The sequence below is a fragment of the bacterium genome (genome assembly GCA_030018315.1).
In the GTDB taxonomy this organism is placed as follows: Bacteria; Hydrothermota; UBA3073; order JACQXS01; family JAGMCI01; genus JASEGA01.
The window spans coordinates 1-57,671 of record JASEGA010000001.1; the positions used below are offsets into that span (position 1 = coordinate 1).

The following is a 57,671-nucleotide window of genomic DNA, read 5'->3' on the forward strand; positions in this document are numbered from 1 at the left end:
GTGTGTGTTCTCTGGAAAGCCAATCCCATAATTCCCTTTATTTTGTATCGTTTATAGAGTCGTCTTGTATGTCTGTATGAGAGTCCGAGTTCTAAAGAAGCCTGGTATAGGGTCATCTTTTTTTGCTTCACTTCTATGAATATCTCAAATCTTTTCACAGCTTTTTCTGTGAGCTTTGGCCAAAAGTCTTGCATATGTCCTCCTTTCGGCCAAAGAATATACCATATTTTCAGCGATAGAGGACATTTTACCTGAAAAATAAAAGAGGACATTTTTGCTGAAAAGTAACAATAAAAAAATTTTCTTGACATTTATAACTGCGAAGTGTATAATCTATACCTATAGGAAGGGGGGTGAAAATATGAAAAGGCTAAGTGTAGCCACTGTCGCCTTTTATATAGGTGTCATTTCATTGATTGTAGCTGTATTTGCTCGTGCTCTTCGCATTGATATACTTGGAATATGGCCTTCAAATATCATCCATTTTGCTAATGCTTGGTTTTTAATCTGTCTCATTTGCTACCTCCACGCAATCTATCTAAAATTTGGTGAGAAAAAAGAATAAGTAGAGAGATAATTCTCAAGATGGATTCGTCTCGTCGTAGTCGATAGAGACAGATTAAGGTTGTTGATTTAGCAACAGGATTTTAAAAGGAGTATTCCGAATCAGATAAGAGATGCATATTCCCTATATGCACTCTTTTTAATCCTACCTTTTTTGCAATTTTTAATGCAGCCTCAGCGTGGGCTCTGCTTGTTCTGGGCAGATCACTCATTAGAAAGCAAGGTGAAAAAGCAAGTAGAGAGTAAGGGATATCTGGGTTTAACGAAGCAATAAATTGAGCAATATTACTTACTTCTTGCGTATCAACATACCCTGGGACAAGGAGAGTAGATGCTATAAGGAATGGTGTGGTAGGTTTGTCATAGGTTAGTGATGCAAGGTTAGCAAAGTTAGTAAAAGTTTGTTTATTTGTAACTCCACACAAAGCAAAATTTAGTCTCTCATCAAAAGCCTTCAAGTCAAACTTTATACAGCCACCTGACTCAAACGATATTTTTGCTATTTTAGACAGTAATTTGGGGTTCAAACTGCCGTTCGTCTCCAAACATATCCGAATCCCCTTCTTTAATGCAAGTTCAGATGTTTTAACAACATGCTGAATTTGAGGTGTTGGGTCGCCTCCAAAGTAACAGATACAATAAGTTTCTGGGTCAATATTACTTGCAAGCTGTTCAGGTTTTATCTCTTTTCCCAACCCTTGACGGAAATGCCAATTCTGGCAAAATAAACAATCAAAGTTACATGCTCTGTAAAAGACAGCGAGATTCTTATATCCATAAGCTAAATTACCCGGACATACCCAGTCTGCAACACAGTTTGTTGGCAGTGAATCAAAATACCAGTCAAGGAATCCGTAGCCACGGCTTACAAGTTTACCATTTCTATTCTCTTTGATTTTGCAATACCCATGCCCTCCAGCATAAATCTCGCATTTATTTACACATTGAGTGCATTTTACCAATTTACGTCCAGTTTTAAGTGAAGTAGACACTACTCCTTTATCAAATCCAAATGACTTTCTTACATTTTGGTGTACTTCTTCAATCTTTGGTTTCACTCTTTTCCAATCTCTTTTTATACAATTAAGACACACCCCTAAGGTTTCAGAAATAGTAGATGAGCTCTTTTTACAGTTTACACAAGTACCCACGATGTTTTAATTATAATACAATTGTTCTTTTAAGTCAATGGGTTTGAGAAGAAAAAATTGACAAACAATATTTTAGAGATATAATTTTTATTAAGATGTGGCTTGTAAGTATTGAATCTAAATTTTCAGCTGCCCATCAATTAAAAGGATATCCGGGTGAATGCAGTGGTGTTCACGGCCATAATTTTAAAGTGAAAGTCACAGTTGAAGCAGCTGTGCTTAAAAGTGTAGGTTTTGGGATGGACTTTAGAAAGTTAAATAAGATTCTCAATGAGATAATTAAAAGATTAGACCATAAAAATTTAAATGAACTACCCGAATTTGGAGCTGTCAATCCTACAGCTGAAAATATTGCAAAACTTATATGGACTGAGTTGAAACCCAAAATCAAAAAGTCTATCAAACTAAAAGAAGTCCAAATTTGGGAATCTGATACTAATTCAGTAACTTATTATGAAAGTTAATGAGATATTTAAGTCAATCCAAGGGGAGTCTATATTTCAAGGGCTTCCCTGTATTTTTGTGCGACTTACTGGCTGCAACTTACGTTGCTCCTATTGTGATACTAAATATGCATATGAAGAGGGAGATGAAATTTCAGTAGATGAAATTATCTGTGAAATAGGGAAATACGATTGTAAGCTTATCGAAATTACTGGAGGCGAGCCTCTATTACAGCCAGAAGTTTATGATTTAAGTTATAAGCTATTAGCACTGGACTATAAGATACTGGTTGATACAAACGGTTCTATACCTGTGGAAAGATTAGCTCCTGAGATAATTAGGATACTAGACATAAAGTGCCCAGGTTCTGGGATGTCAGATAGGATGTACTGGGATAATCTTAAAAATTTGAGGCACACAGACGAAATAAAGTTTGTTTGCTCTGACAAACAAGATTATGAATGGGCAAAATCTATTGTTAAAAAGTATTCACTACCTGAGAAAGTAGATGTTGTTTCATTTTCACCAGCTTTTGGTAGAATTTCACCTGCATCACTCGCTGAATGGATAATGGTGGACAACTTAAATGTCCGTCTGCAATTACAGCTCCATAAATATATAGGACTCAAATGAAGGATTTAGCTATAGTTCTTGTCTCTGGCGGCATTGATAGCTGTGTAACAGCAGCTATAACAAATAAAGAATATGAACTCGCCTTTTTACATATAAATTATGGACAAAGGACACAGACTCGTGAACTTAAAGCATTTAACGATATTGCCAATTTTTACAAAGTTAAACATAGACTTATTTGTGAGTTAGAGCACTTTAAAAGAATAGGCGGTTCAAGTTTGATTGACTTACAAATGGAAGTTCCAATTGCTGATTCAAACTATGAAGGCAGGTCAGGAGACCTGCCTCTACTCATTCCTGCCAAAATTCCTTCAACTTATGTCCCATTTCGGAATGCAAATCTACTTGCTGTTGCAGTCTCTTGGGCAGAGGTGATTGGAGTTCACAAGATATTTATTGGGGTAGTTGAAGAAGATACCCCTGGGTATCCGGATTGTAGGAAAGAATTTTATGAAATATTTAATAAAGTTATTAAGATAGGAACTAAGCCAGATAGCCATATAGAGATAGTGACCCCAATAATTGGGCTGCATAAATATGAGGTTATAAAGAAGGGGATAGAACTTAATGCTCCAATTCACTTAACTTGGTCTTGTTATAGGGAACAGAAATTAGCTTGTGGTAACTGTGATTCTTGCATTCGTAGACTTAGAGCATTTAAACTTGCAGGAATTAGTGACCCAATATCATATGCGTGACCTACAAAATGAGAGAGATACAAGAAAATTCATGATAGATAAAGTAGGAATTAAAAACTTAAAATATCCGATAAGAGTCTTTGACAAGAGAGAGATAGAACAACATACTGTAGCTAATATTAATATGTATGTATCACTTCCTCGTGAGTTTCGTGGCACTCATATGAGCAGATTCATTGAAATTCTTAATAAATACAAGGATACAATTGCTATGAAAAATATGAAGTCTATTCTAAACGATATAAGGGAGAAATTTAATGCAGAGTCGTCGCATCTTGAGATAGAATTTCCTTATTTTATTGAGAAAGAAGCACCTGTTTCTCATGCAAGAAGTCTAATGGAATACGAGTGTAAATTTATATGCTCACTTTCTAAACAAGAGGGCTTTCATTTTACACTTGGGGTAGCGCTTCCGATAGCTACACTTTGTCCTTGTTCTAAGGAACTTGTGAAGAAAGGGGCACATAATCAGAGGGGTAAGATGAAGGTATTTATTAGGTCGCATGGCTTCTTCTGGATTGAAGACCTCGTGTCACTTGTTGAGGGCTGTGCCTCTACTTCACTTTATTCATTGTTAAAAAGAGAGGATGAGCGTTTTGTTACTAAGTATGCCTACGACCATCCTGTGTTTGTTGAGGATGTAGTTCGTAATGTAGCAAAGAAATTAAATAAAGAGAAAGAAATAATATGGTACTCAGTTGAGATAGAGAGTTACGAGAGTATCCATAATCACGATGCTTATGCATTTATTGAGAAGAAATAATGCCTGCTAATTTACCACCCCAATATTACGAAGCTGAAAGACGACTGAAGTCAGCCGAAGGTCCACTTGAAAAGATTGAAATCCTCCGTACTATGCTTGCTATAATGCCACACCATAAAGGGACTGATAAGCTACAAGCAGACATTAGGGCAAAAATTGCTAGACTAAACAAAGAGATGCAAAAAAAGCATGTTATAAGCAGATATACTTACTATATAGAAAAAGAAGGAGCAGCTCAGTGTTTGCTTATTGGATTACCTAATTCAGGTAAGTCTCAACTATTGTCAGTGCTTACTCGTGCTACTCCTGAAGTGGCACCGTATCCATTCACTACCACCAAGCCTATAGTAGGGATGATGCCATTTGAGAATATACAAATACAGCTTGTAGATACACCAGCTATAAACCATGAGTTTATGAAAAAGTGGCTTAAGAATTTAATGACTTCTGCTAACCTTATTTTACTTATAGTGGATTTAAGTGATAATAATATAATAGATGGACTTGATTTAATTATGAAGGGATTGGAAGAGAAGATGATTAAAATTTTAGCCCCAACACTATCTGATATTGGATATATTCACAAAAAAGTGCTCATTGTTGGGAACAAAAAAGACTTACAAAATACCGCTGCAAACTTTGACTACTTGAGGTTGCACCTCTTAAACAAGAATTTTGGAACAATACTTCCTATAGTAGCTGTTTCTGCTGAAACAAAAGAAGGATTACAGGAGTTAAAGAGTCAAATTTATAAGTCATTAGATATTATTAGGGTGTATAGTAAGGAGCCGGGTGAGAAGCCCGATTTAACTGACCCTATTGTCTTAAGTAAAGGGAGTACAGTTATTGATGCTGCTATAGCTATCCATAAAGATTTTGCTAACAAGTTAAAATACGCAAGACTTTGGGGGTCAAATAAATTTGATGGTCAAAGAGTAGAAAGAAACTACTTATTAAAAGATGGTGACATTATAGAGTTTCATATTTAAGGGCAAGGAGGTACACTCCCTCGCCCTTAAGAACCCTACTCCCCAAGAGGAGTGATGTAGGGCGAGGCTTTAGCCTCGCTAAAAGTGATGATGAATTTTGAACATTACTCACCTACCAAAATAATATTTGGAACAGGCAAACTTAAAAAGTTAGCAGAGTTTTTACCATCTCATCTAAAAAGAGTCCTTATAGTCACAGGTAAGCGCTCATCTAAAGAAAACGGCTCACTCTCTTCACTTCAAACTTCTCTTAGAAAGCTTAACCGACTGTACTTTTTATTTGATGGAGTAGAACAAAATCCGAGCACTCAAACTGTGGATAAAGGAACTTATGTTGCAAGAAAAGAAAAAGTTGATGCTGTAATTGGACTTGGAGGCGGTAGTCCAATGGATGTTGCTAAATGCATTGCTCTGCTCACAAACAATGCAGGCAAAATAGAAGATTATATAGGAGGAAAGGAGCCTCAAAACACACCTGTTCCCATTATAGAAATACCTACTACTGCTGGAACTGGCTCTGAAGTGACCCAATATGCAGTACTTACAAATCCCAAGTCTTACACTAAAGCTGGGTACTCAAATTCTTACCTTTTTCCATCAATTGCTATACTTGACCCGGAGCTCACAATTTCAATGCCATACAAAGTCACTGTGAATACAGGTATAGATGCACTTACTCATGCAATTGAGGGCTACCTGTCAACTCAAGCAACCCCAATCTCAGATACACTTGCACTTGAGTCTATCAAGATAATAAAGGAATATCTTCCAAAAGTGGCTGTAAATGGAAAAGATATAATGGCAAGAACCCATATGCTTTATGGCTCTATGGTTGCTGGTTTAGTGATAGCACAAACAAAGACTATAATATTACATGCACTCGGCTACCCACTTACTACATTTTATAATATACCACATGGGAGAGCAAATGGTGCTTTACTACCTTATGTTTTGGAATTCTTGAAAGATGTACAAGACAAAAAAATATCAAAAATTATTGAGATGTTTGGTGGAAAAGATTTAGATATAATTAAATCTTTTGTGAATGAGCTTGGCATATCTATTCACCTAAGCGATTATGGGATAACTCAAGATGGTATACCAGGATTTGTTAAAGATGTGAAGGGGAGGGTGAACCTAAAAGTAACACCAAAGAAAGTGCTCCAAGAAGACATATCAAATCTTTACAAACAAGCACTATAAAAGGAGGTATAAGAATGGGTGAGGAGATATTGATTAAAGATGGTGTGAGATATAGGTTTTGGGGTTATGATAAGGGTGAGGATAAATTAGAGAGAATAGTTATAAACCATTACAAAGAAATTTTTGGGGAAAACTCGCTATGTTTTGGTAAACGAGAGATAAAAACAAAAGCTGGTATAGGAACGATACCGGATGGTTTTGTGATAGATATTGACTCTAAGAAATGGTACATCGTAGAAGTTGAACTTGCAGAGCATGGTTATAATCATATTCATTCTCAATTAAGTAAGTTTCAAAGAGCTTATAAAAAGCCTGAAACACGAAGTAAACTTGCAGATGCTTTTTATAAAGATATTGAAAATGACGTAAAGAAAAAGTCCTTATTTACCTCAAAAGGAATCGGAGAAGTGTACAAATGCTTATCAGATATCGTGCAATCTGAGCCAATTATAGCTCTTATAGTAGATGAAGATACAGAAGAGGTGACAGAAGCAGGTGAGGATTATAAAGCAGAGATTATTAAATTCAAGACTTTTGTGAGGCAAGGTACTGAAAAAGCAGAAAAACCTGTTTATATACATTCGTTTAAGCCACTTTATATCAGTTTAGAGATTGAAAAACCACGTAAGAAAAAGATTAAAAAGGAGGCAGAAATTTATTCGGAAGCAGGACATTTGATGACAGCACTTCCAGAAATAAAAGCATTGTATGAAAAACTTAAATCTTCATTGTTAGAGATAGACCCTGATGTTAAGATTAGACCGGTAAAACACTATGTTGGATTTATAAGCAAAACAAACTTTATTGACATTCATATTCAGAAAAAAGCTTTGAAGATTTGGCTAAATATGAAAAAGGGAGAATTAAATGACCCCAAAGGTTTATTTAGAGATGTATCACGCATCGGTCATTGGGGGAATGGAGATTACGAATTAAGAATACAGGATGATAAAGATATTGAATATATAACGAGTTTAGCCCAACAATCTTATAGGAAGAACTCAAAATGAAAGACAACGTTTCTCAACAAAGGCATCAGCGGTCGATTAGGTTGAAGGGGTACGATTATTCTGAAGTTGGAGCGTATTTTATTGACGGTTTGTACTCAAAATCAAGAAATGTATTTCGACCAGTACCCTAAATTGAAAGTCCTTATATCAGAACAGTGGCAAAAATTGCCACAACGGTTTCCAAACATTGAGTTGGATGAATTTGTGGTAATGCCTAACCATATACATGGAATTATTTTTATCTACTGTAGGGGCGGGGTAACCCCGCCCCTACACCGGCCAACACTGGAACAAATTATTGCGTATTTCAAATATCAGTCCACTAAACTAATTAATCAATGGTGCAATACACCGGGTACACCTTTCTGGCAGCGAAATTATTATGAACATATTATTTGGAATGAAAATTCATTAAATCGTATCCGTGAATATATTCGTTATAATCCTCTAAAATGGGATCTTGATAGAGAAAACCCAGCTCGTACAGGTATAGATGAATTTGACAAATGGCTGTATGAAAAGAAATAAAATAAAAACAATAGGCGAACACATAGGGTTGCCGCTACCAGAGGTTACTTTTGTCTTCCTTGATGTAGAGACTACCGGGTTACATCCTCAGTATGGAGACCGTATATGCGAGATTGGGTTAGTAAAAACTGAAAACGGTAAAATTGCTGATTCTTACACTACACTGATAAATCCTCACAGACCTATTTCTCCCGGTGCCTTTATGGCGAATGGAATAACTGCTGATATGGTCAAAGATGCACCATCATTTAATGAGATAGTGGGTGAGGTATTAAAATTTATTGATAGTGCAGTAATTGTAGCTCATAATGCACCATTTGATTTAAACTTTATTGGCTCACATTTACATAACCTGCGAATCCCTTTTCCTGGCAACCCTGTAATTGACACTCTTACATTAGCGCGTGCATACTATCATTTTCCTGGGAACGGATTATTAAAAATTGCCAATTACTTAGGTATAAATACTCGTGATTCCCATAGGGCACTTGGAGATGCAAGGATAACGAGTAAAATCTTTCATATATTTGTTAATGATTTTAAGAGAATGAGAGTAGCTACACTCCACGATTTGTTAGAGTTGCAAGGTGGCTCATTTGTATTTCCTACATATGGTGAAATAATACTGCCACCTGAAATAGAGGAATCTCTTAAGTGTAACAAAAAGCTTAAAATTAGGTACATCTCAGCTTATGGAGAAGAGACTGTTCGTACTATAAAACCTGTTGATATAATACCCTATCAGGATTATACTTACCTTATAGCACACTGTCTTTTAAGGAATGAGCGTCGCACTTTTCGGTTAGATAGAATTTTAGAGATAAAATTGGAGGTAAAATGAAACTTGTAACACCTGATGAGATGAAAGAGATAGACAGAAAGGCAATTAGAGAACTTGGAATTCCGGGCGTCGTTCTTATGGAGAATGCAGGACTTGGCCTATTTGAGATAATTCAGGAAGAATTTGGTGAAATAAAAGATTTAAAAGTTGGCATAGTTTGTGGTGAAGGTAACAATGGAGGAGACGGATTTGTGCTTGCTCGTCATTTATTAAATAATGGCGCAACTGTATCTATTTTTCTTTTGGGCAAATCTCAAAGAATAAAAGGAGATGCAGGTATTAATCTTAATATCTTGCTAAATACGGGTTTCAAAATTAAAGAATTAACTACTAAAAAAGACGTTCAAATATTTGTAAGTGAGTGCAAACAGTTTACTCTCCTTGTAGATGCAATATTTGGGACAGGATTTAAAGGGAAAGTGAATGGAATAGACGCAGAAGTGATAAATGCTATGAATGAATCTGGCGTCCCTATTCTTGCAGTTGATGTTCCATCAGGTTTAAATGCTTATGATGGCAGTATAGAAGGAATTTGTGTAAATGCAGATTTTACAGGCACAATGTGTCTACCTAAGAGAGGATTATTTCTGTATCCTGGTAAAGATTATGCAGGTGATATTTATGTGATTGATATAGGGGTACCCCCTTCATTATATAAGCATATAAATTTAGAACTACTTGAGTCATCCGAATTACGCTCTTTACTTCCTTATAGGCCTTGTAATTCTAACAAAGGCACATTTGGGCGTGTATTTGTGCTTGCAGGCTCGCGTGGTATGACGGGAGCTGCATCACTTACAGCAATGTCTGCTCTAAAGATAGGGGCAGGACTTGTTCGGCTCGGCATTCCTAAATCTCTCAATCCAATACTTGAGGAAAAAGTAACAGAAGTAATCACAGTGCCACTTCCAGAGAGCCCTGATGCGACACTTACAATTAGTGGAGTTAAAGAGATAATGCAAGAGATAGACAAGGCGGATGTAATTGCGATAGGACCCGGCTTATTAACTCATCCCGATACTAATATGCTAATTAGAAATTTGGTTCCAAAAATTAGAATCCCGCTTGTAATTGATGCCGATGGTATAAATAATTTAACATTTGAAGATATAAGGAAAATTAAAGCCCCTACAGTTATTACACCGCATCCGGGTGAACTTTCAAGGCTTACAAGGCTTACAATACCAGACATCCAAAAAGCACGGATTGACAAAGCATTTCACTTTGCCAAGGTACTGGAGATAACTTTTGTCCTTAAGGGTGCACCTACTATAATAGCATCTGAAGGCATAGGTTATCTAAATCCAACTGGCAATTCTGGACTCGCATCAGCTGGTTCCGGTGATGTGTTAACAGGTATGATAGCAGGCTTATTGGCACAGGGACTAAAGCCAGTTAATGCTGCAAGACTTGGAGTCTACCTCCATGGGCTTGCCGGTGATATAGCAGCTAAAAAGCTGACTGAATACTCAATGATAGCAAGCGATGTGATGAATGCTATTCCAGAAGCAATTAAAGAGCTAATGGAAGGAGAATAATTTAAGTGTGTATCTCTATTGAGAGTCGGTTTTGTCTTTTTTACCCCTTACTGCCCTATAAAGGCAGTAAGCTAATCCTCCATAAAACACTACAGAGCCAAAAATTAACACCACAATAGCAGAGGCTGGCATTTTATTACTCCTTTATTTATTTTGATAGATTTATTGCTACTAATTTTATCTCTGTCATTATATCTATTGCAAACTTAAGCCCTTCACGATGTAACCCAGAATATTTATAGCCTCCAAATGGCATATAGTCAACTCTGAAATCAGTAGAATCATTTATCATAACACCGCCGAACCGTAATTCTTTAGCTGCATAGAATGCAGTATCTAAATTTTGTGTAAAAATTGCAGCATGTAGTCCATATTTAGAATCATTGGCTTCACTTACTCCTTCATCTAAAGTTTTAAATGGAAAAACGACAACTACTGGACCAAAAATCTCTTCACTGACTACTTTTGCTTTCTTGGGCACATTCTCAAGAATTGTAGGCCAGTAAAAGTTGCCTTTCCTTTTACCACCTACTGCTATCTTACTACCAAGCTCAACTGCCTCATTAACCCAACTCTCAACCTTATCTGCTTCTTCCTTTGTAATCATAGGTCCCATATCAGTGGTCTCATTTAGCTTATCTCCTACTTTATAGGCTTTGGTCTGTTTGATAAACTCTTGCATGAATTTGTCATAAATTGACTTATGAAGATAAAGTCTTTGTACTCCTATACAGTTTTGGCCGGCAGCCCAAAATGAGCCTGATACTATAGATGGGACAGCTAATCCTAAATCTGCATCTTGCATAACTATAACAGCAGAGGATGAGCCGAGCTCCATCATAACTTTTTTAAGTCCAGCTTTCCTAATTACCTCATCACCTGCCTCCACTCCACCAGTAAATGTTATAACTCTCGGACGCGGGTCTTTAATAAGGGCATCGCCTATCTTTGATGCTTTCCCAGTAATTATAGAAATAGCGTCTTCTGGTAACCCAGCTTCCAACAACAATTTACCTAACTTAATTGCAGAAATAGGTGTGAGATATGTCGGTTTCAGCACAACTGCATTACCAGCTGCAATTGCAGGTCCTACTTTATGGGCTACCATATTTAATGGGTCATTGTAAGGAGTGATAGCAAGCACTATACCAACAGGCTCTCTTATCCAATAACCAAACCTCTGTTCCCTTCTATAATCAGCATCTATATGGACTATTTCACCTTCTATCCTTTTCGCCTCCTCTGCAGCATATGTTAATGTATTTACTGCCCTTGTCGCTTCCTTTTTTGCTTCTCTTATAGTTTTGACACCTTCAAGTGCAATAGTTTTTGCAAATTCATCAACCTTTGATTCTAATAAGTCTGCAGTCTTTTTAAGAATTAGATATCTATCGTATGTTGATAGTTTTCTCATTGTAATAGCACCCTTCTCTGCCGCCTTGTATGCTTTATCAACATCTGAAGCATCAGCTGCCGGCACTGTATCTATAAGCTTATCATCTTGTGGGTCTCTGACTTCTATTTTTTCAGGTTTATTAGCCAATTTCCCACCTATTATCATTTCCATATTATCTCCCCTTAAGTAAGCGATGGATATTAAGTAAATCAGTTAAAATAGCAGTTCCTGTTTCCTTTTTGCCTGCTCCTTGTCCAACTATTGTTACGTCACCTAATGTATCAGTGACAAAAGTTATAGCATTTTTTACACCATTAACATTAAATAAGAAGTTTTCTTGTCCTACTTTCTCTGGTGCTACCTTTGCCTTAATTTTATTTCCTTCTCTCCATGTCTTACCAATAAGTTTCCAGCGATTGCCTTCGGATTTTGCTGATTTAATGTCTTCTTGAGTAATCTCTGTAATTCCGACTCTTGCTACATCTGTTACCTTTAAATTTCCTCCCATCACTACATTAGCAACTATTAAGATTTTTGCTAAAGCATCCCAGCCCTCAACATCGGCATCGGGCTTAGCTTCAGCGTAGCCAAGTCTTTGTGCCTCCTTTAAAGCTTCATCGTAAGTTTTACCCATCTCCATTTCGGTGAGTATGTAATTGGTAGTGCCATTTAATATCCCTCTAACTTCCTTTATCTCAATGCCAGCGAGTGATTCTAATCCTAAGCTTATTACTGGCGTTCCACTTAACACTGTGCCCTCAAATTTAATAAATACACCTTTCTTCTTTGATAGAGTCAATAGTTCATTATATGCCAGTGCTATAGGACCTTTGTTTGTTGTAATAACATGCTTACCAAGATTAATGGCAATCTTTATATAAGTAAGTCCTGGTTCACCTGTATTAATATTAGTAGGAGTGACTTCCACAATCACATTAGCATTACTCTCTTTTATAGTCTTTATACTATCCCATCCTTTTATCCCTTCGGTGTAGTTGTTAATACTTTTCTGCTCTTTTACTAATGATAGAATTTGGTTCAACTCTAACCCTTTTGGCTGATATACCGAGCCTTTTACTGGGTCAGAGATTGCCACCACTGAATAGTCAAGATTGTAATATTTCTTAAGTATGGTCTTCTTCTCTTGTAGAATTTCAGCAAACCCTTGTCCTACAACTCCAAACCCAATAAAAGCTAAATTGTAATTCATTTTAGTATTCTCTTTATATCAATAAAATTGAGATTTGTCAAGTTTTATTAATTCTACTCTTGAACGCTTATCAAATCAAAAACTTGACATCAGTATATTTCTATATATGATTATGTAGGGGCGTATTGCAATACGCCCCTACATTAAAGACGATATCTTTTCCATATGAAAGAGGAAATTTCTGTAATAATTGTGACCTGGAATTCAGGCGAATACATTGAAGGTTGTTTAAAAGCACTTGGTCTTGAGCCTGCCTCGCCGAGTCAAGGCGGGTATGAGATAATTCTTGTTGATAATCACTCACTTGATATAACAGTTGATTTAGTGAGAAAGAATTTTTTGGGCGTCCGTATAATTGAAAACTTCTCTAATGTTGGGCTGTCAAGGGCAATCAATCAAGGTGCTAAAATATCAAATGGTAGATATCTGCTCATCCTTAACCCTGATGTTGTAGTTATGGAGGACACAGTTAAAAAGCTTTACCAATTTATGCAAGAAAGAGAAGAAATTGGTGCTTGTGGACCCCGCTTTTTATGGCCTACAGGTAGAATTCAGCCATCTTGTCGTGAGTTTCCAAATTTTAGCAACTTATTTCTTGAATTTATAGGAATTGGAAGGATAATGAGATTTTCAAAGTGGAAGATGGGTTATTTCAATCACAATAGTGCGAGAGAAGTAGACCAGCCAGCAGGTTCATGTTTACTTGTTAGGAAAGAGATTTTTAATAAAGTAGGAGGAATGAATGAATCCTATCCTTTCTTTATGAATGATGTAGATTTATGTTACAAGATAAAAAGGATGGGCTATAAGCTACATTTTGTTCCAGAAGCAAATGTGATTCACTATTTAGGGGGGTCAACTCGTAAGGTACGACGAAAAATGATTCTTGAAGAACACTTAAGTATATATAGATATCTAAGAGACCATTTCAACAATTATTTTTTAATAGCCCTATACGGCTTCTTACTTCTTATTAGCTCTTTTTATCGTATCCTTTTTAGTCTTATTTGGCATCATCGGTAATAACAAAATAAAAATAATAAGAATAACTACTTATTTTATCTTGACAATTGCTTAAATTTTTGTTATATTTAAAAAAAAGGGCGGATAGCTCAGATGGTTAGAGCGTCGGTTTCACATACCGGAGGTCATGGGTTCGACTCCCTTTCCGCCCATTTTAAGTGAAAGAAGAGCTAAAGACTCTCTGGAGGTTACAGAAGCTTGATACAGAAATTTCTAAATTAGAAGCACGTAAAAAGAATATTCCTCAAGAAATTCAGCAGTTAAATAAGAAGCTAAAAGCAAAGGAAAAAGAGCTCCAGAAGCAGAAAGAAACATTTCAAGAGTTTATCACACGTAGGAGGAATTTAGAACAAGACGCAGAGGAGTCAAAGGATAGGGTAAGGCGCTATAAAGCTCAACTATTGCAAGTTAAGACAAACAAAGAGTATCAGTCCATTTTACACGAGATAAGCACAGAGGAAGTTAAACTATCAGCTTACGAAGAGGAAATTATTGATGCTCTTACTCAGAGTGATGAACTATCTAAACAGATAGAAAATTTGAGTAAAGAGTTAGAAAAAGATAAAGATAAATTTTCAAAGTATGAAGAAAAACTACAAAAAGAGCTTTCTGAAGTAGAAAATGCTCTTCTTACAAAAAAGGATGAATATGAAAAGCTCACAAATAAGATTAACTCTGTAATTCTTTCAAGATATCAGCAAATAAAAAGAAGTAGAGATGGAATTGGTGTAGTTGGAATATCGGAATCAACTTGTAAGGGCTGCAATGCTATCCTTCCTCCTCAATTTGTGGTTGAGGTAAGAAAAGGGAATAAGATATTAACTTGCGAACAATGTGGCAGGATTCTTATTTGGGAAGATGATGTGGATTAGTTTCCTTATTCTAATCCCTTCGCTTAAGACTGTAGGTGATTACTTCTTCACTCATGGCGAGTATAAGAAAGCTGTAGAAATATATAATAGAGCTTATAGAGAAAAACCTTCCCCTGAGCTTAAGTTAAAAATTGGACTAAGTTTATACAGACTCGGTATTACTGCATTAAAAAAGGATAATTTTAATGAGGCTCTCTCCCAGTTTAAATTAGGTGGAAATAAATATGGTATAGGGTTTGTGAATTACAAAGTAGGTAATAAAGAGAATGCGAAGAAAGTCTTCCACGACCTTAATGATTTTTATGCTTTGGGTGTAATCAGTTATCAAGAAAATGAGTTTAAAGAAGCCCTCCAGTATTTTAAGCTTGCCAATTCTCCTTATGGTATGGGAATATCTTTTTATAGACTCGGAGCTTATAAAGAGGCCTTAGATTATTTTAAAAAAGCAAACGATAATTTTTTAGCTGCCGAATGTTGTTATAAACTGAAAAAATTTAATGAAGCAGAAAGTTACTATCAAAAAGCGCTTCAAGAAACAAACTGGACAAGAGATGCATTGTATGGACTTGCATGGACCCATTATAAGTTAGGTAAGTTTAGCCTCTCAGCACAGGAGTTTAAAAAATTTATAACCCAATATCCTAAAGACCCTTTAATACCTATTTCTCTCTATTATACAGCAAGAACTTTATTGAAGATTGGAGATTTACAATCTGCGATTAAACATTTTAAAACACTTATCAATGAATATCCTGGCTCCGAGTTCATTGATGATTCTTATTATTGGATGGGTAAAGCATATTTTATCCAATCAGATTATACTGCCTGTATCAAACAACTCAACTTCCTTCTATCAAATTACCCGAACAGCAACCTTCGTTCCTACGCCTATTTGTTGATTGGTGATGTATATTACAAGCAGAATGATTATAACTCTGCGATTAACTGGTACAAAAAGGTAAAAGGACCGTCAGATATACTTGACGACGCAAGATTTAAACTTGAAAAGTGTTATTTTGGGCTTGGTGAATATAGCTCAAGTTTAGATATTTTACACAATTTTATTCACAAGTATCCGAAGTCGCCTCGGTCACCAAAATTTGGGCTTGAACTTGCCCAGTATTGGGTTAAACAGAACAATTTTCAAAAAGCTATTGAATCGTATAACAATGTAATTTACAACTTTAGCTGGTCTTCATTAGTTGATGAAGCAAAACTTGGACTCGCTGATTGCTATTTTAGAATTGGAAAATATGATGCTGCTATAGAGACATATCGAGAGTTATTTAACACCTCTTTAGGAATGAAGGCACAATTTAGTCTTGCAAACACATACTTTTTGCTTGCTGAGTATGACCGAGCAATTCATGAATATGAAATCCTTATTAATGAGTTTCAAAATTCTGACTTTGCAAAAGATGCACAATATCAGATTGGCTTATCATATGAGCGACTTGAGAAGCCGAGGGAGGCGAGGCTTGCCTTTCAAAAATTTATAGAGAAGTATCAGAAAGATCCAAATTATTGGGATGCGGAGCTTAAACTATCAAAGACCTATAGGGATGAAGGTTTGATTGACGAATATCTTGAAGCCCTTCTCCATGTTGAAGCCAAAGGAGAGGGTAAACCAAAGCAGGAAGCTACTTTTTTGCTTGGTTCTTTGTATTTTGATAAAGAAGATTACAAGACTGCAAAAGAGTTTTATCTTAAAGCAGCTTCACAGTATGAGGACATTGATTCTAAATCAAAGTCGTTCATTTATGCGGCACGGTGTGCTGTAGCTTTAGGGAAAAAGGATGAAGCAATAGAGCTTTACAAGGCTGTACTCTCATTATTACCAAATCCAGCTTTAGAAGAGGAAGCAAAAAAAGGGATTAAACAACTCGGAGAGTAACTATGAGGAAAGAAATTATTCAAGTAGAGATTGAAGATGAAATGCAGCGGTCTTACCTTGATTATGCGATGAGCGTAATTGTTGGGAGAGCTCTTCCAGATGTTAGAGACGGTTTGAAGCCTGTACATCGTCGCATCCTCTACGCAATGTGGGAACTTGGGCTTACACATAATAGACCATTTAAGAAGTCAGCTGCTGTAGTAGGGGAAGTTCTTGGAAAATATCATCCGCATGGAGACATAGCTGTTTATGATGCCATGGTAAGGATGGTTCAACCATTCTCATTGAGATGTCCACTTATTCAGGGGCAAGGAAATTTTGGCTCTGTAGATGGAGATGCTGCTGCAGCATATAGATACACAGAGGCAAGGTTATCTGAGATTGCCGAGTTTATGCTTATGGATATTGAAAAAGAAACCGTCCCATTGGTACCAAATTTTGATGGAAGACTAAAGGAGCCATTCGTGTTACCATCTAAGTTCCCAAATCTATTAGTGAATGGGAGCTCAGGAATTGCAGTTGGGATGGCAACCAATATTCCGCCACATAATTTAGGTGAAGTCGTAGACGCATTATGTGCATTAATAGATAAGCCGGATTTGGATGATTTTTCATCTTATATAAAAGGGCCTGATTTCCCTACAGGTGGAGAAATAATAGGAACACGAGAGATAAGGAAAGCATACTTAACAGGGAGGGGCAAGCTTATTTTAAAAGCTAAAGTGCATACGGAAGAGACAAAGGAAGGTAAACAAGTTATCTATGTAACAGAGATTCCATATCAAGTAAACAAATCTGCGCTAATAGAACGGATTGCTAATCTTGTGAGATTAAAGAAATTAGAAAGTATATCAGATATAAGAGACGAGTCTGATAGAGAGGGGATAAGGATTGTTATAGAGCTCAAACGTGATGCTCAAGAGAGGGTAATTTTAAATAGGCTATTTAAACATACGCCATTACAGATAACTTATGGAATAGGACTTCTTGCCCTTCAAGATGGGGTACCAAAATTTTTGACCCTAAAAGACATACTTAAGGCGTTTCTCAGTCATCGATACGAAATAGTTAAGAAACGTACTGAATTTGACTTACGCCAGGCAGAAAAGAGAGCTCATATTCTTGAAGGGTTTAAAATTGCACTTTCACATATAGATAAAGTAGTTAAAATTATTAAGACATCAAAAAATGCTGAAAAAGCAAAAGAAAGATTAATGAATAGTTTTAAGCTCAGTGATGTGCAATCACAAGCAATTTTGGATATGAAGCTATCTAGGCTTGTTGGACTTGAACGTGATAAAATTGAAGAAGAGTATCTTGAGACGATAAAACTTAGAGAGAGGTTGAAAAGAATTCTTGCTACACCAAAAGGTGTAATGAGAGTAATACGAGACGAGCTCATTGAAATCAAGAAAAAATTTAACACCCCAAGAAGAACTAAGATAATTGAAGCAGAACAAAAAGAGCTTGAAATGAGAGATTTAATTCCAAATGAGCCTGTCTTAATTACTTTAACTCAAAAAGGTTATATAAAATCTTCAAAAGCAGCCACTTACATGCGACAATATCGTGGCGGAATTGGAGCATCAGGGATAACACTTACTCCAGAAGATGAGGTAGCAAGAATTTTTGGTACTGAGACTCATTCTACTCTTGTATTTTTTACCAATACAGGAAGATGCTATTCTCTGAAGGCTTATGAGATTCCAGAGTGCGGAAGGGGGGCTCGTGGTAAGCCTCTTGTAAACTTGTTACAGCTAAGAGAAGGTGAGGGAGTAGTAGGCTGCTTACCTGTGAAAGAATTTAAAGGTATGATTGTTTTAGCCACTAAGAAGGGTATGGTGAAGAAGTTGAAAGTTTCTGCACTTGAGCACATCAGAAGGACGGGTATAATTATTGCTACTTTAAGGAATGGTGACTCTATAATCTCGGGGATTCATGTAAATCCAAAAGATTATATTTTATTGATTACAAGAAAAGGTAAGGTTATCAGATTTAAAGAAGAGTTATTAAGACCTCTATCACGAGTTTCACAGGGAGTGAGAGGTATAACACTTAGGGATAAGAATGAAGTTATAGGTGTAAAAGCTGTACCCGATAAGAAGCTGAGTTTATTTTTTATAACATCCGATGGTTATGGAAAAAGGGTGCTGATATCAAAATTTAGACTCACCAACCGGCGTGGTTTAGGAGTAATTGGTGGTAAAGGAGAAATAGTAGGCTGTGAAGTAGTAGATGACGATTCTGAAGTTATTATTATCACCCAAAAAGGTCAAACTTTAAGAACTAAAGTTCAAAATGTAAGAAAGATGGGAAGAGCTGCCAGGGGTGTAAGGCTGATAAGCTTAAGAGAAGGAGATAAGGTTACTGATCTTCATAAACTTTAATCCACAAACATTATAAATTTTGCATAATTCAAAAAGGAGAAAAAATTGAAGAAAAGGGAAGAGATAGTCCATAGGTAAATAGTTACGTTATTTTAAAGCATGCAGCGATTTATAGGAATTGACCTTGCATGGTCATATAGGAACACATCGGGTATTTTTGCGCTTGAATGTAAAGACAATAAAATTTTTCAACTTACCTATAATAACTCTATTAAAAAAGATGATGAAATTTTAGATTTTATTCAAGCGAATAAGGGCAAAGGAGGCTGTCTTGTAGCTATTGATGCGCCACTTGTAGTTCCAAATGTTAAAGGTACGAGACCAGTAGATATTGAGATTACAAAGAGGTTTCATTCTCAAGAAGCTGGCACTTTACCTGCAAATAGAAATATACTTAAGAATAATAAAGGCGAGGTGCGAGGTGAGGTACTTGTAGAGAAATTAGAAAAAATTGGATGTGAGCATAGCTTTGAAATTAAAAAACACGATAGAGGATTTAAGGTATTTGAAGTTTTTCCGCATCCAGCAATGGTGGTTATTTTTGATTTATCTACTATTCTTAAATATAAAGCAAAAAAAGGGAGGACACTTAATTTTCGACTTAAAGAGTTAGACCGCTATAAGACTTATCTCTCTAATCTTCAAAAATTTGTCCCCCCATTAGCTCAACCTCCACCTTTACAGGATTGTAGGGACACGGCATGCCGTGTTCCTACAAAATGTTACGAAGATTTGTTAGATGCCCTTTTCTGTGCTTGGCTTGCATCCTATTTCTGGTATTGGGGACCGCAAGGATTTGAAGTAGTTGGTGATATGCAAAATGGATATATTGTGTTGCCCAAAATGGCGGGATTCCCCGCCTGTCATTGCGACCCCTGAGATTCCTCGCCAGTCATTGCGAGGAGCAAAGCGACGAAGCAATCTCTCAACAGGCTCAGAACAAGCTTGAAAAATTTATGATTTTCTTATAAAAACTGTGATATATCCTAATACTAACAATCCTATTGATACGATTTTCTCTTCTTCTGTAAATTACGCTTTAGGACAAGATATACACCTGAATGTGTAACCTTATACCCCTGACTTTGAAAATGTTTTGCAATCCTATTGCACCCGTAATTAGAATGTTTTGCTTTGTAATTTAGTATTTCAAGTTCTAAGTTTTGGGGGTCCGTCTTGCAACATACTTCGGTGCACGACAAAGCTCAAGTTGACCGTACCAATTTGGATAATATTCGTTAATCTGCTTACTTTTGCTTCCACGGATGTATTTATAAGGAGCAATTTCCAGCTTTGATTTAATTTCCCTCCTGTACGGTCTTTTTGCCCTAAACCATAATGTCCTATTGAGATATTTTAACACCTTATTTAAAGGGTTTGAGTTTATAAATTTCCAGAATCTTTCTTCTTTTTCCTTCCAGTAATAGAATTGACGCCGAGTAATGTTAAACTTCCTGCAAGTATCAGCTGCGGTTGCATCTCCAAGTTCGTGCTTCAATAATATAGTTTTCCTTTTTTAGCCTCTTTCCTAAAATACAACGGAGTACGTTTCTTCATTAGGTAATAAACTACCATATCCAGCATAAAAGTCAAGATAAATTGAACATATGTTTGAAGATAAACTGAGCTCAAAGTTGCGTAGACTGTTGAATGGGGCTGTAGAGATTTTTCTTTAGAATTAGGCTTAAAACCAGTTTATTATAATATAAGAGAGCCAAATAGTGGGATAAAAGTTATTTAGAATAGAGATTTTATTGGGTCATCACTTAACCTATAATTTTAATTAGGAGGGGCAATGCAAAAGTATAAGTCTCAGGGTCAACTTTTGGATGATTGGGGTGAGTTGTTGAAGTTGAAAAGGGAGTCTTGGCGAATTAAGGATAAGGATAAAGATAAGGCAATGGAATTGGAGTATGAAATAACGAAAAGAATTAGAGCTTCGTTATTAAAAAATGTAAGTTTTCCAATTCTTGACATATTCCGAAAATATAAACTGAATGTGGATGAGCAATCTTTATTTATAACTATATTAACAAATACAATCACTGGAGACCACCTGTCAACTGTGCGCCAATTTCTCTTAATGCTATATCCTAAGCCCAGCGATGTTATAGATAAAATAAATTATCTGTTTCCTTCTGGCAAGTTAATAAAAAACAAGCTTCTCGTCCTCAATGAAGAACGCTTTCCTTTTAGTAGAGATAATAGTACAATCTTAGATGCGTGTGTTGGTATCCATCCCGATGTGTTACAACAAATTTTGCATTCCCCGAAGCCACGACACAAACAAAATAAAGTGCCCTCTATATTTGAAGTTCGCAAGCCCAAAATTGATATGTCACATGTAGTCTTAAAGGAGCACCAAAAAGCTGAGCTATTGGAGATAATTAAATATTTAAATAATTACAAGTTAATCTGTAAGACCACGAATCTGGCTCAAACTTTTGAGAAAGGTAGAGGTTTTATTCTCCTTTTTTCAGGCCCTCCAGGTACTGGTAAAACCTTATCTGCCGAAGCAATAGCAAACGAGTTAAATAGGAAGTTATATACAATAAATTTTGCCCAACTTGAAAGTAAATGGGTAGGTGATACTCTGAAAAGAATATTAAAGAAGTTTTTAAGACAGTAAAAACTACTTCTGCTGTTCTCCTTATAGACGAGGCTGACACAATACTTACGAGGCGTGTCTCTGCTGATAGACATACAGATGTGTCTTATAATAGAAATGTGTTAGTTCTCATGCAAGAAATAGAGAATTTTGAAGGCATCTTAATTCTAACTACAAATCGTGTTGATATACTTGATAATGCACTTGACAGGCGAATTGCATTTAAGATAGAATTTGATTTACCGGGTATTGCTGAGAGGGAAAAAATCTGGCAAGTCCTGGTACCTGATAAGGTGGTAATTGACACAGGGGTTGATTTCTCTGTTCTTGCTAAACGCTTTCCTTTTGCTGGTGGTAACATAAAGAATGCAGTATTTTGGGCAATTATGAAGGCAGGTGAACGCTCACCTACCTCACCAATACTTAAAATGGAAGACTTACTAAGTGCAGGTGAAAGAGAATATAGTAAGATGAATAAAAATTCAAAAAGCAGGATAGGATTTTGATGTTGACAAAATTGACCCAATTATTATGGGTAAGGAGGGAGTATGAACAAAGATGAATGGGTAGAAGAGGCAATTAAAATTGCCAAAAGGACTCACTTAAAAATATGGGAGATAGAAGACTGTGGCAAAGAGGAGGGCAAACTAATAAGATTTGCTTCTCCTGATGACCATGAAAAAGAAGTTGGTGTCTATCTATGGTACAAAAAAGTAGAGTGCTGGCCAGAGTTTGCGAGGGAGTTGACTCCTTTAGGTTGGGATTGGGCTCCAAAGTCTATTTCACAGCGTTTGAATGATATTAATGCAAGAATTGGCGAACTTATGAAGGCAATATAGAAAAAGCCACAGGATACAGGTTGGATGCAGGATATGATGGATTTGTAAAGGATATAGATACTCCTAAGGAGGCGATTAAAGAAGTAAAATTGAGAGTGAAGATGAAGACGAAGGGGAGGTATAACAGGGGGCAAGAGATTGAAAAGTTTTTATTAGAAACTTATGGTAGTGTATGTAATGAGATAAGATGTTATATGGAGGATACCTTTCGAGAACTTTCAGGAGGCCAGTGTGGTTTGGATGAACAGGAGCATGAAGGAGTTGAATTTAGAGTATATCATAAAATACCGACAGATTTGAAGAAGAAGATATAAGGAGGAGAGGAAAATAAAAGTAATAGATTTAGATAAAAGTAAAAGTTGACATGTAAGATTTAAGATATAGAATTAAACAACAGTTAGTCTTACACTAAATGGCTAAAGGAGGGGATGATGAAATTATTTATTGCGAATGTTGGAGTGAACACAAGTCATGTAAGTAAAGGTCTCCGGAGTCCGATATTCTCAGATAAGACCTTTGAGTTTATTCCTATTCCAGAGGAAGAAGAAAGGAAAAAAGTCTTATTTTCTCCTCGATACTGTGAAATTCGGTGTTTCAACAAGCCAAATCTAGCAATTAGCGAGTATTTATGTCCTGAAAGGCGTTCAGATATTGCTCATAATGATCCAGAGTTTAATGATCCAGAGTTTAATGATCCAGAGTTCAAGTCTTTTACTTATGGTGATATTTTTTCTCCACGAGCCGCTAATCTCAAGGAAATACAACCAGATGACCTTCTTTTCTTTCTTGCAAGGTTGTGGTTATATAAAGATGGATTTACTAATGAGAGCGATCTTTACTTCATCGGTTACTTCACGGTAGAAAAAAGATTTGCTCCAAAGACATAATACTACCAGAACCTCAGGATAATAGGATAAAACAGAATGCTCATTTTCGCTGTCTCCAAGAAAATATAGAGACAGATTTTTTCATTATAATAGGGAAATCAGATGCCTCTTACAGATTTAAAAAAGCGTTAAAAGTCAGTTCTAATATAGTGAAAATTCTGTATAACGCAAAAGAATATGACCAAGAGAATGATATTTTTATAGGAAAAGATGGTAAGATATTACGAAATAAGACAAATCCAAGGCCTCGCAGCCTCCAGCGTTTCCCCCAAGTGACAAGAACAGTTCAATCCTTCTTGGACTCTTCTAAAAATAGAGAAGGTGAAAATATAAAAAAATTAATGGGAATAGTAAAGGATTGTATTTAAAAGTGATAGAAGTTCTAAGGCAAAGAGGTAAGGTAACTAATGCCTGATTTTTGAGTATCATTGTGAGGAGTGTAAGCGTATTTTAGGTAAGCGGTTTGAGGGAGTTCATAAGTGGTTGGATGAATTGATGTTTGATAAAAGTATTCCATTATTGTACAGGACGCGGCACCGTAAATTTAGGCATCACAAGGAAGGGATTGAGCAAGTTAGAAAGATGTGGGGTGATGAGGCAGCGAAGGCGGCTGAAATACATATAAGAACAGACTTAAAAAGTGACGGCTGGCCAGAACATAATCCAATCTCTTTAAATAAGGAACACTTTGAGAGAAGTGGGTTGTGGTGAGGAGGTAATATGAAAGGAATAGCAGTTAAGGATTTCAAAAACAAAAAGGGGGTTTCAAAGATTCTTGAAGAAAACTCAAAGTTTTGGGAAACAGACATTGTGGAAGATGTATCTAAGAATAAACTTGTTCATATTTATAGAGTATATTTTGACAAGGAAGGTAAACCGATAGTAGTTAAAACCTATGATAAAAAAGGTAGAAGCTTGAGTCGTATTGGCATTGGGATAGAAGAGTCAAATACTCCCACAACTTCAAAAGGAAGAGTAGTATACATATATCGTAAGAAGAACAAAAGAGATAAATTAGAGGATGGGATATATTATAATTTTATAGTGCATAACAAGAATGGCAAAGAATTAGAACGTGCAGAGTATTACGGGGAAAAGCTATATAAGAAATGTAAAAGAGATAGGAAGGGAAAGAAGATTGAATTAAGTTACGGCTATGATATAAATGGAACACTTGAAAACACATGTAAAAACTATTACGACAAAAATGAGAATATAATAAAGCAAGAGTCTTCCTTTAAAGGATTATATGGTTGGGACATTGGAGAGCATAGAATATTCTATTATGACAAGAACTCAAGGCTTATAAGGACAGAAATATTTTCAAATGGTAAACTTAGGAGTGTAGAACATCGCAAATATTCTAAAAAAGGAAACTTAATAGAGATAAAATCTAAGTGGTTAAAAGAATCTCATGCTACGATTTATCTCTGGGATGAAGAGAGCAATCTTATTCAACAAGAACTTATATATTCTAATTCCATTCTGCTCTGGAAAATAAATTATGTATACGACCAGTCGAAAAGGTTAGTTAAAAAGGACTGGTTTAATTCTGAAGGCAGTCTTAAAATATGGGAAACATATGAGTATAATGAGAATAACAGAATCGCTAAGGAGGAAAAACTGAATTCCGACCACGAAGGTGATAGATGCACTACATACGAATATGATGAGAAAGGCAGGAAAGTTAGAGAAAATTGGCTTATGAAGTTTCCTGTTGATCCTACCTGCTCTGAACAGACTAATGTGTATAAATATGATGAAAGAGGGAGATTAGTTGAAGAATTATGGGAGAGTAGAAATAACTTTCCTTTAAAATAGAATGAAAGGAATTACAGTTATGAATATATATCAGATGAGGAAATAGATTTAATTGAAAAAGATGTAGGTATAGTTGAACAAATTTTTGACAAAACTTGGTTAGAGTGAATTGCCGGTGTAACTCAGTGGTAGAGTAGCTGTTTTGTAAACAGCAGGTCGTCAGTTCAATTCTGACTACCGGCTTAGACAATAAGGAGGTGAAAGATGGGATGCAAAGTGACTAAGAATTTGGGATTACCAAGTATTGGATGCGTCAGGTCTAAAGAAGAACAATGCAAAGATGGATATAGAAAAGATGCATGTTCATTCCCTTGATATTACAAATCCTTGCAACCAGAAGAAAATGATGATAATTGGATAAAAGATTGGAAAAAGGAGTTACTTGACAAACTCCAAAATTTTTACAAGAATGGTAAAATTAAGGGGCGGTGCAACCCACACGTACCTGAGATTGAAAAACAGATTGGGGAAATTTTAGAAAAAGCAGGTAAAAAGAAAGAAGGATTTCCTGAATTAGAAAAGGAAGGGAAAAAGAGTATCCCAATCTTTCTACACGAACAGGAGAAAATATAATGTTGGAGTAGATTGCTTGGCTCGGACAAAAGATAATAAATTCTTGGTTATGGTTGAATTTAAAGCGTATTTTACAGATACAAACTCCATCCGTAGTGCAGTACTCCATAGAATGTTTCTTAAGGAATTGGGTGAAAAGGAAAAGATGTGTCCTTATAAAAAGATTCTATATTTACTATGTAAGTATCGATTGGAGAGATTTTTTGAACGATTTATAGAAAGAGGAAGAGAAGAAAAAAGGCAAAAAGAAAGTGAGTCTTCCATTGATGAAATGGGCAGTTGATAAAAAGTATATAGATGGCTTCTATGGACTCAAACAAATACAAAAACTGCTAAACGACATTGGGAGAAAGTACAAAAATGAGAAATAAGAATGGAAAAGAAGTGATTGAAGAAACTAAAGGGCTTTGGGATGTTTTTCATATACCGAGAGAAGAAATAAATAAGCGTACTGATGAAGCGATGAAAAATCCACCATTCAAAAAAGAAATTGAGCAATTGCTAAAGGAAGTACCATTATCAAAAGTAAATAGGGCAAAAACTTTATGGGATAAATGGTACAAAGAGTATATAAAAAATGAAGAATTGGAGCAAATTTATCGTGCATTTTGCTCAAGTCTTAAGACAAGACACTCTTACTGGAGATTTAAGTCAGCTTCTCTCTTGTTCTTGTATATTTACGGGTATGTATCGGATGAAGAATTAGACTTAATTGAAAAGGATATAGATAACAGCGGGCAAATTTTTGATAAACATAGAGAAGACCTACAAGCAGTTAAAGAAATAAATGATACTTTTAAAGATGCAACCTTTTGGAGCCATATTCCTATGAATATATCTTGTTTAGCAATTGGTGCAAGTATTGCATTTACAAGGGCAGTGAAAGTGATTTTGGATGTGATAGAGAGATTACACAAAAATAAGGACTATAGAGAAGGTCATTATTATGGTGGAGTAATTGATCGGGATGAAGCTATATTACTCCAGGGCTACCCATATGATTGGCTCAAAAAAGGAGGGAAAGAGGCTTTGTGAAAACAGAAAGAAAAAGAAAGCAAATAAAGAGTTAAAATGAGGGACGAGGGGCGCTACGAATGTTTATCTGGCTGTTCCTCTCGTTCCCTCTGATAAAGTAAACGCAATCTATCAGTGTAGTTGATTATCACTCTAAATCCAATTATATCAGGTAACTCTCTGCCAGCCCAAAATGGCTTTTAACTTGACAAAGTCGGTGGTTTGACATATTTTATCTTACAAACACTATGGCATATTCTATACTAACAATCTTATTAATAGGGATTCTGGAAGAAAGTTGGCAGCCTGCATTATTTGATGCTTTAAGTTACATTAAAATGACTCCTCAAGATGTCTATATTACTTCACAACCTTCAGATACATTTTGCCTTCCATTGGTTCTTGACCTCCTAAAAAGACCTATCCAGTCTCCCAAAGTTGTTGATTCCATCGCTTTAACACTTAAAGATGCTGAACTCAGCGAGCTTGTAGATATAGCAGGTATATGTATAAATTCTACTTTATCTGATAGTAGTCGAGTTCACTTGGACTCGTTAGCGGCAAAACGAGCTCTACAACTACATAAGGAGCCACTACAATTTTTGCTTTCCCAAATTACTCTTGCAAATAATTTATTAAAGAGAACGACAGCACAACTTGATTCTTCTGAATTAAACTTCTTAAAAGAGAATTTACCTAAGATTATACTTGAAGACACTACATTTAAGGACAAAAATCCGTATGAAAAAAAGATTGCAGAGGAAGAAAGTAAAGAAATAGTTAAGAAATGCCTTAATCTTTTGAAAAAAGTGAATAGAGATGAAATTATGCTATCCGCTTATGTAATTGGAAATGCTATTACACAAACCCTTCCTGGTAGGGACACGCCGTGGCGTGTCCCTACAATTAAATATGAAGGAAAGGTTGTAACTCCTGTTGCTACAGGTGATGTTGTCTTTGCTAAGCGTATGGAATATGGATGGATTGTGATTGGTGGCCCCGGTGAGACTATATATACTGGAGACCCTGCTGTAGTTATTGACCTCGGTGGTGATGATAAATACTATGGTAAAGTAGGAAGTGGGTCCTCCGGAGTTTCAGTGTGTATTGATTTCTCTGGTAATGACTTATATCTCTCATCTATGGATTACAATTTAGGGTCAGGCTTCTTTGGAGTAGGATTCTTATTGGACTTTGAGGGCAATGATATATACTCCTCCGGTAACTTTTCTCATGGCTCCGGATTAGTAGGGGTAGGAATTCTATGGGATACTCAAGGTAATGACAAGTATTTTTCTGATACCCATTCTCAAGGAGCAGGCAGTTTTGGGGTAGGAGTTTTGAAAGATTTGAGCGGTAACGATTCTTATCATGGTGCACTTTATGTACAAGGATTTGGTGGCACTTTCGGGTTTGGTGCTCTCGTGGATTCAGCTGGTAATGATGTTTATTATGCAGGCGGAAAATATAAGGATTGGCTTAGATATGAGGACCACTTTTTGTCACTATCTCAAGGTTTTGGTTATGGGATAAGACCTTATGCATCAGGTGGTATTGGAATATTAGCAGATTTTCATGGAAATGATTCCTATGTATCAGACATTTTTGGTCAGGGTTGCTCTTATTGGTATGCTTTGGGAGGGCTTATAGATTACGAGGGTAATGATGTGTACAGCTCATACCAATATGCACAAGGGGCAGGTGTCCACATTGGAATTGGTGTTCTTATTGATAAATTTGGGGATGACAGTTATTTTGCAAAAGGTGTATCACAGGGGTGTGGTCATGATTATGCGACTGGAATCCTTATAGATGGTGGTGGAAATGACTCCTATTCAGCTTACGATTTATCTCAAGGTGCAGGTAATGCAAATGCTGTCTCAATACTTATAGATATAGATGGCAATGATAATTATCTTATAAGAGATAAAGAAACTACACATGGATTTAGTGATTTAAGGCGAGATTTTGGTGGTATTGGAGTGATACTCGACCTCGGAGGCAAGGATAAGTATTCAGGATATGGTGATAACAATTCAATATGGGTACACTCAACTTATGGGGTCGGTATAGATAAAGAAATAGAAAGTTTAAAATGAAAAAGTCAAAATTATTGTCCAAAATTAAAATATACCTTTGCTTCCTTCTGGTTACTATCTGTTTTCTTACTGCTTCTGCCTATCAACTCTCACCTATGGACAGCCTATTTGTCAGGGCTTCGACTGGTGAAATAAAATATTTACAATGGAATAAGCCTGCAAGGGATAGTTTTGTTAATTTAGGTGAAACTGCTATCCCTTATCTCCTTAAGAAATTAGATACTGATGATGCAAGGGAGCAACATACATTGATTGATATACTCAAAAAAATGAAAGTGTATGCAGTAGCTCCTCTTATTTCAAAAGCAAGTGAAGGTGACAGAGGTAGCAAGCTTGCTGTTTATGTACTTGGTGAGATTGGTGATACCCTTGCTGTGTCACCATTACTGAGTTTACTTGATAAAGGCGACTGGCAGTTAAAAGCTAATTGTTTAGTTGCATTAGGAAAAATTGGCGACATAAGGGCGACTTATAAGATTATTCCATACGTACAGGACACTATACTTTCTATAAGAAGGAGTGCAAGTATTGCTTTATCAAAGTTAGGCGACTCTACATCAACTAAATCATTGGTTAATGCTATCTTTGATTCCTGTTATTCTGTGAGATTTGCTGCTTCATCTGGTTTGATAAAGATTGGACAATCTGCCGTTAATCCACTTATTAAAAGTCTAACTACAGCTCTTCCTCCAATAAACTACCTGATTATCTACACTCTCGGTGAAATAAAAGATAAAAAAGCTATCACTGAGCTTAGGAAGTTACTCAAATCTTCTGATTCAAAAGTTCGTGGTTTTACAGTGGAAGCACTTGGTAAGTTAGGTGATTATAAAACAATTAAAAAGTTGCATCAAGACGAACAAAATGGGTTTGTAAAAGACAAGTTAAAAGAGGCGCTTGAACATTAGAGACTGGCAATTTTATTTATAATTTTAGTAGTTGAATATCCAGGTACTTTTGGTATTATGACAACTTTACCACCTTCTTTTTGCACGATCTCTCTACCAACTATTTCGTTTATTTTATAATCCCCTCCTTTTACAAGGATATCCGGCTTTATAGTCTCTATTAACTTTTGTGGTGTAGACTCGTCAAACAAGACTATATAGTCAACAAATGAAATAGCACAAAGAACTGCTGCTCTATCTTTTTCGTTAAAAATTGGTCGTCCTTTACTTTTAAATTTTTTTATAGAATTGTCAGTATTTAATCCAACTATTAGTATATCACCAAGCTCTTTTGCTCTATGTAGACACTCAATGTGGCCACGATGAATTATATCAAAACATCCATTAGTAAACACAACAACCTTACCTTCCACTTTTGCCTTTTTACGAATCTTCACTATTTCCTTTATTTTAACAACAGCACAGTCATCCTTCGCCAAGTTATGCTTAATTTCGTGTTTCCTCATCTTGTCTCCTTGCAAAAAATCGAACCTAATTTTTATTTATATTCTGTTATTTAGAATTTCTTTTATTTTAGATGCTTTCTTTTTACCAATTAATGGAACTTTGGCAAGTTCCTCTTGAGATGCAAGTAAAATTTCTGAAAGACTTTTATATCTTGTGAGTAGTTCGTGAGTTAACTTTGGGCCAATACCAGGAAAGGCTTCAAGTATTCTTTCAAGTTCTTTCTTTAGAGTTAGAGCTTTGGGTTTTGGATAAATTGAGATTTCTGGTCTTATAAGTTGTTCTTGTTTAGCAATTGTGAACAGGAATTTAGCTGTATCAGTAGTATTCATAGTGAAAAGGATTGGCATCCTGTGATTCACTGCTATCATTGAGAGCGCTCCCCTTATTCCTGCTGGATAAACTCCTTTTACTTTGTATAGATTGTAGCCTTCAATAAGTAGTAATGGACGCTCAAATGCATCTTTCAGGTCTACAATTTACCTAAATAGCCTCTTAGTCTTAATTGAGCTAACAAAGTCAAATGCGGTCTTTCGTTCCACACATACTCTATCAGAAAGCAGGTAGTCACCTATTTGCATAGATTGCTGAATAACATTTATTCCTTTAGCTATTAAGATATCTATAATCCCTGATGTCTTTTTCCCTAACATCAGCATAAATTGTAATAACTTTGGATTTCATGATATATCAAGAAAAAAGTAAATCTATTTAGAAAATCCCATACCGACTGCTTGGGATAATTCGTCGTAGGTAACGGGAACAGCACCAAATTTATTCACTTCAATTCCTGCAGTAAAATTTGCTATGTAGGCTGCTTCTAAGAATGACGCTCCCGCCGCCAGTGCCATTGTGGCGCCTGCAATTGCTGCATCACCTGCTGCAGTTTCATCGTAAACTTCGCGTGCTTTAGTTGAAATCATATGTTTACCTTTAGAGTCAAAAAGTGCCATCCCATCTTTACCTAAAGTGATAAGAACAGATTTACATTTTAGTCTTTCTTTCAGCTTTTGTCCTATTTCTTTGATATTTTTTGAACTGAGTTTTACTCCTAATGCAAATTCAATCTCTCTTCTATTTGGTTTAAATAAAGTGACACCCTCGTATTCAAAGAAATGCTCAAATTTTGGGTCAGCAGTTATAATTTTGTCAGGAACTGCACAAATTATCTTTTTAATAATTCTACTATCAAGTGTTCCTTTGTCATAATCCTCAAAAAGTACAGCATCAAATTCAGCTTTTACTGAGTTTACGAACCCAATAATATTATTCACTACCTTTTTTGATATAGGATGCTTCTTTTCTCTATCTATTCTTGCTATCTGTTGATGTAATGTTTCAACTACTAATCGTGTCTTAACTGTTGTTGGCCTTGTAGAATCAACGAATATACCAGAAATATCCATTTTCTTTTCCCTTAGTATTTCTTTTAACCTCTTCCCTGCGTTGTCATCTCCAACAACTCCCACAAGCAAAGGACTACCTTTTAAACAATAGATATTGCAAGCTACGTTAGCAGCTCCACCTGGGTTTTGTGATTCCTTTGTAACCTCTATGATAGGGACAGGTGCTTCCGGGGAGATACGGTCTACATTCCCCCAGATATACTCATCTAACATTATGTCACCAATTACTAAGATTTTTTTACCCTTAAATTTTTGAATTACGCCATTAAATTCCATTTTTTTTATGATAAAATAACCCACATTTCCAAAATTGTCAAGTTTTTGCTTGACAATGAGTGATTGGTAAATATAATTTAATTTATTGATTTCTGTTTACATCAATGAAAATGATTAATCAAGTACTACAAACTATAAAAAAATATAAACTACTCGCCCCCTATGACAGAGTTCTTATTGCTGTATCTGGTGGGCCTGACTCAATGTGTTTACTTTGGGTTCTCAAAGATATTAAAGATATTTATTCTTTGGAACTTAGTATTGCTCATCTTAATCACTGTCTAAGGAAAGAGGCAGCTCAAGAGGCAACTTTTGTTAAAAGGATAGCTCAAAAGATTGGGATTCCTTGCTATATTGAAGAAAGAGATGTTAGACATTATGCAAAAGCTTACAAACTCTCATTAGAAGAGATGGCAAGGTATGTGAGATATGCATTCTTAGAGGAAGTTGCCCTAAAATCTGGTATGAATAAGATTGCTGTCGGTCATACAGCAAACGATGAAATTGAAACTCTTATACTTAGAATTGTTAAGGGAACTGGTCTTAAAGGGCTATCGTTAATTCCACCCAAACGTGGCAAGATTATAAGACCGTTAATAGAGACGGATAGGAGTGACGTACTGAGATTTCTTGATAGCCAAAAAATACCGTATCAAGTAGATAAATCAAATTACGATATCTCATACCCACGTAACTTTGTGAGACATAAGATTATACCTTTACTTTCTGAATTTGCGTCTGACTTATCAAAAAAGGTTATCCGATTAAGAGATATTTTAGAAGCTGATGAAGAGCTTCTTGAGCGCATCGCAAAAGAGAAGCTACAAGCTATAACATTGGAAAGTAAAAAAATGGGACGGGTTCTTGACTTGGTAAAATTCTCAACAACTGAATTACCAATAAAAAGGAGAATTTTAAGAGAAGTCATAGAAGAGTTGAGTCCAATTCATAAGGGCCCTCCTTCTTTTGAACAAATAGAGAATACCCTTAATTACATAGATAAGGGTAACTCTATGAGTTCGTTTAATTTACGAGGAGTAAAGATTGAAAAGAGCTACGGGAAGCTTCTTATAACACGGATGGATGCAGATGCAAAATCACTCCCGATTAAGTCGGAACACTCCATAAAAGAAACTGAATTCCTGGTTCCCGGTGAAATTGAAATAAACGGGCTAAAAATTAAATCCCGTATTTGCACTATGCGGAAAAAGTTTAATTTTGACAACCCAAACAAAGTTTATTTTGACCTTGCTAATCTAAAGCTACCACTTTTTATCAGGGGTAGAAAAAATGGTGATATATTTTATGGTCTTAATTATGCGAAAAAGTTAAAAGATGTTTTTATTGATGACAAGATACCAAGAGAAGATAGGTCAAGGATTCCATTACTTTTAGACCGTGAAGGCATTTTATGGATTATTGGCAAAAGGAGAACACGTAGAGCACTGATAGGAGAGCATACTACTCAGGTGCTTGAAGTATGGGCAGAAGAGATTTAAGAATGCGTAATCAAAAAAACAAACCAATTAAACCCAGTCCCTCTCCGAAGGGGCCGGGTAAACCTACAAAAGTATCTTTTATTGTAGGCATAATTTTTTGGGTTCTACTTTTTTTCTTCTTTTTCTCTATTATTTCACTTCAAAAAGGTAAAATAGGTGAATCTATGGAAATTCCCTATTCTACATTTTATACTGAGGTAGATGCAGGAAATGTAAAGAGTATAGTGATTGCAGGTAAAGATATAAGAGGAGAATTTAAAGAGGCTATTAAGTTAAAAGATAGCAGTTACAAGAAATTTAAAACTGCCATACCATTTGAGGACCCAAATTTTGTAAATGAACTTGTAAAAAAGGGAGTCATAATAGAGTCAAAATCTTCCTTTAATATATGGAGTAAGTTTTGGCCTTATCTTCCATTTGTCTTCCTAATTATAATTTGGCTTCTTATTCTTCGTCAAGCTGGTCAGGCTCCTCGTCAAGCACTCTCGTTTGGCCAGAGTAGGGCAAAACGCTTTTCTGGTGAGAAGCACAAGACTACATTTGATGATGTTGCAGGTGTAGATGAAGCAAAGGCTGAACTTAAAGAGATAGTTGAGTTTCTCAAGTCGCCACAAAAATTTGAGCGTCTTGGTGCAAAAATTCCAAAAGGTGTAATACTACTCGGCGCTCCTGGAACAGGCAAGACTTTACTTGCACGTGCTACTGCGGGAGAGGCAGGTGTTCCATTTTTCTCAATGTCTGGGTCAGATTTTGTTGAACTCTTTGTTGGTGTCGGGGCTTCAAGAGTTAGAGATTTATTTGAAAGAGGTAAAAAGAACAAGCCTTGCATCATATTTATTGATGAACTTGATGCAGTGGGCAGACATAGGGGAGCTGGAATTGGAGGTGGGCATGATGAGAGGGAGCAAACTTTAAATGCATTACTTGTTGAGATGGATGGCTTTGAAGCAAATGAGGGTATCATAGTGATGGCAGCTACAAATAGACCGGATGTCCTTGACCCAGCCCTATTGAGACCCGGTAGATTTGACCGCCGTATTGTAGTTGATAGACCAGATTTACGTGGTAGAGAAGAAATCTTTAAAGTCCATACAAGAAATATTCCTCTTTCAAAAGATATAGACCTTAAGGTTATTGCACGTGCGACTCCTGGTTTTTCTGGTGCTGATATAGCAAATACAGTAAATGAAGCTGCACTTCTTGCTGCAAAGAAAGGCAGAGATAAGGTATTAATGGAAGATTTTGAGGAAGCGCGTGATAAAGTGCTTATGGGAGTGGAGCGTAGGAGTCTTATTATACCTGAGAATGAACGTAAAAATACAGCCTGCCATGAGGCGGGTCATGTTCTTGTTTCTAAATTTATACCAGAAGCTGACCCTATCCATAAAGTTACAATTATACCGAGAGGTATGGCGCTGGGACTTACTCAACATCTTCCTATTGATGAGCGTCGTAATTATTCAAGAGAGTATTGTCTTGCCCAGCTTGCTGTTGCATGTGGTGGAAGAGCGGCTGAACTTATTTTACTCAATACAACGACAACTGGTGCTCGTAACGATATTGAACAAGCAACAGAACTTGCAAGAAAGATGGTATGCGAGTGGGGTATGAGTGATGCTATTGGACCATTAGCTTTTGGTGATAGGCGTGAAGAAATATTTCTAGGAAGAGAGATTGCACAACGGCGTGATTATTCTGAAGAGACTGCTCGTCTTATAGATAAAGAGATTAATAAATTAGTGAGAGGAGCAGAGGAGAGGGCAAAGTGTATAATTAAGGACCACATTGAAGAGTTACATAAAATAATAAATAGCCTATTAGAAAAAGAGGTTTTAACTGGCTCTGAGATAGACGACATATTAAATATCAAAAATTAAATTGTAAAAATCAAAATGACAAATCAAAAATTAAATACCCAAACCCCAAGAGATAAGATACAAACAACGACCAATAACCAATCACCAAATTGTTTGGGTATTGAAATTTGGAATTTGTTTGGTTATTGTGTCTTGTATCTTGGTTATTATCTTTACCATTTTTGCATTTTAACATGTATTTTTGATATTTAATTTTTGATATTTGATTTTATTATGGTGAGACTGCTTGATATTAAGACTGCTAATGAAGCGTCTCGTGAAATCAAGGATATAGGTGCGGATTTAGAGAGTATACCAATTTTAAGCCCAAAATTTGAACATATAGTAATTAAAATTGAAAAAGTTAACGGGCCTGCCTGTAATATTTTGAAGCAAGAAGCTCTATCAATTGGGGCAGATTGTGCTATCCCGCGTGCTGCAATACTTGGAGTCCAAACTCCTATGGAAGCAATCGTAGTTGGTAATCTTAAACAAATCAATATGCTTGCTAATAAGCTAAAAAGTCAGCCTTTTGGGTTACAAGAAATAGGAAGTGAAATAGAAGCCATTATTAATAAGCGGAATCCGTTTATTCTTAGACTTCGGTTTCATAAACTTGACCTATCCCATCCCCTTATTTGTGGCATCTTAAATATAACACCGGATTCATTTTATGATGGCGGCAAGTGGCTTAACCCTTCCTGTGCAGTTGATAGAGCCCATAAACTATTAGAAGAAGGTGCAGACCTCATCGATATTGGAGGTGAATCAACAAGACCGGGTGCAGAGCCTCTGTCTGCTAAAGATGAGTTACATAGAGTTATTCCTGTACTTGAGCGTTTAAATCTACCAATTCCAATCTCAATTGATACTTACAAGTCTTGTGTAGCAAAAGAAGCTCTTGATGCGGGTTGTGAGCTTGTTAACGATGTCTCTGGTTTACGATACGATTCAGAGATGCCAAAAGTGATAGTAGACTACGATGCAGGCTGTGTAATTATGCATATGAAAGGTACCCCAAAGACTATGCAGATAAATCCTATTTATGATAATAATGATGTTATAGGTGAGATAATACAGTTCTTAAGTGAAAGTATAGAGATTGCTAAGAAATCGGGTATAAATGATGACTCACTCCTTATAGACCCTGGTATTGGATTTGGTAAGCGTAACCCAGAAGATAACTTACTTATTCTACGTAAACTCAGTGAATTCAAGACTCTTAGAAAGCCAATTCTTGTAGGTGTATCAAGGAAATCATTTATTGGAAAAGTCCTTGATGTACCACTTGATGATAGATTAGAGGGGTCTCTTGCAGCATCGGTTATAGCAGTGATGAACGGTGCAAATATCATACGGACACATGATGTACTTGCCACAAAGAGAGCTGTGAAAATGGCAGATGCCATCTTAGGTTGTGAATGCTAAATTCTAAATTATGAGTGCTAAATTGGAGAAAAACATAATTAAAGAGAAAGTATATAAATTTGCTTTGCATGTTATTAATATTAAATTTGTAAATTCCTTGCCCAAAAACATGGCAATCCCCATTCTTGGTGGACAACTTCTTCATGCAAGTACTTCTGTGGGAGCAAATGTAGAAGAGGCATTGGGTGCGGATAGCAAGAAGGACTTTTCTTATAAAATGAGCATTTAAAATGAGCATTGCTAAAAGAGAAGCGCGTGAGAGCAAGTATTGGCTTGAGTTGATAACTGACTCAAAATTAGCAAAAAGAGATAATGACTTAATTAGGGAAGCAAGCGAGTTAGTGAGTATCTTACCGAGTATTGTTAAGACTTCGCAAAGGAACACAGAACATCGAGCTAGGGGTAACTAATTTAGCATTTAGAATTAAGAATTTTTTTGAAAGCTATGGGGTTCATTAAATTCAGATTCATAGATGGGCTGGATATTGTAGTAGTAACTTTAATTATTTATTATTTTCTTTCCTTCATAAAAGGGACAAAGGCAATCCAGATGATAATAGGGCTCCTCAGTCTACTTCTTTTAGGTCTATTTGCTGACTTTTTTAAACTTGAAACCCTTTCTTTTATCACCAAAGGATTTAGTGCAGTCTGGATAATAGTCTTCGTTATCCTATTCCAGCCGGAGTTAAGGAATGCACTTGCAAGAATTGGTAGGACGAAGATTGGCAAATTCTTTACTAAAGAAAAAAATGTAATAATGGATGAACTTGTAAGTGCATTATTCACATTATCTAAAAATAAGCACGGTTGTATAATAGCTATTGAGCGAGATACTCCACTCAAAAGTTATATGGATACGGGGCGTATAATTGAGGCAAAGCTATCAAGTGAACTCATAACAACCATATTTAGTCCACATTCGTCACTCCATGATGGTGCAGTTGTTATTAAAGAAGATACAATAGTAGCAGCTGCTTGTATTCTTCCACTTTCAGAGAAGTCACTTAACACTACAATTGGGACACGCCATCGTGCAGCCCTCGGGCTATCAGAGGAGACAGATGCTTTATGTATAATTGTTTCAGAAGAGACTGGTAAAATAAGCTTTGCAACTGGTGGTAATCTTACAATGAATATTCCAGAAAATGAGCTTAAAAGTAGACTTTTAAAGGAGCTTGGCTAATTAGCGAGGCTAAAGCCTTGCGATACATTATGAGTAAAAGAGGGTATTTATATGGGTTTATTATTATATTTGTAATAGCTTTTTGTGTATACCTTTATACAGTGGAACCAAGTCTATCATTTTGGGATTGTGGTGAATTCATTGCATGTGGTTATTCACTTGGTGTTCCACACCCACCAGGTACTCCCCTATACACCCTTATCTGCCGTATATTTAGTCTGATTCCATTTGGACGTGAGATAGGATTTAGGGTAAATATGAGTTCAGTGATTACCAGTGCCTTTGTTGCCGTTTTTATCTGGCTATTGATAATTAAAATAATAGAAAGAGCTAAGAAAATTGATACAAATAAAGATAAAGTTATTGCCTGGTTAAGTGGAGCTGTAGGCGCATTTATAGCCGCCTTCTCATATACTTGCTGGTGGGATTCAGTTGAAACTGAGGTATATAGATTAGCAACACTTATACTTTTACTTTGCCTATTTTTGATATTGAAATGGGATGAAAACATTAAAAGCAAAGAGCATAAAAAATATCTATTAATCATTGCTTATTTACTAACACTTTCTTGTGGAATTCAATTAATCCCTTTACTTGCAGTTCCCGGGATACTACTATTTGCATTTTTAAAGAATCGTGAGGGGCTTAATGATTGGGATATTTTTCGTTTCATAGCTTTAGTAATACCATTTTTTGTCCTTTCTGTTGGTGTTCCACTTCCTTTAGTTGGTGTAATTACAATCTGTATAATTGGGTTCATAATCTTTAGCTATCGTAAAGCAGCATTTGATGGCAAATTCATAGGAATTGTCCTTTTCTTACTTGTTATTGGATTTACGACTTACGCTTATCTTATAATAAGAGCGCGCCAAAATCCTGGTATAAATGAAGTAGCTCCAACTACTATTAATAAGTTATGGGATGTATTCACAAGGAAGCAATACGGACCGGACAAGGTGTTAGCCGTCTTCATAAGGGAGACTGCAACAAAAGAGAATGGTTACAATTTCTTTCAAGCCTTCTTTGAGCAAATTAGGTTCTTCACTACCTATCTAATCTGGCAATGGATGCCGTATCCGAGAGAAGTAAGGTGGGAAGGTGCGGTAGTATCAAACTTTACAAAGATTGGCTCCATAGCTATTAATACTATTTTTATCTGTCTTGGCTTATTTGGAATCTATGCTCATTACAAAAGGGAGAAGAAAACATTTTTACCACTATTTATAACATTTTTTATGGTCACCATTGCACTTGTATTTTATATGAATTTTAAATTCTCACCATCTGACCCAAATCCACTTCATAGACCGACAGAGGTGAGAGAACGGCATTACTTCTTTGACCCCGCCTTTGCATTATTTGGGCTATATATTGGACTTGGGGTATGGGAACTACTTTCACGAATTAGATATGGCTGGCAGGCTATAGCGCCACTTTTTGCGATAGTGGCTTTTGTTCCAATTGCAGGTAATTTCAACTCACACGTCAATCGTCGTGGTCTATGGGTAGCAGACGATTATGGCTACAATATGCTTATGTCATGTGACGATGGTGCGACAGTGTTTACAAATGGGGATAATGACACTTTTCCATTGTGGTTTGCACAAGAAGTGAAGCATACAAAACCAACTGTGAAGGTTGCTAACTTATCTCTATTAAATACAGAGTGGTACATAAAACAGTTGAAGAGTTGGGGAGTTCCAATCTCATTTACAGACTATGAGATTGATAACCTTATGCCACTCCCTATGATGAAGGATGGTAAACCTGACCGCAGTCGCTTCCTTTTAGTAAAAGATTTTGGTGTTAGAGATATAATAGCTACAAATGGGGGCTATAAGTTTGAGCGTAAAGTATTTTTACCTATAAAAAGAGAAACTTTACCAAAAGAATACAGAAACAGATTCCCTAAAAATATGGAAGTTATTCCTCCAAACTACTACGCACGTAGGCTGCCAAGCGACTACTGGGTAAGACTTCCGGAGGAATACTTTTTACCCCCTAATGAATTTGCTAATCTTGTATTAAAAGATTATAAACCTAATAGTCCGGTATATTTTGCAGTTACATGTTCAAGAGACAACACAGCTGGATTTGAGCCCTACCTTTGTATGGAAGGGCTTGTGCGTAGAGTAACTGCAGGCGGGGCAGAATTTGACATATGGAAGTCAGATTCACTATTAAATAAGGTTTACAGGTATCGTTCTATATTTGACCCAAAAGTATATAAAGATGAAAATATAAAAAAGCTACTAACTAATTATTCAGCTGCCTACTTTGCTCTTGGGATGGCATATAAGGAAAAAGGTAGAATAGATAAAGCCATAGAGGCTTTTGAGTGTGGCAAGCGGTTCAAGACTGGTGAAACCCTTCTTCCATTTGCTTACCAACTTGCAGCTCTTTATGAAGTTATGGGAGAACACGAGAAAGCAGAATCTAATCTCAGCGAAATTCCTGAGGAGTCAAGAGGAGCTTCTGTGTGGTATGCATTAGGTGAATTTTACATAAGGAATAAGGATATAAAGAAAGCAGAATCTTCATTTATGAAGGCAATTGAGTCAGATTCAAATGACCCATCCGGGTATACAGGTCTTATTAAGCTTTACTACACTCAGCAAGATACTTATAGACTTCGTAAGTTATTTGAAAAATGTGCCCTTGACCCTAACCTCACGGGGAGGATTGTATCCATTTTTAGATTTGAGCGTGAAAATAAGCTTGCAGCCCTCATATTAGAGAACTGGCTTTCTTATCATCCACAAGACTCTATTGCTCGTGGTATGCTTAATGAATTACGGTGAGTGTAGCTCAATTGGTTAGAGCACTGGACTGTGGATCCAGTTGTTGGGGGTTCGAGTCCCCTCACTCACCCAGTTTTTTCTTGACAATGAATAAAAATGGGGTAATATTTTAGAAATGTTATATTTTATACTTTTTGTTTTCCTTTTAGCAGATTTAAAAGTTTATACTGTAACAAAAACGATTAACTCTCCTTTAACTACCAAAGAAACGCTTAAAGGAAAGAATATACTTATGGTGATTGCACATAATAATTTCCGTGACGATGAATATCAGATTCCAAGAGAGTTTTTTGAAGACTTGGGTGCTAAATTAGTTGTTGCCTCATCTGATACTACTCCTGCAATAGGTATGTTTAAGCTCAAAGTAAAGCCTGATATTCTTTTAACCCAAGTTACTATAGCTGATTTTGACGCTTTAGTCTTTGTTGGTGGCTCAGGTATTACAGAGTACTGGGATAGCAAAGAAGTTCACACTCTTGTTGACATTGCATTTAAGAGTAATAAAGTTGTAGGAGCTATATGCATAGCACCGATTATTCTTGCAAGAGCTGGTATCTTAAAAGGTAAAAAGGCAACTGTTTGGGAAAGTGTAGAGACAAAGCGCATTTTTAATGAAGAGGGAGTGAAATACACAAGATTGCCAGTTGTAACGAGTGGCAATATTGTGACTGCAAATGGACCTCAGGCTGCGAAGTTATTTACAGAGTCAATTGTAAATCTTTTGATAAAGGGAAATGAGGGTTGTAGTTCAAAGAGTAAAGAGGGCAAGTTGCGAGATTAATGAAGAAATTATCTCTCAAATTGGGAGTGGGTTTTTAATCCTTATTGGAGTAGAAAAGGGTGACAAGCCTCAATCTGCTAAATACTTGGCTCATAAATGTGCTAATTTACGTATCTTTGAAGATTCATATGGAAAAATGAACCTCTCTCTAAAGGAGATAAAAGGGGGTGAGGTTCTTGTAATTTCTCAATTTACTTTATGTGCTGACTGTAAAAAGGGATTAAGACCAAGTTTTGATTATGCTTCTTCTCCAGATCAAGCAATCGCCCTTTATAAAAAGTTTATAGAATTCCTTCGTTCTGAAGGCGTTACAGTTAAAGAGGGTGTGTTCGGTGAGAGAATGTCTATCTCACTTATAAACGAGGGTCCGGTTACCTTTATTTTATCAACATAAATTGTAGATTGCTTTGCTGTCGCTCGCAATGACAGAGGGAGGGCAATGATCCAGTCTATGACTGGCTATGGGGAGGCTACCTATAGCCACATTCATTGTGAGCTAAAGGCTCTAAATCATAGATTTTTTGATGCAACTCTCAGCATTCCTACAAGTCTCTCTTGTTATGAATTTAAAATAATAACTTTATTAAAAGAGCGTATCAAAAGGGGGGCAGTCTTTTTAAAAATTTTTGTAGAGGAGACTCATATTAAGCTTGACATTAAACGAGCTAAGGCGTATTATGATTTTATTAATAATTTAAAACTCTCTCTTGGGTTAGAGGAGAGCTCTATCCCAATTGACCTTTTTCTCAATTTTACAAAACAAGAAGCTCCTCCGTGGAGTGTAGTTAAAAAGGTTATAAACTCTTGTATTGACTGTTTAATTGAGTCAAGATTAGAGGAGGGTAAGAAATTGTTGTCAGATATTGAAACACATTTTAAAAAGATAAATAAATTGCTTCAAGTAATCGATCAGCGTGTCCCAAAACAAAAAGAGAGAAGGGAACAGTTTCTGAAAAGGATAACTCCTCTTATAAAAGATGGACTTGATGAGCACAAAATTGACGAAGAGTTTGCTTTCTTACTTATGAAAGAGGATTTCAACGAAGAGCAATCAAGATTAAAAGCCCATTTTAAGAAGTTCAAAAACATACTGTATAGTAAGAGACCTTCTGGCAAATATCTTGTGTTTCTCATTCAGGAGATGCAACGTGAGGCAAACACTATTTCTGCTAAAGTCAAGGATGTTGGTGTTTCTCAAGTTGTAGTAGAACTCAAAAAAGAACTTGAAGACTTAAGAGAGCAGGCTGAAAATGTATCATAGATTTAGACTGAATGTAGATTGCTTTGCTGTCGCTCGCAATGACAGTGGGGTAACTTATTTCGTTTTGGGCAACCACAATACCTGCCCCTACAATCAGTTCACATTAATGATAAAATGTTAGGTAAAGTTACCCCATTTCCAATAGTTCTTACTGCACCCTCAGGCACAGGAAAGACAACGATATGCAGGTGTATACTTAAAAAGAGTCCTCAAATTAGATATTCTATATCTGCTACTACTCGCAAGCCGAGGGATGGTGAAGTTGACAAGAAGGACTACTATTTTATTTCTAAGTCTACATTTAAGGATTGGATAAAAAGGGGCAAATTTTATGAGTGGGCTCAAGTTTACGGTGACCTTTACGGCACTCCAAAAGAGCCATTGCTCCAATATTTAAATACTGGTCATCATGTGCTGCTTACTTTAGATATTCAAGGTGCAAGAAGCATAAAGATGGCCTATCCGCTGTCAGTTTGTATTTTTATTTTGCCACCCTCTATATCCGAACTTAAAGTGAGATTACTTAAGCGTGATAAGGATTCGTTCAAAGTAATTGGTGAGAGATTAAAAGCAGCTACAGCAGAATTACATTACGCAAGTGAATTTGATTATGTTGTTGTAAATGAAAGTCTTGGGACAACAGTGAACAAGATTATGGCAATAATAGTAGCAGAGGAATGTAGCTTTAAGAGATTATATGAAAAAGCAGAAAAAAGACAAAAATAAAAAAGATAGAGCTTATTATCTTCCAATAGAAGATATTTGGAACAGATACGGCAATAAATATGAGGCAATAACTAAGATAGTTGAAGAGGTGAAGCGGGTTTTAGAAATAAAAAGCGAAGGTGATAGTGATATAAGTGATATAGTTGTTAAAGTACTTAAAGATTTAGTTAAAAGTGAGACAAGAGATGAAAAAAATAGTTCTGGGAGTAACAGGTAGTATAGCAGCTTATAAAGCATTAGAAATTGTGCGTTTATTTAAGAAAAAGGGTGAAGATATATTCTGTGTATTAACTCGGGAGGCAACAAAGTTTGTCTCCCCTCTTTCATTTTATACGCTTTCTGGCAACGAAGTTATATTTGATTTTTTTGAGTTAAAGAGGACACCAGTCCATGTTGAGCTTGCAACTCTTGATGCTATACTTGTTGCTCCTGCAACTTATAACTTAATAGGTAAAGTAGCGTCAGGAATAGCTGATGATGCGCTCTCCTGTATAATTGCTGATACTCGGTCACCTGTCATTTTTGCGCCATGCATGGATACAGGGATGTGGGAAAATTCAATACTTCAAGATAATATAAAGAAATTGAAATCACTTGGCTACCACTTTATAGAGCCAGTTATTGGTGAACTTTCTACCTTACAGATTGGGAAAGGTAGGTTTCCAACTCCTGAATTCATTGTAGAAGAGACTTATCGTATTCTTTACTCATCTAATGAACTGAATGGCAAGAAGATTCTTGTAACAGCAGGTAGGACAGAAGAAGACATTGACCCTGTGAGATGTATAACTAATAGGTCATCTGGTATAATGGGATATGCACTTGCATATGAGGCAAGGAGGCGGGGCGGCGATGTCACCCTTATTTCAGGTCCATCAAGTAGGGACACGCCATGGCGTGTCCCTACATCTGGGGTGAAACTTGTAAATGTGAGAACTACTAATGAACTTGAGTTAGAGGTTTTATCACGAGCCTCTGCTTCTGACATACTTATAATGGCGGCTGCAGTCGCAGATTATACACCTGTTCAACAATTTGATAAAAAAGTGAAAAATGAGTATATGGATATAAAATTAAAGCGGACGCACGATATTCTCAAGCTTGTAAGGAAGAAGAATAAGGGGCTATTTATTATTGGCTTTTCTTTAGAAACCGATGAGCATATAAAATGGGCAAAAACTAAGCTTAGAGATAAAGCTCTCAATCTCATAGTTTCTAATGATGTAGCTTCAATTGGCTCAAATGAGGCTCGAGTTAGTCTTATCAATTGCAATTTAAAAATAAAAAAATTGCCACTACTTCCAAAGTCTGAAGTTGCAAAGAAGATAATTGATTATGTGGTAGCCAGTATTTGAACTTAAAGTAAACCCGGATAAAACTCAACATGGATGAGTTTAAAACAAGATTTATTTCGTGGATTGGTAAATTACTACTTATTGTGATAGGTAGAAGTCTTAGGATAAGCAATGTAGGATACGGTTTTACCTTTATAACTAATAGAGAAAGGGCAATTTATGCATTTTGGCATGACTGTTTTTTCCCTCTTATATATTTTTTCAGACCCAAAACTAACAGATTTCGAAATACTGCTGTTCTTGTGAGCGAGCATAGGGATGGCGAATGTTTGGCAAGAATAATAAAGCCATTTGGATATAGAATAGTGAAAGCTACAAGTACAGATACGGGTAGAAAAGGGTTATTTGAGCTTCTTAAATTAGACGAAAGTTCACTTGCTATTGCACCGGATGGTCCTAAAGGACCGAGGCATAAGGTAAAAGATGGAGTTTTGAGAATCGCCAAACACACGGGGTTACCTATTATACCTATAGGGATTGGTATTTCAAATAAAATAACATTTGGAAGTTGGGATAGGTTTAACCTGCCGATCCCATTTTCGCGGTGTGTAATTTATTGGGATTCCCCTATATGGGTTGAAGAGATAGATGAGTATGTAAGAGAGTACCTTGAGACTACTTTGACAAAAATTAACACTCGTGCATCTGCATTACTTTAAAGATGTTCTATTTAAGTAGGTCTTTTTACTTGACATAAGTGTGTATTTGATGTAATAGTATTCTAATGAATCATAATGAATTAAATGGACTTATCCGAAAATGGCTTCAGAATGAAAAATTGTTGGGTAAAGATGTGATTGAGTTAGAGGGTGGATGGCAATTTTTACGCTTCTCTAAAAATATTACCGGAGAGGAAACGGCTACGTCAATATTAAAGGGTGCATCTATAAAAAAATGTAATGAGGATATAGCTACAAAGAAAGCCAGTGAACTTGAAGATTATTACTATGCTATAAAGAATTGCAATAAGTGTAATTTATATAGGACGAGAAATAACCTTGTATTTGGAGAGGGCAATCCTTGTAGCAAACTTGTTTTTATAGGCGAGGCACCTGGTAGAGAAGAAGACATGTCAGGACGTCCATTTGTTGGTGAAGCCGGTAAATTATTAACAAAGTTAATAAAAGAAATGGGGTTAGATAGGAGTGAAGTCTACATAACTAATATAATCAAATGTCGTCCTCCAGATAATAGGGACCCTTTACCAGAAGAAATTGAGAATTGTCGTATCTATCTTGAACATCAGCTTGAGATAATAAAGCCAAGTATATTATGTACTTTAGGTAGATATTCTACTTACTATTTGCTTGGCCTATCCGGACCATTTTCGAGTATAAGGGGTAAAGTTTATAAATATAAAGATGCATTAGTAATCCCAACTTATCATCCTGCAGCTTTACTTTATCACCCTGGATGGAGTGGCGATGTTAAGAGGGATTTAAAATTGGTTATGGAGGTGTATGATGGCAAATTCGCAGAATCCTGTGGACAAGGCAAAACAGGAACCACAAGCATTTGAGGCTGAGCAATCGGTTTTGGGGGCAATGCTCATTGATAGGGAAGCCATATCACGCGTAATAGAAATTTTGACTGATAAATCATTTTATACGGATGAACATCAAAAAATTTATCGCACAATAGTTGAGCTTTATGACAAAAATATTCCTATAGATCTTGTAATTCTCACGGAGGAGTTAAAAAAGAAGGACGAACTCGATGCAGTGGGTGGGGCAAGTTATCTAACTACTTTACTTGATAGAGTGGTATCCTCAGCAAATGTTACTCATTATGCAAAGATTGTAAAAGACAAGGCTACTCTTCGTGATATGATAAAATCGTGCAATCGTATTATTGAATCCGGGTATAATGGAAGTTCAGATGTAGACGAGATTCTTGATCAGGCTGAGCAACTTATATTTAACATAAAAGAAAAACGTGTAGAAAAGGGTTTTACTCATGTAAAGTCTGTTTTAAAGTCAAGCTTCGAGTTAATTGAAGAGCTCTCTGAAAAGAAGAAATACATTACAGGTATTCCATCTGGCTTTCCTGATCTTGACCGTTTGACAGCTGGCTTTCAGACATCTGATTTCATTATTGTAGCAGGCAGGCCTTCTATGGGTAAGACTGCTTTTTGCCTAAATGTAGCAGAATACACAGGAATAACTCAGGGATTAGGTGTAGGTATATTTAGTTTAGAGATGGCAAAGGAGCAGGTAGTGATGCGGATGCTTTGTTCACAGGCGAGAGTGTCTTCTCACAAGGTACGGACTGGTTTTGTAAAGAAAACAGATTGGCCTAAGTTGACAACAGCGGCTGGTTTACTCTCCAATGCGCCAATCTTTATTGATGATACTCCTGGGATTCCAATTCTTGAGTTACGTGCAAAAGCAAGGAGATTAAAATCAATGTACGATATTAAGCTTTTAATTGTAGATTACTTACAGCTTGTCGTAGGTCCGCGGTCTGATACTCGGCAGCAAGAAATTTCAGCTATATCACAGTCACTAAAGGGGTTAGCTAAGGAGCTTAATATTCCTGTCATAGCTGTATCTCAGCTTTCAAGGGCTGTTGAGGCTCGTGTAGATAGGCGACCTGTACTTTCTGACCTTCGTGAGTCAGGCGCTATTGAGCAGGATGCGGATGTAGTTTTGTTCATTTATCGTGAAGAGCGATACCGACACACACCAGAGAATGAAGGGCTTGCTGAAATCACTATTGGTAAGCAGCGTAATGGCCCTATTGGGAAGATTCCATTAACATTTATCAAAGAATACACACGGTTTGAGAGTTGTGCAAAGGGTGAAGTAAGTATGTTAGATGAGGAAGCAGTTGAAGGATGAAGGGTACATTTGAATACATAGGGGATGTGGCACTTTTTGTTAAGGATGTTTTTCGGACTATTCCAAGATTTTATAAATCAACTCACCTGATAATAGAGCAAATTGTATTTATAGGGGTGGGGTCGCTCCTAATTGTTTTGGTAACTAACTTCTTTGGTGGTGCCGTAACTGCTTATCAAGCTGCATTTCAAGGCCGTGAATATCTTCCAGATGTGTATGTTGGGATGAGTGTGATAAAGGCTTATATGATAGAATTGGGACCGCTACTGACTGGTCTAATTGTTGGTGGTAGAGTAGGCTCATCAATAACAGCTGAGATTGGCTCTATGAGGATAACAGAACAAATAGATGCTTTAGAGACACTCGCTATTGACCCTATACGATATTTAGTACTTCCTAGAGTGATAGGAGGGGCGATTGCATTACCATTACTTACAGTGGCGGCTGAATTTATAGCTTGTGTTGGTGGAGGAGTCTGTTCAGTATTTCTTTTACATATAAAGCCCTTGGTTTACCTTGAAGGATTAAGATTTCAGTTTATGCAGCATATACTTTGGGGTGGTCTTCTCAAGGCATTTGTGTTTGGTATAATAATTGGATTAATGGGTTCGTATCATGGATTTAGAGCTACTGGTGGTGCTGAAGGAGTGGGTAAGGCAACAACATATGCAGTTGTTTCTATATTCATACTTGTACTGATTTTTGATTTTGTTATTGCACAGATTGTATTTTAAGATGGTAAGTATTTCAAATCTTACGAAATCTTTTGGTAATAATAAAGTACTTCAAGGAGTTAATCTTGAGATTCCTGATGGTACCACAACAGTAATTATTGGGAGTTCCGGTTGCGGCAAGACTGTTCTCTTGAAGCATATAGTGGGATTGATACGACCTGATGCTGGCAAGGTAGTAATAGATGGTAAGGATGTAACAACTCTTTATGGACAGCCTCTTTTTGAATTACGTCGTCGTATAGGAGTAGTATTTCAAGGGTCTGCTTTATTGGATTCACTTACTGTAGCTGATAATATAACTCTTGGTATACGTGAGCATACAAGGGTTTTAGAAAAAGAATTAAATAGAATTGTTAAGGAGAAGTTGGCATTGGTCCATCTTGATGGTGCTGAGAGGTTAACTCCTTCTGAGTTATCGGGTGGCATGAAGAAAAGAGTAGCAATAGCGAGGGCACTTGCTATGAACCCTGACTATATACTTTATGATGAACCAACTACAGGACTCGACCCTGTAACAGCAAAAAAAATAGATGAACTAATATGTGACCTACAAAAAGAGCTTTCAATTACTACAATTGCTGTAACTCATGACCTAACCTCTGCTTATAAAATAGGTAATAAAATTGCAATGCTATCACATGGCAGGATTATTTTTGAAGGTACTCCTGATGAGATAAAGAATTCTGAGAATAAAGAGATTGATGAATTTGTTAAAGGGAGGGTATATGAATAAAGGATTAAAGGCAGGTATTTTTGTAGTCGCTATCGTTGTGATATTGATTGTAGGCTGGATTTGGTTAGCACAGATTGAGTTTGGTGCAAAAAATTACGAGGTGAGTATTAGCTTTCCCGATGTTACAGGACTTAAGGTTAACGACCCAGTTAAAGTTTGGGGAGTAGAAAAGGGTAGAGTTAAAAGTATTGAATTTAAGAAAGGATATATAGAAGTTAAAGTATTATTAAGTAAAGATGTTAAACTTTACAGTGATGCATACTCAGAAATACTTGATGTAGCTATGATATCTGGGACAAAGTATGTTAAACTTGACCCCGGGACATCTGATATTCCATTTGATACTAAAAATTTAATCCCCGGTGAGCCGAGCCTCGGTATACCTTTTTCGTTAATAGGTAATTTAGGGGATAAGGTTAACAAGTTATTTACAGTTGCAGAGAATGCAAATTTAATGAAATCTTTTACTATAATTTTGCAAAATTTACAAGAAACTACTACTTACTTATTGCAAATAGTCAAAGAGAATGAAAGCGATTTAAAAAGTATTACCAAAGGATTAAAAGATGATTTTGATAAGTTAAGGAAAGCAGGTGACAATCTATCATCTGCTGCTTCTCATGTAGATTCTCTCGTTTACGATATGAGGTATGGGAAAGGGACGATAAGTAAGCTTGTAAATGAAGATAGCTTATATTTAGAGCTCAAAACGACCCTCTCTGCAATAAAAGGGCTTGCTGAGGATATAAAAGAGAATCCTAGCCGCTATTTAAAGATTTTCTGATGGCAAAGCAACAAAAGAGATACTTATGTGAGGAGTGTGGCTATTCTTCACCCCAATGGCTTGGTAAGTGTCCAAATTGTGGTAAGTGGGAAACATTTATTGAGGAAGTGATAACACCCAAATTCAAGAGTGTCACTAAGGTTAAGCCAAAACTGCTATCTGAAATTGAAATCTTAAAGACAGTCCGAATTTCCACAGGAATAAATGAATTTGACAGAGTTCTTGGGGGCGGTATTGTAGAGGGGTCAATAGTTCTTGTTGGGGGCGAACCCGGAATTGGCAAATCTACACTTTTACTACAATCTACTGATATGTTTGCAAGAAATGGGATAAGCGTTCTTTATGTTTCAGGTGAGGAGTCGCCTGTTCAGATTAAATTAAGGGCAAAACGACTTCAGGTAGCTGAGAATAAGATTTATATGTTAGCTCAAACAGATATAGAAGAAATTGTAAAAGAGATTGAATTGCTGTCGCCCGATATTGTTATTATAGACTCTATTCAGACAGTATATCACACAGAAATTGATGCCCTCCCCGGGAGTGTAACACAAGTTAGGGGTTGTGCATTGAAGCTGATGGAGATAGCTAAATCAAATGGGATTCCAGTATTTATAATAGGGCATGTGACAAAGGAGGGAACAATTGCAGGTCCAAAGACACTTGAACATATGGTTGATGCTGTACTTTATCTTGAGGGAGATAAGAATCATTATTATAGAATTTTAAGAGCAGCTAAAAATAGATTCGGCTCTACACAGGAGATCGGTGTATTTGAGATGAAAGAGGAAGGTCTTTCTGAGGTTAAGGACCCTTCGTTTATTTTCTTAGGTGAAAGGCATGAGAATCCACCAGGGACTGTGGTAACTTGTGCTATGGAGGGGTCTCGTCCATTTCTTGTCGAAATTCAAGCCCTACTTGCACCTTGTGGATACAGGATGCCTCAAAGGGTGAGTGCAGGTATAGATTACAAGAGACTTACAATGCTTTTAGCAGTTGTAGAACGGAGAGTCGGCGTTAAAGTGAGTACACAGGATGTCTTTATCAATGTAGTTGGTGGGCTTCATATAGAGGAGACAGCGAGTGATTTAGCTGTTATTTTGGCAATAGTTTCAGGTGCAAGAAATACCCCTGTAGCTGAGCAGACTGCAGCATTAGGGGAGGTAGGACTTACTGGTGAAGTTAGGCCTGTAGGACTTATTGAGAAGAGAGTAAAAGAGGCAGAAAGGCTTGGGCTTACTCGATGCATAGTGCCTTCAAAATATAGCAAGATTTCTTCGGGTATAAAAATTATTGGTGTTAAGAGTGTAGGTGAAGCAATTCATGAAACTCTCCATTATCATAGTAAATTATAATACTAAGAATTTCTTACACAGAACTTTGTCCTCAATTTATTCTACTCCACCAGGATTTGAATTTGAGACAATAGTTGTTGATAACGCATCTACGGATGGCAGCGTAAATCTATTAAGAGAAGAGTTTCCATATGTAAGGCTAATTAAGAATGTGAGTAATGTAGGATTTGCGAGGGCAAGCAATCAAGCTATATCAAGGAGTCGTGGTGAATACATATTATTTTTAAATCCGGATGCTGTCCCAGAATCAGGGGCTCTGGAGCGGATAGTTAAATTTATGGAGCAAAAACCTCATGCAGGATGTGTGGGTGGTAAATTACTTAATCCTGATGGCAGTCTACAGCTGTCGTGTCGTAGCTTTCCGACTTATATAAGTATCTTCTTTGGCAGACTTTCCCTTATAAGAAGGATTTTTCCCGGTAACCCATTTTCTAAGGGGTTTTTGTTAACTGACCTTGATTACAATAAGGAACAAAAAGTGGATTGGATAATAGGAGCCTGTATGCTTACAAAGCGTGAAATATTGGAAACATTTGGATATTTTGACGAAGATTTCTTCATTTTTGTAGAGGATTTAGATTTTTGTTATAGATTGAAAAAAGGGGGGCTTGATATTTATTACTTTCCTGGTGCAGTGTTTTACCATCAACTTGGAGCCAGTACAAGTAAATATTGGCTAAACTCAATTGTACACCATAATTTTGGGATGTATAAATTTTTTAAAAAGCAGTATCAGCTACCGTTAATTTTTGCAGTAATTGCAAGTCTTGGGCTTGTTCTAAGGGTATTTTTTATTGTTTTGTCCAAGTTAGTTATAAAAAGTGTAAAAAAATGTTAAAAGAGAGGCTGCAAGTATTTGCAAAAGTAAATCTGCTAATAGACTTATTACTTACTTGCTTATCTTTCATTTTAGCATTTTATTTAAGGGCATCACTGCATCTGCCGGGTGAGATTAGCTTGAGATTTGACACAGTAAGTTGGCTACTTTTAGTTATTATTCCCGTATGGTGTATTTTGTTTGTTTACGAGAAAGCATATGATGTACTTGGCGAACGCAATGTTTATCTTTCAAGCTTTAAAGCAATTGCAGAGGGTATGGGAATACTATTTGCCGTGCTTTTCTTTAGGAGAGCATATATTCAATCAAGGCTATTTCTTGTATTTTTTGGCGTTATCAATACTATATTTATCCTTCTTTCAAGAAAGGTTGGGACTCTACTATTAGGAGAACAATCGGTCTTTATAATAGGAGGAGGAGAAAAGGCGACGATATTTTACAACTTCTTAACACGCCATTCTCCTTTAAAGTTTAAGCCAATTGGAACTTTAGAATTGAACTCCAATTTTAGTGATATGAGTAAGTTAGAATATACTATATCAACTACTCCTATAGACTGGGTAGTTTCTATAGTTGACAATTCTGATTTCAATTTGAGACTTATAGAATTATGTAAGAAAGTGGGTATTCCTATATCATGGGCGATCCCAACTACAGATGCAAGGGTAGATGTAGAAGCTTATGGTGGGATATCATTTTTTACTTTCTCCACAGCACCAGTGGTGTCTGTTGCACTTATATTTAAATATACTATGGATAGGATAATTGCCTTTTTATTGCTTTTGTTAACTTCACCATTGTTTTTTTTGATAGTTTGCATTATAAAATTAAGCTCTAAAGGGAGCGTATTTTTTATACAAGAGAGAGCCGGATTAAATGGAAAGAAGTTTAGATTCTACAAATTTAGGACAATGGTAGAAGGGGCTGAATCTATGCAACAAGAGTTTATTCCGTTAAATATTATGGCAGGTGCAGTATTTAAGATACCAGACGACCCAAGAGTTACAAAGCTTGGTAAATTCTTGAGGCGAATGAGTCTTGATGAATTACCTCAACTTCTCAACATATTACACGGTGATATGAGTTTAGTCGGTCCCCGTCCACCACTGCCATCTGAAATAGAGAAATATGAAAGATGGCAAAGGCGTAGATTATCAATGAAACCCGGCCTAACCTGTATATGGCAAGTATCGGGGAGGAATGAAATAGATTTTGACAAGTGGATGGATTTAGACCTTAAGTATATTGATAACTGGGGAATTTGGCTTGACTTCAAAATACTTTTACGTACAATACCGGCTGTCATTTCTCAAAAGGGAGCGTATTAAAATAATATTAAATATCAAAAATCAAATACCAAAAAATTAAAAATTCACCGCTTACCCTGTTTACATCAATGATAGAAATTAGAGAACTTAAAGGGAATGTTATACACGATTTTCCGTATCCTAAAGCTCGCAGGAAATGTCCACATACTGCACTTATATCTGTAACACACTCAGGAGCCTGTATCCATAAGTGCCCAATGTGCTATGCGAGAGCATACCCATGGTCAGTTGAAGATGAGCTTGTAATTTATGAAAATGTGCCAGATAAATTGGAAAAAGAAATACAGAAGGCAAAAGTTTTGCCCCCATTTTATATATCACAAGTAAGTGATGCACTCCAACCAGTGTCTGAAGTGAGAGAGCTTACATTTAAAGTAATAAAAATAATTATCAAATACAAACTAAGTTTCCATATACTGACTAAATCTGCAGATGGGGCATTAGAACTTATCAACAATATACCAGAACTTATACTGTATCCTTACTGGTATCTAGCAATGACTGTAGAAGCTACACCTGAGAAGCATGAAATCACATCTCCTTATGCATCCCCTATTGAGGAAAGGTTTAAAGCAATTAAAAAATTAACCCGATATGGAATACCAGTTGTGGGACGAGTAGACCCTACAATACTTGGATTTGTTGAACTTGATGAAGTGTGCTGGATTATAAACAGACTTGCAGATAGTGGTGTACAACATATAATTGGATCGCTTGGCTACTATAATACTTTAGCTATGAAGAGATTACTTGATGCCATCTTGCACTCAAATTGGAAAGATTGCATCCCAAAAGTAGAAAAAATTTATGGCTGTAGGGGTTTGATTAATCAAACCCCTACAATAAATGATTATCCTAAAAGTAAACGATTTATGGCATCTCTTGATACAAGAATTAAATTTCATTCAATATTGAGGAGAGAAGCCGAAAAATATGGGCTATCTTATGCTGTATGCTTAGAACTACCCAAAGAATACGATTCAAAAGGAATACCGTCATGCGAAGGTATAAAAAGGAATTTTGTCCACATTAAAGGAGAAGATGGAGATTTTCACCTTGTGAATTGTTGTGGTGATTGTCTGCACTCTTGCCCTAATGAGAGCAACCCACCGTGTGGTAAGAAAGAACTACAGATACAATATCCGTATAAACTAAGAACATTAAGTTAACACCACCTTAAATTACCTGAGTTTGACAGCTGTTATTTTTGAAGTATCAATTTACCGTATTTAAATAAGTGGATCAGATTTCTGTTTGCTGGGCATACCCATGCACAGCTCCCGCACTCTATGCAATCAAGTATTCCGTACTCTTTTGCTCTATCAATTTTTTTATTTGCTACATAGTCTCCTATTGTGCATGGCAATAGTCCCATTGGACACACTTCAACACAAGAGCCGCATCTTATACAGACCTCTTCCTTAAAAATAGAAACACTATCCTTCCCTTTCCCGATAAATCTGGATTTCCGCTTCGCTCCAAGAACTAATATACCTGTAGTTGCCTTTATTACAGGAGCTTCATCGTTTGGCTGTGCTATCCCCATCATTGGACCGCCCATTATAATTTTATCTGGCTCACCATTATAACCACCACAAAATTCAATCAAGTCTTTAAAAGGAGTCCCAATCTTTACTCTTAAATTTTTGGGCTCCTTTACTTTACCTGTAACAGTTATTATCCTTTGAATGAGTGGTTTTCCATGCTTACATGCTTCATAGATTGCAAACGCTGTACCAACATTTTGGACATATACTCCAATATCAAATGGTAGCCCACCGGATGGCACTTCCCTCTTTGTAATTGCCTTTATAAGTTGCTTTTCTCCCCCTTGTGGGTATTTTGTGTGCATAATGCAAAGTTTGAATTTAAATTCAGGTGCAATTTGCACGAATTTCTCTATTGCATCTGGTTTATTCTCCTCTATAGCAATGTATCCTATTTTAGCATTAAGAGCTTTTAATATAAGTTTACCACCTTCAAGTATCTCTTTTGGATGCTCAACCATAAGTCTATGGTCTGCAGTAAGGTATGGCTCACATTCAGCACCGTTTAAAATAACTGTGTCAACAGGTTTATCTTTAGGTGGTGATAATTTTACATGTGTAGGAAAAGCTGCGCCTCCAAGCCCAACAATTCCAGCTTTTTTAACTATATTGACAATTTGGGATGGAGTAAGTGAGTCATAATCTTTAAGTTCTATAGGTTTATCATATTCGTTTTTGTTATTTGATTCAATAATTGCTGAAAGCGTAGTAATTCCAGCTGGACTGTATCTCGGTTCAATACTCTTTACAACACCTGATATACTTGAGTGTACTGAAGCAGATATACGACCTTGTATATCACCAATTTTAGTTCCTATCTTGACTTCATCTTTTGGCTTTACTAATGGTTTAGCAGGTGCTCCCGTATGCTGTGCTAATGGAATGACCGCAATTTTAGGGGTAGGAGCTTCCTCTATGGGCTTACCTTGAGTTAAATTCTTACACTGTGATGGATGGACACCACCTCTAAATGTATAGAGGCGCATTAATCGGGCTCCTTTTCCAAAGGATTCTGCGAACCAATTGCCTCCCTAGTGATTTTTCGCACAAATGGGTCTTTATCATTTATAAATTTTTTGATTCTATCATCTCCAAGTTTTGACAGTGCCTCAATAGCGGCTATCCTTATTTCTCTTGACTTACCTGTAGAAAATATAGTCTTAGGTGACGTCATTTTAAATAGTATAGGAATTGAACTTGGATTACCAATTTTACCCAAAGATTTACATGCCTCTACCTGGACTGTTTCTTTTTCCTCTTTGGACTCGATTAGTTTAATTAGTTTTGGGACTGCAGGTTCATATTTCATATCACCCAAAAATTCAATTGCCCTCTCCTTGATGATGTAGGATTCATCATCAACTGCTTCAAGCAATACCTCCTTTGCAGGCTCTGTCCCTATTTGGCAGAGGATATCAAGCGTCTTTCTACGGACTTGAAAATTTGGGTTAGCTAATTCTTTATGGAGTCCCTCAACAACCTGTGCTTCATGCCCAATCCCATCTAACACATCTAAAATCCTTAATGATGGTGTGAGCGATGTATCTGCTTCAAGTTCTTTAATTAATTGATTCACAGCTTCATTGCCAATTTTTACTAAAAGGTCAGCAACACTTTTGCGTAGTCTGAGGTCTGATGTTTCTTTAATCTTCTGAATAAGTGGAGAAGCACAAGATTCTCCAAGGTCTAATAGGATTGAAGATGCTTTACTTTGTTTAGACTCATCAGTTGACGATAAGTCATCTACAAGCAGTCTTGTAAGTTCGCTACTTACTAATCTATCAATTGTAGCTCTTGCATGTTTCTTTCGCTCTTCAAACTCCATAGATTTTACATGTTCACTAAACATACCTGTAATAGCATGGGTTTTGGCATAATCTCCTTCTTTTAAATATCGATTAGCTGCATGCTCAAGCAGGCTTGCTAACTCTTGGTAAATTTGACTGTTTGTTTCTTTACGCCCAGTTTCAATAAATTTCTCATCAACTCGCTCAACAATTTTTTTATCAGTTAAAGATTCAATTATTGAGTATAACTTTTTAAATGATATTACTGTTTTCAATCTTACATCTGTAATAGATGCCTCAAGATTAGCGGCTAACTTATCGCATAACTCACTGGCGAGTTCTAACTCATTTGGCGAGCGAAGGCTTTGAAGCAATGTTGGTATTTTTTGAAGTACTTCATCCTTAAGTAGAAAACTTGTGTCTTTCTTAAGAAAAGTTTTTACTTCCTCTACTGGTGAAATCTGAACACTGGGCGCTACGGCCGTAGGCGCCTCTTCTTTTACTTCACCAAATAAATCAGCACTAATCTCTGGTTTTGATTTGAGTAATTCAGATAAGATTTCAGAGTCATCGAGTGAAAACCTCTTTACGACTTCTAATTTTATTCTCTTTTTTATCTCTTTGTTATCAATTGAATTCATAAGGCTGGAAAGCTCACCAAGAGTTTGTAGTATCTTTTCCTGTGGAGCTATACCCTCTTTCCCTTTTTCAATAACAATGTCTTTTTCACCTATTGATACATATACTTTTTCGTTTATC

The 57,671-nt window shown here is 36.4% G+C and carries 60 protein-coding genes, 3 tRNA genes and 2 pseudogenes (1 of these 65 running past the window's edge); 54 read left to right on the forward strand and 11 right to left on the reverse strand.

The window, feature by feature from the left end; translation table 11 throughout:
* Positions 1–194 (reverse strand): helix-turn-helix domain-containing protein (locus tag QMD71_00005; GenBank protein ID MDI6839239.1); only part of this gene is annotated, 194 nt, incomplete at its 3' end.
* Between the two features lie 167 nt (positions 195–361).
* Between QMD71_00005 and QMD71_00010 the strand changes: the two genes are divergently transcribed.
* Positions 362–565, forward strand: a complete 204-nt coding sequence (locus QMD71_00010; GenBank protein MDI6839240.1) for a hypothetical protein — start codon at positions 362–364, stop codon at positions 563–565.
* Between the two features lie 82 nt (positions 566–647).
* Here the strand turns inward: QMD71_00010 and QMD71_00015 are convergent, their stop codons facing one another.
* Complete coding sequence (locus QMD71_00015) at positions 648–1,715, reverse strand: radical SAM protein (protein ID MDI6839241.1); 1,068 nt, start codon at positions 1,713–1,715, stop codon at positions 648–650.
* A 95-nt stretch (positions 1,716–1,810) separates the two neighbouring features.
* Here QMD71_00015 and queD point away from each other — a divergent pair, with 95 nt between their 5' ends.
* The 10 genes and pseudogenes from queD (at position 1,811) to QMD71_00065 (ending at position 10,362) form a co-directional block, all read left to right on the forward strand.
* Positions 1,811–2,179 carry a 6-carboxytetrahydropterin synthase QueD gene (gene queD, locus QMD71_00020; GenBank protein MDI6839242.1) on the forward strand — a complete coding sequence of 123 codons (369 nt, stop codon included), beginning with the start codon at positions 1,811–1,813 and terminating at the stop codon, positions 2,177–2,179.
* A complete protein-coding gene (locus QMD71_00025; protein MDI6839243.1) occupies positions 2,169–2,792 on the forward strand; it encodes a radical SAM protein in 624 nt (207 codons plus the stop codon). Before queD ends, QMD71_00025 begins: the two co-directional genes overlap by 11 nt.
* The gene (gene queC, locus QMD71_00030; protein MDI6839244.1) at positions 2,789–3,490 is read left to right on the forward strand and encodes a 7-cyano-7-deazaguanine synthase QueC; all 702 of its coding nucleotides are present in this window, start codon (positions 2,789–2,791) and stop codon (positions 3,488–3,490) included. The genes QMD71_00025 and queC overlap by 4 nt, the downstream gene beginning before the upstream one ends.
* Positions 3,483–4,253, forward strand: a complete 771-nt coding sequence (folE2, locus tag QMD71_00035) for a GTP cyclohydrolase FolE2 (protein ID MDI6839245.1) — start codon at positions 3,483–3,485, stop codon at positions 4,251–4,253. Before queC ends, folE2 begins: the two co-directional genes overlap by 8 nt.
* Positions 4,253–5,242, forward strand: coding sequence for a 50S ribosome-binding GTPase (locus QMD71_00040; GenBank protein ID MDI6839246.1), 990 nt, complete (start codon positions 4,253–4,255; stop codon positions 5,240–5,242). The genes folE2 and QMD71_00040 overlap by 1 nt, the downstream gene beginning before the upstream one ends.
* A gap of 87 nt (positions 5,243–5,329) precedes the next feature.
* A complete protein-coding gene (locus tag QMD71_00045; protein ID MDI6839247.1) occupies positions 5,330–6,445 on the forward strand; it encodes an iron-containing alcohol dehydrogenase in 1,116 nt (371 codons plus the stop codon).
* 14 nt (positions 6,446–6,459) lie between these two features.
* Entirely contained in the window at positions 6,460–7,455 is a 996-nt protein-coding gene (locus tag QMD71_00050) for a DUF5655 domain-containing protein (GenBank protein ID MDI6839248.1), read from the forward strand.
* Positions 7,452–7,983: pseudogene (locus QMD71_00055) on the forward strand (transposase). Before QMD71_00050 ends, QMD71_00055 begins: the two are co-directional and overlap by 4 nt.
* Positions 7,970–8,824 carry an exonuclease domain-containing protein gene (locus tag QMD71_00060; GenBank protein ID MDI6839249.1) on the forward strand — a complete coding sequence of 285 codons (855 nt, stop codon included), beginning with the start codon at positions 7,970–7,972 and terminating at the stop codon, positions 8,822–8,824. The pseudogene QMD71_00055 and the gene QMD71_00060 overlap by 14 nt, the downstream one beginning before the upstream one ends.
* A complete protein-coding gene (locus QMD71_00065) occupies positions 8,821–10,362 on the forward strand; it encodes an NAD(P)H-hydrate dehydratase (GenBank protein MDI6839250.1) in 1,542 nt (513 codons plus the stop codon). Before QMD71_00060 ends, QMD71_00065 begins: the two co-directional genes overlap by 4 nt.
* Positions 10,363–10,510: 148 nt before the next feature.
* Here QMD71_00065 and QMD71_00070 read toward each other — a convergent pair whose 3' ends face one another.
* Both QMD71_00070 and QMD71_00075 read right to left on the reverse strand, forming a co-directional pair.
* Positions 10,511–11,929, reverse strand: a complete 1,419-nt coding sequence (locus tag QMD71_00070; protein ID MDI6839251.1) for an aldehyde dehydrogenase family protein — start codon at positions 11,927–11,929, stop codon at positions 10,511–10,513.
* A gap of 1 nt (position 11,930) precedes the next feature.
* Positions 11,931–12,968 (reverse strand): homoserine dehydrogenase, encoded by a 1,038-nt coding sequence (locus tag QMD71_00075; protein ID MDI6839252.1) that lies wholly within the window; start codon positions 12,966–12,968, stop codon positions 11,931–11,933.
* 165 nt (positions 12,969–13,133) lie between these two features.
* On the opposite strand from QMD71_00075, the gene QMD71_00080 reads away from it, so the two are divergent.
* The 6 genes from QMD71_00080 (at position 13,134) to QMD71_00105 (ending at position 20,023) form a co-directional block, all read left to right on the forward strand.
* On the forward strand, positions 13,134–13,991 hold the full coding sequence (locus QMD71_00080) for a glycosyltransferase family 2 protein (GenBank protein ID MDI6839253.1): 858 nt from the start codon (positions 13,134–13,136) through the stop codon (positions 13,989–13,991).
* Positions 13,992–14,069: 78 nt separating this feature from the next.
* A tRNA-Val gene (locus QMD71_00085) sits at positions 14,070–14,143 on the forward strand.
* Positions 14,144–14,149: 6 nt separating this feature from the next.
* The gene (locus QMD71_00090) at positions 14,150–14,863 is read left to right on the forward strand and encodes a C4-type zinc ribbon domain-containing protein (GenBank protein MDI6839254.1); all 714 of its coding nucleotides are present in this window, start codon (positions 14,150–14,152) and stop codon (positions 14,861–14,863) included.
* Positions 14,850–16,757, forward strand: a complete 1,908-nt coding sequence (locus QMD71_00095) for a tetratricopeptide repeat protein (protein MDI6839255.1) — start codon at positions 14,850–14,852, stop codon at positions 16,755–16,757. The genes QMD71_00090 and QMD71_00095 overlap by 14 nt, the downstream gene beginning before the upstream one ends.
* Before the next feature lie 2 nt (positions 16,758–16,759).
* Positions 16,760–19,144 (forward strand): DNA gyrase subunit A, encoded by a 2,385-nt coding sequence (gyrA, locus tag QMD71_00100; GenBank protein MDI6839256.1) that lies wholly within the window; start codon positions 16,760–16,762, stop codon positions 19,142–19,144.
* A gap of 99 nt (positions 19,145–19,243) precedes the next feature.
* Positions 19,244–20,023 (forward strand): DUF429 domain-containing protein, encoded by a 780-nt coding sequence (locus tag QMD71_00105; protein MDI6839257.1) that lies wholly within the window; start codon positions 19,244–19,246, stop codon positions 20,021–20,023.
* 277 nt (positions 20,024–20,300) lie between these two features.
* Here the strand turns inward: QMD71_00105 and QMD71_00110 are convergent, their stop codons facing one another.
* Positions 20,301–20,642: a hypothetical protein gene (locus QMD71_00110; GenBank protein MDI6839258.1), complete on the reverse strand. Its 342-nt coding sequence runs from the start codon at positions 20,640–20,642 to the stop codon at positions 20,301–20,303.
* A gap of 297 nt (positions 20,643–20,939) precedes the next feature.
* On the opposite strand from QMD71_00110, the gene QMD71_00115 reads away from it, so the two are divergent.
* The 13 genes from QMD71_00115 to QMD71_00175 all read left to right on the forward strand — a co-directional run bounded on the left by QMD71_00115 (position 20,940) and on the right by QMD71_00175 (position 29,893).
* Positions 20,940–21,773, forward strand: a complete 834-nt coding sequence (locus QMD71_00115; protein MDI6839259.1) for an ATP-binding protein — start codon at positions 20,940–20,942, stop codon at positions 21,771–21,773.
* A 23-nt stretch (positions 21,774–21,796) separates the two neighbouring features.
* Positions 21,797–22,258, forward strand: a complete 462-nt coding sequence (locus QMD71_00120) for an ATP-binding protein (protein ID MDI6839260.1) — start codon at positions 21,797–21,799, stop codon at positions 22,256–22,258.
* Positions 22,259–22,300: 42 nt separating this feature from the next.
* Positions 22,301–22,591 (forward strand): hypothetical protein, encoded by a 291-nt coding sequence (locus QMD71_00125; protein ID MDI6839261.1) that lies wholly within the window; start codon positions 22,301–22,303, stop codon positions 22,589–22,591.
* A 20-nt stretch (positions 22,592–22,611) separates the two neighbouring features.
* Positions 22,612–22,905 (forward strand): hypothetical protein, encoded by a 294-nt coding sequence (locus tag QMD71_00130; GenBank protein MDI6839262.1) that lies wholly within the window; start codon positions 22,612–22,614, stop codon positions 22,903–22,905.
* Positions 22,906–23,019: 114 nt separating this feature from the next.
* On the forward strand, positions 23,020–23,478 hold the full coding sequence (locus tag QMD71_00135) for a hypothetical protein (GenBank protein MDI6839263.1): 459 nt from the start codon (positions 23,020–23,022) through the stop codon (positions 23,476–23,478).
* A 483-nt stretch (positions 23,479–23,961) separates the two neighbouring features.
* The gene (locus QMD71_00140) at positions 23,962–24,189 is read left to right on the forward strand and encodes a hypothetical protein (protein MDI6839264.1); all 228 of its coding nucleotides are present in this window, start codon (positions 23,962–23,964) and stop codon (positions 24,187–24,189) included.
* Positions 24,190–24,198: 9 nt separating this feature from the next.
* A complete protein-coding gene (locus QMD71_00145; GenBank protein MDI6839265.1) occupies positions 24,199–25,299 on the forward strand; it encodes a hypothetical protein in 1,101 nt (366 codons plus the stop codon).
* 111 nt (positions 25,300–25,410) lie between these two features.
* Positions 25,411–25,482 (forward strand) — tRNA-Thr (locus QMD71_00150).
* A 144-nt stretch (positions 25,483–25,626) separates the two neighbouring features.
* Positions 25,627–25,872 (forward strand): hypothetical protein, encoded by a 246-nt coding sequence (locus QMD71_00155; GenBank protein ID MDI6839266.1) that lies wholly within the window; start codon positions 25,627–25,629, stop codon positions 25,870–25,872.
* Between the two features lie 49 nt (positions 25,873–25,921).
* Positions 25,922–26,155, forward strand: coding sequence for a hypothetical protein (locus QMD71_00160; GenBank protein MDI6839267.1), 234 nt, complete (start codon positions 25,922–25,924; stop codon positions 26,153–26,155).
* Between the two features lie 77 nt (positions 26,156–26,232).
* Positions 26,233–26,907 (forward strand): hypothetical protein, encoded by a 675-nt coding sequence (locus QMD71_00165; GenBank protein MDI6839268.1) that lies wholly within the window; start codon positions 26,233–26,235, stop codon positions 26,905–26,907.
* Between the two features lie 227 nt (positions 26,908–27,134).
* Positions 27,135–28,985 (forward strand): hypothetical protein, encoded by a 1,851-nt coding sequence (locus QMD71_00170; protein ID MDI6839269.1) that lies wholly within the window; start codon positions 27,135–27,137, stop codon positions 28,983–28,985.
* Positions 28,982–29,893, forward strand: a complete 912-nt coding sequence (locus tag QMD71_00175; GenBank protein ID MDI6839270.1) for a HEAT repeat domain-containing protein — start codon at positions 28,982–28,984, stop codon at positions 29,891–29,893. The genes QMD71_00170 and QMD71_00175 overlap by 4 nt, the downstream gene beginning before the upstream one ends.
* On the opposite strand, the gene rfaE2 is transcribed toward QMD71_00175, so the two are convergent.
* From rfaE2 to QMD71_00195, 4 genes and pseudogenes are all read right to left on the reverse strand, one after another.
* On the reverse strand, positions 29,890–30,399 hold the full coding sequence (gene rfaE2, locus QMD71_00180) for a D-glycero-beta-D-manno-heptose 1-phosphate adenylyltransferase (GenBank protein ID MDI6839271.1): 510 nt from the start codon (positions 30,397–30,399) through the stop codon (positions 29,890–29,892). The genes QMD71_00175 and rfaE2 overlap by 4 nt on opposite strands.
* Before the next feature lie 36 nt (positions 30,400–30,435).
* A complete protein-coding gene (locus QMD71_00185) occupies positions 30,436–30,729 on the reverse strand; it encodes a helix-hairpin-helix domain-containing protein (GenBank protein ID MDI6839272.1) in 294 nt (97 codons plus the stop codon).
* Positions 30,709–31,050 (reverse strand): annotated as a pseudogene (locus tag QMD71_00190) (ERCC4 domain-containing protein). Before QMD71_00190 ends, QMD71_00185 begins: the two are co-directional and overlap by 21 nt.
* A 54-nt stretch (positions 31,051–31,104) precedes the next feature.
* The gene (locus QMD71_00195; GenBank protein MDI6839273.1) at positions 31,105–32,079 is read right to left on the reverse strand and encodes a PfkB family carbohydrate kinase; all 975 of its coding nucleotides are present in this window, start codon (positions 32,077–32,079) and stop codon (positions 31,105–31,107) included.
* 110 nt (positions 32,080–32,189) lie between these two features.
* Between QMD71_00195 and tilS the strand changes: the two genes are divergently transcribed.
* The 24 genes from tilS (at position 32,190) to QMD71_00315 (ending at position 54,747) form a co-directional block, all read left to right on the forward strand.
* Positions 32,190–33,578, forward strand: a complete 1,389-nt coding sequence (gene tilS, locus QMD71_00200; protein ID MDI6839274.1) for a tRNA lysidine(34) synthetase TilS — start codon at positions 32,190–32,192, stop codon at positions 33,576–33,578.
* A gap of 2 nt (positions 33,579–33,580) precedes the next feature.
* On the forward strand, positions 33,581–35,455 hold the full coding sequence (ftsH, locus tag QMD71_00205; protein MDI6839275.1) for an ATP-dependent zinc metalloprotease FtsH: 1,875 nt from the start codon (positions 33,581–33,583) through the stop codon (positions 35,453–35,455).
* A gap of 213 nt (positions 35,456–35,668) precedes the next feature.
* On the forward strand, positions 35,669–36,862 hold the full coding sequence (gene folP / locus QMD71_00210) for a dihydropteroate synthase (GenBank protein ID MDI6839276.1): 1,194 nt from the start codon (positions 35,669–35,671) through the stop codon (positions 36,860–36,862).
* Positions 36,863–36,872: 10 nt separating this feature from the next.
* Positions 36,873–37,091: a four helix bundle protein gene (locus tag QMD71_00215; protein ID MDI6839277.1), complete on the forward strand. Its 219-nt coding sequence runs from the start codon at positions 36,873–36,875 to the stop codon at positions 37,089–37,091.
* A gap of 1 nt (position 37,092) precedes the next feature.
* A complete protein-coding gene (locus QMD71_00220) occupies positions 37,093–37,272 on the forward strand; it encodes a four helix bundle protein (GenBank protein MDI6839278.1) in 180 nt (59 codons plus the stop codon).
* Between the two features lie 35 nt (positions 37,273–37,307).
* Positions 37,308–38,045, forward strand: a complete 738-nt coding sequence (gene cdaA / locus QMD71_00225) for a diadenylate cyclase CdaA (GenBank protein ID MDI6839279.1) — start codon at positions 37,308–37,310, stop codon at positions 38,043–38,045.
* 29 nt (positions 38,046–38,074) lie between these two features.
* On the forward strand, positions 38,075–40,846 hold the full coding sequence (locus tag QMD71_00230) for a DUF2723 domain-containing protein (protein ID MDI6839280.1): 2,772 nt from the start codon (positions 38,075–38,077) through the stop codon (positions 40,844–40,846).
* Positions 40,843–40,916, forward strand: a tRNA-His gene (locus tag QMD71_00235). The genes QMD71_00230 and QMD71_00235 overlap by 4 nt, the downstream gene beginning before the upstream one ends.
* Before the next feature lie 45 nt (positions 40,917–40,961).
* The gene (locus QMD71_00240; GenBank protein ID MDI6839281.1) at positions 40,962–41,627 is read left to right on the forward strand and encodes a DJ-1/PfpI family protein; all 666 of its coding nucleotides are present in this window, start codon (positions 40,962–40,964) and stop codon (positions 41,625–41,627) included.
* Entirely contained in the window at positions 41,581–42,021 is a 441-nt protein-coding gene (gene dtd / locus QMD71_00245; GenBank protein MDI6839282.1) for a D-aminoacyl-tRNA deacylase, read from the forward strand. Before QMD71_00240 ends, dtd begins: the two co-directional genes overlap by 47 nt.
* 45 nt (positions 42,022–42,066) lie before the next feature.
* Positions 42,067–42,888 (forward strand): DUF1732 domain-containing protein, encoded by an 822-nt coding sequence (locus tag QMD71_00250; protein MDI6839283.1) that lies wholly within the window; start codon positions 42,067–42,069, stop codon positions 42,886–42,888.
* A gap of 114 nt (positions 42,889–43,002) precedes the next feature.
* Positions 43,003–43,614: a guanylate kinase gene (gmk, locus tag QMD71_00255; protein ID MDI6839284.1), complete on the forward strand. Its 612-nt coding sequence runs from the start codon at positions 43,003–43,005 to the stop codon at positions 43,612–43,614.
* Complete coding sequence (locus QMD71_00260; GenBank protein ID MDI6839285.1) at positions 43,586–43,831, forward strand: hypothetical protein; 246 nt, start codon at positions 43,586–43,588, stop codon at positions 43,829–43,831. The genes gmk and QMD71_00260 overlap by 29 nt, the downstream gene beginning before the upstream one ends.
* Entirely contained in the window at positions 43,800–44,969 is a 1,170-nt protein-coding gene (gene coaBC / locus QMD71_00265; protein ID MDI6839286.1) for a bifunctional phosphopantothenoylcysteine decarboxylase/phosphopantothenate--cysteine ligase CoaBC, read from the forward strand. Before QMD71_00260 ends, coaBC begins: the two co-directional genes overlap by 32 nt.
* 29 nt (positions 44,970–44,998) lie before the next feature.
* Positions 44,999–45,628 (forward strand): DUF374 domain-containing protein, encoded by a 630-nt coding sequence (locus QMD71_00270; GenBank protein ID MDI6839287.1) that lies wholly within the window; start codon positions 44,999–45,001, stop codon positions 45,626–45,628.
* Between the two features lie 65 nt (positions 45,629–45,693).
* Positions 45,694–46,488, forward strand: coding sequence for a uracil-DNA glycosylase (locus QMD71_00275; GenBank protein ID MDI6839288.1), 795 nt, complete (start codon positions 45,694–45,696; stop codon positions 46,486–46,488).
* A complete protein-coding gene (dnaB, locus tag QMD71_00280; GenBank protein ID MDI6839289.1) occupies positions 46,430–47,809 on the forward strand; it encodes a replicative DNA helicase in 1,380 nt (459 codons plus the stop codon). Before QMD71_00275 ends, dnaB begins: the two co-directional genes overlap by 59 nt.
* Positions 47,806–48,543: an ABC transporter permease gene (locus QMD71_00285; protein ID MDI6839290.1), complete on the forward strand. Its 738-nt coding sequence runs from the start codon at positions 47,806–47,808 to the stop codon at positions 48,541–48,543. Before dnaB ends, QMD71_00285 begins: the two co-directional genes overlap by 4 nt.
* A 1-nt stretch (position 48,544) precedes the next feature.
* Positions 48,545–49,276 carry an ABC transporter ATP-binding protein gene (locus QMD71_00290; protein ID MDI6839291.1) on the forward strand — a complete coding sequence of 244 codons (732 nt, stop codon included), beginning with the start codon at positions 48,545–48,547 and terminating at the stop codon, positions 49,274–49,276.
* Positions 49,269–50,060: an MlaD family protein gene (locus QMD71_00295; protein MDI6839292.1), complete on the forward strand. Its 792-nt coding sequence runs from the start codon at positions 49,269–49,271 to the stop codon at positions 50,058–50,060. The genes QMD71_00290 and QMD71_00295 overlap by 8 nt, the downstream gene beginning before the upstream one ends.
* Complete coding sequence (radA, locus tag QMD71_00300; GenBank protein MDI6839293.1) at positions 50,060–51,412, forward strand: DNA repair protein RadA; 1,353 nt, start codon at positions 50,060–50,062, stop codon at positions 51,410–51,412. Before QMD71_00295 ends, radA begins: the two co-directional genes overlap by 1 nt.
* 25 nt (positions 51,413–51,437) lie before the next feature.
* The gene (locus QMD71_00305) at positions 51,438–52,250 is read left to right on the forward strand and encodes a glycosyltransferase family 2 protein (protein MDI6839294.1); all 813 of its coding nucleotides are present in this window, start codon (positions 51,438–51,440) and stop codon (positions 52,248–52,250) included.
* Positions 52,244–53,578 carry a sugar transferase gene (locus tag QMD71_00310; GenBank protein MDI6839295.1) on the forward strand — a complete coding sequence of 445 codons (1,335 nt, stop codon included), beginning with the start codon at positions 52,244–52,246 and terminating at the stop codon, positions 53,576–53,578. The genes QMD71_00305 and QMD71_00310 overlap by 7 nt, the downstream gene beginning before the upstream one ends.
* 68 nt (positions 53,579–53,646) lie before the next feature.
* Positions 53,647–54,747, forward strand: a complete 1,101-nt coding sequence (locus QMD71_00315) for a radical SAM protein (protein MDI6839296.1) — start codon at positions 53,647–53,649, stop codon at positions 54,745–54,747.
* Positions 54,748–54,779: 32 nt separating this feature from the next.
* Here QMD71_00315 and rsxC read toward each other — a convergent pair whose 3' ends face one another.
* The gene (rsxC, locus tag QMD71_00320) at positions 54,780–56,111 is read right to left on the reverse strand and encodes an electron transport complex subunit RsxC (protein ID MDI6839297.1); all 1,332 of its coding nucleotides are present in this window, start codon (positions 56,109–56,111) and stop codon (positions 54,780–54,782) included.
* A protein-coding gene (locus QMD71_00325; protein ID MDI6839298.1) for a HEAT repeat domain-containing protein crosses the window boundary here: on the reverse strand, positions 56,111–57,671 show its 3' portion. Its footprint extends 341 nt past the window's final position; 1,561 of the gene's 1,902 nt are visible here — the last part of the coding sequence; its start codon lies beyond the right edge, outside the window — the gene reads right to left on this strand; the stop codon is at positions 56,111–56,113. Before QMD71_00325 ends, rsxC begins: the two co-directional genes overlap by 1 nt.

What these genes read in the sequence shown, in the direction of transcription:
- QMD71_00185 (MDI6839272.1), bottom strand. Translation starts at nt 30,729, where the DNA reads ATGAATACTACTGATACAGCTAAATTCCTGTTCACAATTGCTAAACAA.
- gyrA (MDI6839256.1), top strand. Translation starts at nt 16,760, where the DNA reads ATGAGGAAAGAAATTATTCAAGTAGAGATTGAAGATGAAATGCAGCGG.
- QMD71_00175 (MDI6839270.1), top strand. Translation starts at nt 28,982, where the DNA reads ATGAAAAAGTCAAAATTATTGTCCAAAATTAAAATATACCTTTGCTTC.
- QMD71_00215 (MDI6839277.1), top strand. Translation starts at nt 36,873, where the DNA reads ATGAGTGCTAAATTGGAGAAAAACATAATTAAAGAGAAAGTATATAAA.
- rsxC (MDI6839297.1), bottom strand. Translation starts at nt 56,111, where the DNA reads ATGCGCCTCTATACATTTAGAGGTGGTGTCCATCCATCACAGTGTAAG.
- QMD71_00070 (MDI6839251.1), bottom strand. Translation starts at nt 11,929, where the DNA reads ATGGAAATGATAATAGGTGGGAAATTGGCTAATAAACCTGAAAAAATA.
- radA (MDI6839293.1), top strand. Translation starts at nt 50,060, where the DNA reads ATGGCAAAGCAACAAAAGAGATACTTATGTGAGGAGTGTGGCTATTCT.
- QMD71_00135 (MDI6839263.1), top strand. Translation starts at nt 23,020, where the DNA reads ATGATGAAATTATTTATTGCGAATGTTGGAGTGAACACAAGTCATGTA.
- QMD71_00285 (MDI6839290.1), top strand. Translation starts at nt 47,806, where the DNA reads ATGAAGGGTACATTTGAATACATAGGGGATGTGGCACTTTTTGTTAAG.
- QMD71_00230 (MDI6839280.1), top strand. Translation starts at nt 38,075, where the DNA reads ATGAGTAAAAGAGGGTATTTATATGGGTTTATTATTATATTTGTAATA.
- QMD71_00010 (MDI6839240.1), top strand. Translation starts at nt 362, where the DNA reads ATGAAAAGGCTAAGTGTAGCCACTGTCGCCTTTTATATAGGTGTCATT.
- folE2 (MDI6839245.1), top strand. Translation starts at nt 3,483, where the DNA reads ATGCGTGACCTACAAAATGAGAGAGATACAAGAAAATTCATGATAGAT.
- QMD71_00065 (MDI6839250.1), top strand. Translation starts at nt 8,821, where the DNA reads ATGAAACTTGTAACACCTGATGAGATGAAAGAGATAGACAGAAAGGCA.
- dnaB (MDI6839289.1), top strand. Translation starts at nt 46,430, where the DNA reads ATGATGGCAAATTCGCAGAATCCTGTGGACAAGGCAAAACAGGAACCA.
- QMD71_00060 (MDI6839249.1), top strand. Translation starts at nt 7,970, where the DNA reads ATGAAAAGAAATAAAATAAAAACAATAGGCGAACACATAGGGTTGCCG.
- QMD71_00240 (MDI6839281.1), top strand. Translation starts at nt 40,962, where the DNA reads ATGTTATATTTTATACTTTTTGTTTTCCTTTTAGCAGATTTAAAAGTT.
- cdaA (MDI6839279.1), top strand. Translation starts at nt 37,308, where the DNA reads ATGGGGTTCATTAAATTCAGATTCATAGATGGGCTGGATATTGTAGTA.
- QMD71_00145 (MDI6839265.1), top strand. Translation starts at nt 24,199, where the DNA reads ATGAAAGGAATAGCAGTTAAGGATTTCAAAAACAAAAAGGGGGTTTCA.
- QMD71_00040 (MDI6839246.1), top strand. Translation starts at nt 4,253, where the DNA reads ATGCCTGCTAATTTACCACCCCAATATTACGAAGCTGAAAGACGACTG.
- QMD71_00115 (MDI6839259.1), top strand. Translation starts at nt 20,940, where the DNA reads ATGCAAAAGTATAAGTCTCAGGGTCAACTTTTGGATGATTGGGGTGAG.
- QMD71_00270 (MDI6839287.1), top strand. Translation starts at nt 44,999, where the DNA reads ATGGATGAGTTTAAAACAAGATTTATTTCGTGGATTGGTAAATTACTA.
- QMD71_00315 (MDI6839296.1), top strand. Translation starts at nt 53,647, where the DNA reads ATGATAGAAATTAGAGAACTTAAAGGGAATGTTATACACGATTTTCCG.
- QMD71_00310 (MDI6839295.1), top strand. Translation starts at nt 52,244, where the DNA reads ATGTTAAAAGAGAGGCTGCAAGTATTTGCAAAAGTAAATCTGCTAATA.
- QMD71_00160 (MDI6839267.1), top strand. Translation starts at nt 25,922, where the DNA reads ATGGTTGAATTTAAAGCGTATTTTACAGATACAAACTCCATCCGTAGT.
- QMD71_00220 (MDI6839278.1), top strand. Translation starts at nt 37,093, where the DNA reads ATGAGCATTGCTAAAAGAGAAGCGCGTGAGAGCAAGTATTGGCTTGAG.
- QMD71_00080 (MDI6839253.1), top strand. Translation starts at nt 13,134, where the DNA reads ATGAAAGAGGAAATTTCTGTAATAATTGTGACCTGGAATTCAGGCGAA.
- folP (MDI6839276.1), top strand. Translation starts at nt 35,669, where the DNA reads ATGGTGAGACTGCTTGATATTAAGACTGCTAATGAAGCGTCTCGTGAA.
- QMD71_00290 (MDI6839291.1), top strand. Translation starts at nt 48,545, where the DNA reads ATGGTAAGTATTTCAAATCTTACGAAATCTTTTGGTAATAATAAAGTA.
- QMD71_00045 (MDI6839247.1), top strand. Translation starts at nt 5,330, where the DNA reads ATGATGAATTTTGAACATTACTCACCTACCAAAATAATATTTGGAACA.
- QMD71_00275 (MDI6839288.1), top strand. Translation starts at nt 45,694, where the DNA reads ATGAATCATAATGAATTAAATGGACTTATCCGAAAATGGCTTCAGAAT.
- rfaE2 (MDI6839271.1), bottom strand. Translation starts at nt 30,399, where the DNA reads ATGAGGAAACACGAAATTAAGCATAACTTGGCGAAGGATGACTGTGCT.
- QMD71_00260 (MDI6839285.1), top strand. Translation starts at nt 43,586, where the DNA reads ATGAAAAAGCAGAAAAAAGACAAAAATAAAAAAGATAGAGCTTATTAT.
- QMD71_00125 (MDI6839261.1), top strand. Translation starts at nt 22,301, where the DNA reads ATGAACAAAGATGAATGGGTAGAAGAGGCAATTAAAATTGCCAAAAGG.
- QMD71_00075 (MDI6839252.1), bottom strand. Translation starts at nt 12,968, where the DNA reads ATGAATTACAATTTAGCTTTTATTGGGTTTGGAGTTGTAGGACAAGGG.
- queD (MDI6839242.1), top strand. Translation starts at nt 1,811, where the DNA reads ATGTGGCTTGTAAGTATTGAATCTAAATTTTCAGCTGCCCATCAATTA.
- gmk (MDI6839284.1), top strand. Translation starts at nt 43,003, where the DNA reads ATGTTAGGTAAAGTTACCCCATTTCCAATAGTTCTTACTGCACCCTCA.
- QMD71_00170 (MDI6839269.1), top strand. Translation starts at nt 27,135, where the DNA reads ATGGCATATTCTATACTAACAATCTTATTAATAGGGATTCTGGAAGAA.
- QMD71_00165 (MDI6839268.1), top strand. Translation starts at nt 26,233, where the DNA reads ATGAGAAATAAGAATGGAAAAGAAGTGATTGAAGAAACTAAAGGGCTT.
- ftsH (MDI6839275.1), top strand. Translation starts at nt 33,581, where the DNA reads ATGCGTAATCAAAAAAACAAACCAATTAAACCCAGTCCCTCTCCGAAG.
- QMD71_00295 (MDI6839292.1), top strand. Translation starts at nt 49,269, where the DNA reads ATGAATAAAGGATTAAAGGCAGGTATTTTTGTAGTCGCTATCGTTGTG.
- QMD71_00105 (MDI6839257.1), top strand. Translation starts at nt 19,244, where the DNA reads ATGCAGCGATTTATAGGAATTGACCTTGCATGGTCATATAGGAACACA.
- queC (MDI6839244.1), top strand. Translation starts at nt 2,789, where the DNA reads ATGAAGGATTTAGCTATAGTTCTTGTCTCTGGCGGCATTGATAGCTGT.
- QMD71_00025 (MDI6839243.1), top strand. Translation starts at nt 2,169, where the DNA reads ATGAAAGTTAATGAGATATTTAAGTCAATCCAAGGGGAGTCTATATTT.
- QMD71_00095 (MDI6839255.1), top strand. Translation starts at nt 14,850, where the DNA reads ATGATGTGGATTAGTTTCCTTATTCTAATCCCTTCGCTTAAGACTGTA.
- coaBC (MDI6839286.1), top strand. Translation starts at nt 43,800, where the DNA reads ATGAAAAAAATAGTTCTGGGAGTAACAGGTAGTATAGCAGCTTATAAA.
- tilS (MDI6839274.1), top strand. Translation starts at nt 32,190, where the DNA reads ATGATTAATCAAGTACTACAAACTATAAAAAAATATAAACTACTCGCC.
- QMD71_00195 (MDI6839273.1), bottom strand. Translation starts at nt 32,079, where the DNA reads ATGGAATTTAATGGCGTAATTCAAAAATTTAAGGGTAAAAAAATCTTA.
- QMD71_00050 (MDI6839248.1), top strand. Translation starts at nt 6,460, where the DNA reads ATGGGTGAGGAGATATTGATTAAAGATGGTGTGAGATATAGGTTTTGG.
- QMD71_00250 (MDI6839283.1), top strand. Translation starts at nt 42,067, where the DNA reads ATGATCCAGTCTATGACTGGCTATGGGGAGGCTACCTATAGCCACATT.
- dtd (MDI6839282.1), top strand. Translation starts at nt 41,581, where the DNA reads ATGAGGGTTGTAGTTCAAAGAGTAAAGAGGGCAAGTTGCGAGATTAAT.